Source organism: Lawsonibacter celer (assembly GCF_014281125.1).
Lineage (GTDB): Bacteria > Bacillota > Clostridia > Oscillospirales > Oscillospiraceae > Lawsonibacter_B > Lawsonibacter_B celer.
Genome location: NZ_JACOEA010000001.1, coordinates 1 through 57,671, shown reverse-complemented (window position 1 = coordinate 57,671; position 57,671 = coordinate 1). Strand labels below are relative to the sequence as shown.

Below are 57,671 nucleotides of genomic sequence, written 5' to 3'. Positions count from 1 at the left end.
GGCCTTGATGAGGGAGTGCACCGTACGCCCGTTCTTCAGGTCGCCGCACAGGCCCACGCACAGGCCGTCCACGCCCCCCCGCAGACGGGTGATGGTGGTCAGGTCGGCAGTGGTCTGGGTGGGGTGCATATGGCCGCCGTCGCCGGCGTTGATCACCGGCACGTCGGAGTAAAGGGAGGCCGCTTTGGCCGCCCCCTCCTTGGGATTTCGCATCACCACCACGTCGGCATAGCCGGAGACCATCTTGATGGTGTCCTTGAGGGTCTCGCCCTTGGCCACCGAGGAGGACTTGGGGTCGGCAAAGCCGAACACGCTGCCCCCCACCCGGAGCATGGCCGTCTGAAAGGAAAAATTGGTGCGGGTGGAGGGCTCATAGAACAGGCTGGCCATAACCCTTCCCCTGCAGGCATCCATAAAATCGGCGGGATGGTCCATAATATCGCTGCACCGGCCGTACAGCGCTTCCCATTCCGCCCGCGTCAAATCCCCGAAATCGATCAGATGCCGCATGTCTCTCTGTCTCCATTTCTTTTGTTATGATGTATTTCGAGTTATCGTACCACATTTCGCGTCCCGCTTCAAGGACTGCGGTCATATTTTTCTCTGTGTACAAAGCACAAAAATGGGACCGGCCTGACGGACGGTCCCAGGAGGACTTTTGGCAGAATGTACACCGCATGTTCCTCCGCCGTTCGGCCAAACTAAAAAAACGACCGGAGGGGATGGGCTTGCACTGGTTTTGGTATTTTGGGATCTATAGTTTTCTGGGATTTGTGCTGGAAGTCGCCTTTGCGCGGCTTACCGGCAATCCAAAGCGGGACCGGAAGTGCCGCTATTTTCTGCCGTTCTGTCCAGTGTACGGCTTTGGGGCGCTGGCGCTGATTTTGCTGCCAGAAGTCGTGCGTGATAGTCTGCCGCTGCTCTTTCTATGTGCCGCAGCGGCCTGCACCGCGGTAGAATATGCGACCGACCTGTTCTACGAACGGGTGGCCGGGGTGCGCTTCTGGAATTACGCCCATCTGCCCCTAAACCTGGGCGGGCGGGTCTGTCTGCTCTTCGCCCTGTTTTGGGGGGTGCTGGCATTGCTTCTGCAGTGCTTTCTCCATCCGAGAGTCGCGGCCCTGACCGCGCTGATTCCGGATTGGCTTTTTCTTCCTGCGGCGGCCATCAACACGCTGGACCTGGTCTGGACCCTGGCCGTACTCCGGCGTACCCGCTCCACCGACGCGCTGCGCTGGTATCTGCGTCCCCGGCGGCGTGTGGCTTAGGAAAGCCCTCCCACTAGGCTCGCCGCAAATCGTTCAGGGTTTCGTTGATCTTTTTGGGCGGCACATAGGCTTGGGCAAAGGCCAGCACCTGTTCCAGCGTGACGGTGCGCGCCGCTCCCAGCAGGGGGTGCTTCATTACCATGGGAAATCTCTTCTGAAAGACTGCGCGCGCCCCGGGGTGGTCCATCAATTCTCCCACCGTAATCTTATTGTTTTTCAGATCCAAGGGTCTCACCTCCTCCCCTATCCTATGCGCGCTCGCCGGAAATTTGACTTGCCAGGTTACCCTGCTCCCGTTATAATGGGGAAAAGGTCCATTTTGGGAAGGGGCGCATTGACACTATGGTTCAAAACTATCTGGAGCACATTCCTCAACTGCACACTACGGCCCGCGTGGCGGAAACCGCCGCCGTGGTAGGCAAGGTCCATTTGGCCGCCGAATCCAGCATCTGGTATGGCGCGGTGCTGCGCGGCGACAGTGATGAAATCTATATCGGCGAGGGCTCCAACATTCAGGACAACGCCGTGTGTCACTGTGACAGAGGCCACCCGGTCCGCGTGGGCAGGGATGTGACCGTGGGCCACAGCGCTATTCTCCATGGCTGTACCATCGGCGACGGCTCGCTGATCGGCATGGGCGCAATTCTTCTGGATGGCTGTGTCATCGGTGCCGGCAGTATGGTCGCCGCTGGCGCGCTGGTCACCCACAACACGGTGATTCCAGATGGCAGTGTGGCCATGGGCGCCCCTGCCAAGGTGGTGCGTACTATCCGCCCCAATGAGCTGGAGGACCAGCGCGGCGCCGCCGCACATTATCGGGAGCGTGCGGCGGACCTGCTTCCGGCCCCGGGCACGGCGGAAAGAGAGTCTCAATGAGCCGCCGGCCACGCAGACACAGCGCAGGGGGTGGTTCTCTCAAGGAGCAGATCCGCAAAAATCCCCGTTTGGCCGCTGTCTATGTGATTCTCCGCGCCATTGTGATCCTGATTATGATCGCCCAGTTTTTCAATGGCAATTTTGAAAACTTCTTTCTATGCATTCTCACCCTGATTCTGTTCACCATCCCCAGCTTCATTGAGCGCAGGATCAAAATTGATGTGCCGGACACGCTGGAAGTCATTATCCTGCTGTTCATTTTTTCCGCCGAGATCTTGGGTGAAATCCGTGCCTACTACATTACCTTCCCCTATTGGGACACCATGCTTCACACCCTCAATGGCTTTCTCTGCGCCGCCATCGGCTTCTCCCTGGTGGACATTCTCAACCGGCACACCAAGGTCTCCACCTTTTCCCTCTCCCCTGCCTATATGGCTGTGGTGGCGTTCTGCTTCTCCATGACCGTGGGTGTGCTGTGGGAGTTCTTTGAATGTCTGATGGATCAGCTCTTCCTGCTGGACATGCAGAAGGACACGGTAGTGCACACCATCAGCTCCGTGATGCTGGACCCCACAGGCGGCAACCATCCCACCGCAATCCGCGGCATTACCGACGTGATTGTGGTCACTGCTGACGGCGCCCAGCAGTCCCTCGGCCTGGGCGGATATTTGGATGTCGGCATTCTCGACACCATGAAGGATCTGTTCGTCAACTTTATCGGCGCAGTGGTTTTCTCAATGATCGGCTATTTTTATGTCAAAGGCCGCGGGCAGGGCAAGTTCGCCAAGCGCTTTATCCCCCGGGTCATGGATGAGGAGAGGCCGCCGTCTCCCTGATCCTTCCTCACATATTTCCCCCACCGCGGCACATACTAGGATCGTCACCGCGAAAGGAGGAAATAAGTTATGAATCACAATGCTAATCCCAGTATCAAATGTTCGGTTGTCAGCTGCAGCCATCACTGCAATGACCAGGACTACTGCTCCCTGAATGAGATCAAGGTGGGCTGCTGCGATCCCAGCGTGACCAACTGCGCCTCTACCGAGTGCGCTTCCTTCGAGCTGGGCAAGAACGGCAACTGCTGCCGCTGATCCCTGGCTCTCTTATTCACTGAAAAAGACGGGCGCTATCCCTCAGCCATGGGATAGCGCCCGTCTTTTTTCTCTCTTCACAGCCCGCGCAGGGCGACTGCCGCTTGCCGCGACCGTTCCATCATGGTAAAATAGCCTCAGGCAGCTATTCTACTCTGATTTTAGTCCGCTTTGCTCCCGCCCCCTGGGCTGGACCGCAAAGGTTGGACCATGATGCCATACCAACCCCGCCGGAATGGCATCACCACATCGATTGCCCGAATGTTTGGTGTTCTTGGAGGTTGAGGGGTTATGATTTATCTGCTCCTGGCAATTCTTAGCAGCGCACTGATCTCCATCCTTATGAGGCTCAGCGGGGCGCATATCCGGAACAACCTCAGCCTGCTGGCGGTTAACTATGTGCTGTGCGCCCTCTTTGCCGCCCTGGAGGCCGCACCGGGCCTTCTCCCCCAGGGCAGCGGTTCGGGAGTCGCAATCGGACTTGGTGTCATGACCGGCATCTTTTATCTGGCCAGCTTTATCCTGTTTCAGTGGAACGTCTCCATTAACGGTGTGGTGTTCTCTGCCACATTTATGAAGCTGGGTGTGCTGGTCCCCACCGCCCTATCCGTTTTCCTGTTTCATGAGCTCCCCAGCGTACTCCAGGTGCTGGGCTTTATCGGGGCGCTGGCGGCCATTGTGCTCATCCAGTCCGACGGGGGTGAGGCCAAGGCCGCCAACCGGCCAGCGCTCATCCTGCTCCTGCTGGGCGGCGGTCTGTGCGACGCCACCCCAAAGATCTATGCCCAACTGGGGCCGCCGGCGTTGGAGCGTGCGTTTTTATTCTATGCGTTTCTCGTGGCCATGGTGTTGTGCATTGCACTGGTGCTTTGGAAAAAACAGCGGCTGGGCCGGGCCGAGCTGCTCTTTGGGCTGCTGATCAGCATCCCAAACTACTTTTCCGCCCGCTTTCTGCTCCTGGCAGTCAATCATGTGCCGGCCGTGGTGGCCTATCCCACCTACAGCGTGGGTACTATTGTTGTAGTCAGCATCGCCGGGCTTCTGTTTTTCCGGGAGCAGATTAGCCGGAGATGGTTTGCCGCTTTTGGACTGATCCTCGCCTCCCTAGTCCTCCTGAATCTCTGAGCCCTCCGATAAAAAAGACACGCACGCCGGTTGGCGTGCGTGTCTTTTTTACTCCTTACCCTCGGCGGAGGCCTCCGCTGAGGGGGTCTGGACCGCCGCCGCGGCGGGAGCGGCCGGCTTGGGCGCCGCAGGCTTGACCTCAGGCACCTTGCCGTCCACAGTGATCAGGTGGCGGGGACACTTCTGGGCACACAGGCCGCAGCCCACGCACTTATCGTAGTCGATGACCGCCAGGTTGTTCACCATGGTGATGGCTTCCTTGGGGCAGCTCTTGGCACACAGAGTACAGCCAATGCAGCCATTGTCGCACACCTTGCGGGTATCCACACCCTTGTCGTGGGAGGAGCAGGTGATGGCCACGTGGCGCTTGGTCTTATAGGGCACCAGGGAGATCAGATGCTTGGGGCACACGTCCACGCACTTGCCGCAGGACTTGCACTTGTCCTCATCCACCTTAGCCACGCCGTCCACCACATGGATGGCGTCAAAGGGGCAGGCCTTTTCGCAGGAACCCAGGCCCATGCAGCCGAAGGAACAGCCCAGCTCGCCACCGCCCGGCAGCAGCGCGGCCGCCTGGCAGTCGTGAATGCCCACGTACTCATACTTCTTGTAGTTCTGGCCGCAGCCGGTGCAGTGCACCTGGGCCAGCTTCTTCACCGATGCATCGGCAGTAACACCCATAATCTCACCGATCTGGGCGGCCACAGCCGCACCACCGGCGGCGCAGGCATTGACCGGGGCCTGGCCCTTGGCCACAGCCGCAGCATAGCCGGAGCAGCCGGGGAAACCGCAGCCGCCGCAGTTGGCCCCAGGCAGGCAGGCCAGAACGGCTTCCTCCTTGGGATCCACTTCAACGGCAAAAGCCTTGGCGGCAATGGCCAGGACCAGGCCGAACACGGCGCCCAGCACAGCCAGGACCACCACGGCCAAAATCACGATCGTAATAGGACTCATAATTCTTCCGCCCCCCTTAACCAAAGACCTTCAGGCCGGAGAAGCCCATGAAGGCGAGCGCAACCAGGCCCGCGGCCATCAGGGCGATGGGGAAGCCCTCCCAGGCCTTGGGGCACTCGGAGAACTCCAGGCGCTCCCGGATGCTGGCGAAGATTACAATCACCAACAGGAAGCCCAGGCCGCCGGTAACGCCGTACACCACGCTGGTGATGAAGTCATAGCTGTTCTGGGTGTTCTGCAGCACCACGCCCAGCACGGCGCAGTTGGTGGTGATCAGAGGCAGGTACACGCCCAGGGCCTCGTAAAGGGAGGGCATGGATTTCTTCATAAACATCTCGATGAACTGCACCAGGGCCGCGATGACTAGGATGAAGGTTACAGTCTGCATGAAACCCAGGTTGAAGTGGAGCAGCAGCAGGTTGATGGGCCAGCAGATGGCGGAGGCCAGCCCCATAACAAAGGTCACGGCGATGCCCATGCCGGAGGCCGTCTCCACCTTCTTGGAAACGCCCATGAAGGGGCAGATGCCCAGGAACTGCGCCACGATGAAGTTATTCACCAGGATGGCACCCAGGGCCACGGTAAACAGATTTGCGAAATCCATTACTTGGCCACCTCCTCTTTACCAGCCGCTTCCTGCTTGGCTTTCGACTTGTTGAGCATATACTGCATGGCGGCGATCACACAGGCCAAGGTCAGGAAGCCGCCCACGGGCAGGATCATACCCAGAGCGGGGATACCCTCGGGGAGGATACGAATCCCCTCTCCCCCGTTGAGGATGCCGCCGCCAAAGGTGCCGTTGCCCAGGAACTCACGGACCACACACATGATCACAAGGATCACGGTGTAGCCGATGCCCTGGAAGATACCGTCCAGCGCGGAGGCCAGGATGCCGTTCTTGGAGGCAAAGGACTCGGCGCGGCCCAGGATAATGCAGTTCACCACGATCAGGGGGATGAACAGGCCCAGGCTGGAGGACAGGTCGGGCAGGAACGCCTGGAGCGCCAGGTCCACCACCGTCACGAAGCCGGCAATGACCACGATGTAGCAGGCGATGCGGATGTTGTTGGGGATGATCCTGCGCAGCAGGGAGATAAAGATGTTGGCCAAAGTCAGAATCACCAGCACAGACAGGCCCATACCGATGCCGTTGAACAGCGTGGTGGTGATGGCCATGGTAGAGCACATGCCCAGCAGCTGTACGGTAACAGGGTTCTGGTGAATCAGGCCGTCCATAAATTGCTTTTTCACATTCATTTCAGTACCCTCCTCAGCCCATGCTCTCGGCAGCGGCCAAGGCGTTGGTGACGGCCTCGGACACGCCGCGGGAGGTGATGGTGGCGCCGGTCAGGGCGTCGATCTCGCCGCCGTCCTTAGCCACCTGGACAGTGCCGGACTTGCCCACAAACTGAGCACGGAAGTAATCCTTGCTGGCGTTTGCTCCCAGACCCGAGGTCTCACCGCTGCTGACGATGGAGATGCCGGAGCAGGCGCCGTCGGCGTCCACGCCCACCATTACAGTCAGGTTGCCGCTGAAAGAGGTGGAGGGCTTCACCTGCACCACCCAGCCTGCATCACCGGCGCTGTAGATATCTTGGATTGTGGGGTCGCCGCCAGCATATCTGTCTGTCATTTTCTCATAATTGTCCGCGGGCAGCACGGCCGCCATGGCATTATTGATGACTTTCTGCTTGTTCTCCTTGATATAGGGCTCGGTGATCATATTGGTCAGGCCCAGCACCAGGGCGACCACCGCGCTGATGGCAAAGAGCACCAGCACCAGCTGAGCCATACCCGCCTCTTTTTTCTTGGCAATTGCACTCTCGCTCATGCTTAGCCCTCCTTTCCGGCCTTTTTGGCCGCCTTCTGCGCCTGGCGCATCTCCTTGGTAACGCCGTAGCGGTTGGGCTTGCCGGCTTTGTCAATGAGCCATACACAGCAGTTCATAATCAGGATGGCATAGGACACACCCTCGGGGTAACCGCCGAAGTAGCGGATGAACACCGTCAGCAGGCCGCAGCCCACGCCGTAGATGACCTCACCCTTAGCCGTCACCGGGCTGGTGACGTAGTCGGTGGCCATGAAGAAGGCGCCCAGCATCAGTCCGCCGCCCAGCAGTTCATAGAGCATCCAGGTCAGGTTGCCGTTGCCGCCGCGGGGGAAGATAAAGGTCAGCACCGCCACGGTGGCGATAAAGGACACGGGAATGCGCAGACGGATCACACCGCGCCAAATCAGGTAGATGCCGCCGATGATGAGCATAATAGCGGAGATCTCGCCGATGGTGCCGCCGATGTTGCCCACCAGCATGTCAGTGAGGCTGGCATCAGGCAGCAGGTGCTGAGCGTTATGCATGAAGTCCGCGGACAGTGGGGTGGCGCCGGTAAAGGCATCGATGTACTCCTGACCCACGCTCATGCCCAGGGGGGCCCAGTTGGACACGCCGGCCTTGGCCCAGGTGGTCATGTCCACCGGGTAGCACAGCATCAGGAAGGCGCGGGCCGCCAGGGCGGGGTTGAGGAAGTTCTTCCCCAGGCCGCCGAAGAGCTGCTTGACCACCACGATGGCGAAGAAGTCGCCGATGATGAGAATCCAGTAGGGCAGGGTAACCGGGCAGACAAAGGCCACCAGGATACCAGTGATCACAGCAGACAGGTCGCCGATGGTGTTGCTCTTCTTCATAATCTTGCGGTACGCCCACTCGAAGAACACGCTGCCGGCCACGGAAATCACCGTGGCGATCAGGGCGCGGGGGCCGAAGAAATAGATGGCGAAGCACAGGGCGGGCACCAGTGCAATGATCACATCCAGCATCAGATTGCGGGTGCCGATGGGGGACGCCACATGGGGCGAGGAAGCGACCTTCAGGTTCAGCTTGTTTCCTTCATTCATGCTTTTGCCGCCTCCTTTGCCGCTTTTTCCTTGGCCGCCAGCTGGCGCAGCTGGCCCTTCGTGTTGCGGAAGGACTGCACCAGATGCAGCCGGGCAGGACAGATATAGTTGCAGGAGCCGCACTCAATGCAGTCCATCACGTTGAGGGCCTCTGCCTCCTTCCACATGCCCTTTTCGGCGTACAGATGCATATACACCGGGGTTAGGTGCATGGGGCAGACGTTGACGCAGCGGGCGCAGCGCAGGCAGGTCTCCTCCTTCTCAACGGGTGCGGCCTCCTTCTTCGTCATGCACAGCACCGCGTTGGTGCCCTTGATGCAGCCCACCTCCAGGGTGAACTGGGCGATGCCCATCATGGGGCCGCCGGTGAGGATGCGGTCGGGGGTCTCTTTGAAGCCCTTACCCTCGTCAATGATATGCTGGAAGGAGGTGCCCAGGGGGACCAGCAGGTTCTTGGGCTCCTTAATGGCGTCGCCGGTGACGGTCAGAATCCGGTGGGTCAGGGGCTTGCCCTCCACTACCGCGTCGTACACGGCCGCAGCCGTGCCCACGTTGAACACCGCGCAGCCCACATGGGCGGGCAGTCCGCCGGGAGCCACCTCGCGGCCGGTGATGCGCTGGATCAGCTGCTTCTCAGCGCCCTGGGGGTAACGGGTGCGCAGGGACTCCACCTTCACGTCCCCCTTGCCGCCCACCAGCGCCTGCAGGTGCTCGATAGCGTCAGGCTTGTTGGCCTCCACGCCGATGGTGGCGCTCTGCAGTCCAAAGGCCTGCATCAGGATGCGCGCGCCGCCGATGACCCGCTCGCCCTGCTCCAGCATCAGCCGGTGGTCGGCGGTTATGTAGGGCTCGCACTCCGCGCCGTTGAGGATTAGCGTATCCACCTTACCGATACCGGAGCTGATCTTCACATGGGTGGGGAAGCCGGCGCCGCCCATGCCTGTGATGCCCGCCTCCTTGACAATCTCCACGATCTCCTCCGCGGACAGGCCGGAATAATCCGGATGGGGCGTCAGCTCGGAGGCAAAGGTATCCTGGAAATCGTTCTCAATCACGACGGACATAACCTTGCTTCCGCCGGGATAGGGCCGCGGCTCCACCGCCACAACCTTGCCGGACACAGACGCGTGCACAGGCGCGCCCAGACCGGCGATCTCCCCGATCTTCTGTCCCACTGCGACCTGGTCTCCCACGGCCACAACAGGCTTGCAGGGCGCGCCGATATGCATGGACATAGCGATCACGACCTGCTTGGGCTGGGTACTCAGCGGAACCACAGCCAGGCGGTTGGTTGCTTCCTTCCGGTCATTGGGATGCACGCCGCCATAAAAGGATTGCTTCATAGATCCACCTCGCAAATTTGGCCCACACACGGGCCATTTTTCAGAAGGGTAATGTTTGACCGGTATACCAAACAGTATCAATAATAACGCACATTTTGTGAATTGTCCATAGAAAATTCAGACTTTTCTCGCTTTTCAAGTCTTTTCCTAAACTCTTTAGTTTATTTATTTCTTTTTTTGTGTTTCTGGAGCCGAATTTATCTCCTTCAGGCCTGCATTTGTGTCCCAAAAACAGGTGTTCCGCCTGGAAAATCCTTGTGAAAAATATGGAAACTTCAAAAAAACGCCGGTTCGGATTGACAAACTTTGACGGGAACGCTATGATAACAGATAATAAAAAAAGCCTGCGGGGCCTTGGTTCCCCGCGGCGTGCAAAACAGCGATGAACGGGATAGTACGGGCAGTGCGCAAGCGCAGAGAGGAAGCGGCTGGTGTAAGCTTCTGTGAGACTGCTTCGGAAGGTCGCCCGGGAGCGGTCCGGCCGAATACAGGTAGGCCGGGACGGGTTTCCCTCCGTTACCGGGGCAACGAGTGCATGGGGCTTCCCATGAAATTAGGTGGTACCACGGAGTAGCGGCTTCGTCCTATCAGGGACGAAGCCGCTTTGCATCTCTTACGTCAAAACCGTCCAAAGGAGGTCTTGTTTCCCATGAGAATGAAAACCGCACAGATCCTGATGGAGTGCCTGCTGGAGCAGGGGGTGGACACGGTGTTCGGCTACCCCGGCGGCACCATTCTGAACGTCTATGACGAATTTGAGCTTCACGGATATAAGGACAAAATCCGCCATATCCTGACCGCCCATGAGCAGGGCGCCTCTCATGCCGCCGACGGCTACGCCCGCTCCACCGGCAAGGTAGGGGTGTGCTTCGCGACCTCCGGTCCGGGCGCCACTAACCTGACCACCGGCATCGCCACCGCCTATTACGACTCCTCTCCCGTGGTGTTCATCACCTGCAACGTCAGCGAGAACCTGATCGGCAAGGACTCCTTCCAGGAGGTGGACATCACCGGCATCTCCATGCCGATTACCAAATGCAACTATCTGGTGAAGGACCCCGCTCAGCTGGCCGACGTGGTGCGGGAGGCCTTTGCCATCGCCCGTTCCGGCCGGCCGGGTCCGGTGCTTATCGACATCGCCAAGAACGTCACCGCGGCCGAGGCGGACTACGAGTACCTACCCCTGTCTGAGCACGCCTCCCACGGCCGTTTGGGGGCCATGCTCCGCCGGGCCAGCCACGACCTAAAGACCCCCGAGCCCGACGCCGGCGACATCCAGACCCTGCTGGATATGATCGAGCAGGCCAGGATGCCCCTGGTGCTGGTGGGTGGCGGCGTGATCCGCTCCAAGGGCGCGGTGCCCGAATTCCGCCGCTTTGTGGAGACTCTCAACGCGCCGGTGGCCTCCACCATTATGGGGGGCGGCGCGCTGCCCGGGGACCACCCTCTGTTTACCGGTATGATCGGCATGCACGGCTCCCACGCCTCCAACTATGCGGTGGACCAGTGTGACCTGCTCATCGCCGTCGGCTGCCGCTTTTCCGACCGGGTGGCCACGGACCCCTCCACCTTTGCCAAGGGCGCCAAGATCGTACATATCGACATCGACCGGGCGGAGATCGACAAGAACGTGCGCACCGACCACCACATCATCGGTGACGCCCGCCGGGTGCTGGAGCTACTCAACGAGAAGCTCCCTGCCCACGACTACCCCACCTGGAAGGAGTGGGTCTTCTCCCACCAGGAGGCGCCCCTCAAGAAGGATGACATTCTGCACCCCCACGAAATTTTGGAAACCATTCAGGATGTGACGGACGGAGACGCCATCGTCGTCACCGACGTGGGCCAGCACCAGATGTGGTCCGCCCAGTACTACCACTTCTCCCGCCCCGGGCAGTTCATCACCTCCGGCGGCTTCGGCACCATGGGCTTCGGCCTGGGGGCCGCCATGGGGGCCGCGGTGGGCAACCCCGGCAAGGTGGTGGTCCACTGCACTGGGGACGGCTGCTTCCGCATGAACTGCCATGAGCTGTGCACCGAGGAGTTCTACCACATCCCGGTCATCACCATTATCTTCAACAACAAGACCCTGGGCATGGTGCGCCAGTGGCAGAATCTGATCTACCAAAAGCGCTTCTCCCAGACCGACCTGGACCGGGGCCCGGACTTTGTGCGCTTGGCCGAAGCCTACGGCGTCCACGGCGCCCGGGCCGTCAGTCAGCAGGAGTTCGAACAGGTCTTCCGCCAGGCAGTCCAGTCCGGCGAGCCCTGGGTGATCGAATGCGCCATTGACAAGGACGCCATGGTTCACCCCATGGTCTCCGCCGGTACGCCGGTCACCGACTTCATTTTGGATTAAGGGGGCGACGACATGACTGATATGAATAATGTGACCCGCCACACCCTCTCTGTCCTGGTGGAAAACGCCGCCGGCGTCCTCTCCCAGGTCTCCCGGCTCTTCTCCCGAAAGGGGTACAACATCGAGTCCTTGGCGGTGGGCACCACCGACGACCCGGATGTCTCCCGCATCACCATTGAGGTGCTCTGCGATGGTCCGATGATCGATCAGATTATGAACCAGCTGCGCAAGCAGTTCTCCGTCTACTCCGTGCAGGAACTCAAGCCGGAGCGCTCCATCCGCCGTGAGCTGGTCATGTTCAAGGTAAAGGCCGAGACCCATGACATCCGCAACGAGGTGATTCAGATCGCCAATATCTTCCGCGCCTCCATCATCGATGTGTCCCTCAAATCCCTCACCCTGGCCCTCATCGGTGACGAGACCAAGGCCGACGCCATGCAGAAGCTGCTGGAGGCCTTCGGTATCCTGGAGCTGGTGCGCACCGGCATGGTGGCCCTGGAGCGGGGCGCTTACACCATTGGCGATGAGACCAAGGAGAAGCAGGAGTTCAATTTGGGCAAAAACTTCCTATAATTGTATCGCGCTTATCATTCTTTTCCACCTGCATGTGTTACCATTAGGGCAAAGGAAGATCACTTATATTTAAAAGGAGTGTTTTACCATGGCAAAGATGTATTATGAAAAGGACTGTGAACTGTCCTACCTGAACGGCAAAAAGATCGCCATCATTGGCTACGGCTCCCAGGGCCACGCCCACGCGCTGAATCTGAAGGATTCCGGCTGCGAGGTGTGCGTGGGCCTGCGCGAGGGCTCCAAGAACTGGGCGGTTGCCGAGAAGGCCGGCCTGCAGGTAAAGAGCGTGCCCGAGGCCGCCAAGTGGGGCGACATCGTAATGCTCCTGATCAACGACGAGGCCCAGGCCGAGGTCTACAAGCGCGATATCGCCCCCTATATGACCGAGGGCAAGGCCCTGGCCTTTGCCCACGGCTTCAACATCCGTTACCAGCAGATCGTGCCCCCCAAGGGGGTGGACGTGTTCATGGCCGCCCCCAAGGGTCCCGGCCATACCGTGCGCTCCCAGTACGTGGCCGGCAAGGGCGTACCCTGCCTGGTGGCCGTGGAGCAGGACGCCACCGGTCACGCCTACCAGATCGCCCTGGCCTACATTGCCGGTATTGGCGGCGCCCGCGCCGGCGTGATGGAGACCACCTTCCACGATGAGACCGAGACCGATCTGTTCGGCGAGCAGGCCGTGCTGTGCGGCGGCGTGGTAGACCTGATGCGCTGCGGTTTCGAGACTCTGGTGGAGGCCGGCTACGAGCCCGAGAACGCCTATTTTGAGTGCATCCACGAGATGAAGCTCATCATCGACCTGATCAACAAGGGCGGCGTGGGCATGATGAACTACTCCATCTCCGACACCGCCGAGTTCGGCGAATACGTCTCCGGCCCCCGCGTGCTGCCCTATGAGGAGACCAAAAAGAACATGCGCAAGGTGCTGGACGACATTCAGGACGGCACCTTCGCCGGCAAGTGGATTGCCGAGAACAAAAATGGACGCACCTTCTTCAACTCCAAGCGGGCCAACCTGGCCAAGCACCAGATGGAGATCGTGGGCGCCGAGCTGCGCAAGAACATGATCTGGGGCGGCGACTCTGACCCCGACACCGCCTCCAACTAAATCCGCAGTCCAAAGCGCCGGAGAGTAATACTCCCCGGCGCTTTCTTTTTGTCCGCCGCTGTGATATGATAGCGTCAGATTGAAAGGAGGCGTCCGCCATGTCCACCCTGCTGATCAAGAACGCCCGGTATATTATTTCCTGTGACGACCGGGACACCCTGTATGAGCGCTGCAACCTCTTCATCCGGGACAATGCCATCGAGTACATCGGCCCCGCCGACCGGCAGGCCGACCAGGTCATCGACGCCTCCCGCATGGCAGTCTACCCGGGCCTGATCAACACCCACCACCACCTGTACCAGATCTTTTCCCGCAACCTGCCCGAGGTGCAGCGGATGGAGCTCTTCCCCTGGCTGGTCACCCTGTATGAGGTGTGGAAAGGCCTGGACGAGGAGGTGATCTCCCTCTCCTCCCAGGTGGGCATGGGCGAGCTGCTGAAAAATGGCTGCACCACCTGCTTCGACCATCACTATGTCTTCCCCGCCCATGCCGGGGATCTGCTCGCCGCCCAGTTCCGGGCCGCCGAGACCCTTGGGATGCGTTTCCACGCCTCCCGGGGCTCCATGGACCTGTCCCAGAAGGACGGCGGCCTGCCCCCGGACAGCGTGGTGCAGACCATCGACGAGATCATGGAAGACTCCCAGCGGCTGGTGCGTGTATGGCACGACCCGGACCGCTTCTCCATGCGGCAGGTAGCTCTGGCCCCCTGCTCCCCCTTCTCGGTTTCCGGCGAGCTGCTGCGGGAGAGCGCCAAGCTGGCCCGCGCCCTGGGGGTGCGGCTGCACACCCATGTGGCGGAAACGAAGGACGAGGAGCAGTTCACTCTGGAGAAATTCGGTCTGCGGCCCCTGGCCTATCTGGACCGCCTGGGCTGGACCGGTCCGGACGTGTGGTACGCCCACGGCATCCACTTCAACGACGAGGAGCTGCGCCGCCTGGCGGTCACCGGCACCGGCGTGGCCCACTGCCCCATCTCCAATATGAAACTCTCCTCCGGCGTGTGCCGCCTGCCAGAGCTTCTGGAGCTGGGGGTCCCCGTGGGGCTGGCGGTGGACGGCTCTGCCTCCAACGACGGCTCCAACCTCCTGGAGGAGCTGCGGGTGGCCTACCTGCTCCACCGGCTGCAAAACAGCAAAACCGCCCCCACCGGCTACGATCTGCTGAAGGTGGCCACCCGGGGCTCGGCCCGGCTGCTGGGCCGAACGGACATCGGCTATCTGGCCGCAGGCATGGCCGCCGACCTGTTCCTGGTGGACCTGGACCGCATCGAGCTGGCGGGTGCCCAATTTGACCCCATGTCCCTGCTGGGCACGGTCGGGCTCAAGGGTCCTGTGGATTACACCATTGTCAACGGACGCCCGGTGGTCCAGCAGGGGCAGCTGGTCACGGTGGATGAGGCCGCCCTTTCCGCACATGCCAACGAGTGTGCCCGCCGCTACCTGGGCCGCATCTGATCGCCGTGTCAAAATCCGAGGGCGCTCCTTCTCGTGAGAAGGAGCGCCCTCGTGCCCGCTTTATGCTTCTTTGCCCCTGACCAGCTTTACAATGGCGGAGGTACCCAGGCGGTCGGCCCCCTGGTCCAAAAACGCCTGTGCATCCTCCAGCGTGCGGATGCCGCCGGCGGCCTTGATTTTCACATTCACGCCGATATGCTCCTTGAATAAGGCCACATCCGCCAAAGTCGCGCCTCCGGTGGAAAAACCGGTGGAGGTCTTGATATAGTCCGCTCCAGCTTCGGTCACCAGCTGACAGAGCTTGATCTTCTCCTCCTCCGTCAGCAGGCAGGTCTCCACAATCACTTTGAGAATCCGCCCCTGGCAGGAGGCCTTTACCGTCCTGAGCTCCTCCAAGATCTGCGGCCAAAGTGCATCCTTTACCCAGCCGAGGTTGATCACCATGTCGATCTCGTCCGCCCCATTGCGGATGGCGTCCTCGGTCTCAAATACCTTCACCTGTGTGGTGGAGTAGCCGTTGGGAAAGCCGATCACCGTACAGATTTTCAGACGGTTACCCACATGCTCCGCCGCCCGGCGCACATAGGCGGCCGGAATGCACACCGAGGCGCAGCCGTATTTCAGCCCATCGTCGCACACCTGGCGAATCTGCTCCCAGGTGGCCTCCGGCTTAAGCAGCGTGTGGTCGCAGTGCGACAGAATTTCATTGATTTGCATCTCTATCCCGCCTTTCAGCCAACGGTGACCAGCTCATAGCTGCGCTGGCCGATACCGATCTTTTCACAGTGGGCCTGACATAGCCGCCAATCCGTGCTGGGCGTGGTGTTGGTGAAGTGGTCCTTGTGGTCCACAAAACCGGGGGCGCGCATATGCTCCGCCAGCAGCGAACCAGGCATAGGCTTCTGTTTCAGGCAGGCATCCACGCAGGCTTGGTCCAAGGCCACCGGGTCAAAGGAGGCGAACATGCCCACATCCGGCAGGATGGGCGCGTCGTTCTCCGCATGGCAGTCGCAGTAGGGAGAGATATCCTGCACCAGGCTGATATGGAAGCAGGGCCGCCCGGCCACCACCGCCTTGGCGTACTCCGCCATGCGGCAGGCCAACTCCTCCGCCGCACAGTCGTAGTCGGGATAGATGGCATTGGCATTGCAGACCGCGATACAGCGGCCGCAGCCCACGCACTTGTTCCAGTCAATAGAGGCCTTGTGCTCCTCCTGGAAGGAAAATGCGCCGTGGGCACACTGTGTAGCACACCGGCGACAGCCCACACATCGCTTCTGGCTCACCTTGGGCTTGCCCGCCGCGTGCTGCTCCATCTTGCCCCGTCGGCTGCCGCAGCCCATTCCAATGTTCTTGATCGCCCCGCCGAAGCCGGTCTGCTCATGGCCCTTGAAGTGGCTCAGGGAGATAAATACGTCGGCCTCCATAATGGCCTTGCCGATCTTGGCGGTCTGGATGTGCTCGGCCCCCTCCACCGGCACCTCCACATCGTCACTGCCCCGCAGGCCGTCGCCGATGATAATCTGGCAGCCTGTGGACAGAGGGGAAAAGCCGTTCTCATAGGCCGCGTCCAGGTGCTCCAGGGCATTTTTCCGGCGGCCCACATACAGGGTGTTGCAGTCGGTCAGGAAGGGCATCCCGCCCAGGCTTTTCACCACATCAGCCACGGTCTTGGCATAGTTGGGCCGCAGAAAGGCCAGATTGCCCGGCTCCCCGAAGTGCATTTTGATTGCCGTCATTTTATTCTGAAAATCGATTTCCCCAATGCCAGCCGTCCGAATCAGCCGCTCCAGTTTGTTGAGCTGATTGGTACCCGGCTTGCACCGGAAATCGGTAAAATAGACCTTGGACGCTTCCATAACGGATATTCCTCCCAGCAAAAGTTTCTTTCAGCTTATTTTATAATGAAATCGCTTGGGACGCAAGTATCTGCATCGCAAAAAGCGGACGGAGATCTCCGTCCGCTTTTTGACCTGCGTTTCAGAAAGGCAGGTTTAATCCGCCGGTCAGCTGGCCCATGGTGGCGGCGGAATCGCTGTCCACCGCCCTCAGCGCCTCGTTGACCGCAGCCATAATCATGTCCTGGAGCATCTCCACATCCTCCGGGTCCACCGCGTCCGGGTCAATGGTCAGGGCAGTCAGCTCCCGTTTACCGGTGACGGTGGCGCTTACTGCGCCGCCCCCCGCCTGGGCGGTGTACTCCTTGGCCTCCAACTCCGCCTGCTTCTTCATCATGTCCTGCTGCATCTTCTGGACCTGCTTCATCATGTTCATATTCATGCCGCCGCCCATGCCGCCTATACCACGGCTGTTGAACCCCTTTGCCATCGCGCTTTCTCCTTTATTCCTTAATGATGATATTGTCAAATTGCTGCCCGAAGGCCAGCAGATCGTCCAAATGGTCGTGGCTGTCCGGTGCGGCGGCGGGCACCGCAAAAGCCGGCGCTTTCCCCACTGTCACCACACATCGCACCGCGCTTCCGGTCAAAGCGGAGGCCTCTCGCTCCACTACCTCCAGGACGCTGCGCTTGCCCACCATATTTTTTACAAAGTCGGATTCCACCCACAGGGTAAGCACGCCGTCCTCCAGCCTCCCCTGGACCATGGCGGCGTTGTTGAGGAAGGTATACTCCCCCATCGGCACCCGCCCCTTCAGCCCGGCGATCAGCCCCGGCCAGAGGTCGGCGGCCGGAGCGGGCGCAGACGCCGGCACTGCGGCCGCCTTCGGCGCGGCGGGCGCGTCACAGACCACAGGGCCCCCCGGCTCTTCCGGCAGGGGCGGCCGCTCCTCCCAGGGCGGGGAATCAGACGCCGGCGGTCTGGAGACCGGATTGCCCCCCTGGGGCACAGCGGCCGCGGGCTTTGGGGCTGGCGACGGGGGAACGGCGCAGACGGTGGGAATCCCTCCCGCCAGCAGGCTCTCCAGCTTGGCCACGCGGGCACTCAGCCCCGCCGCGCTCTCATCCAGGCGCTCATCACACAGGCGGATGAGGCACAGCTCCGCGTCCGTGCGGCGGTTGGTGCTGCGGGCCAGATCCACTGCCGTGGCCTGCAGCCGCCCCAGCATCTGTACCAGCCTCTGGGTGGAAAAGGCGTTGGAGAGCCTGCGCATGGTGTTTTCATCATAGCCGCCGGTGAGCAGCCCCGCGCCCCCCTGGGGGGCCGTCTTGCGCACCAGCAGGTCCCGGGCGAGAGCGGACAACTCGCCCAGCAGGCTGCCCACGTCCTTTCCCGCGCTGTACAGGCGGGCGAGGGTGGCCAGCGCGGCGGCGGTATCCCCTCCGCCGACCTGTTCCATGAGCCTGGCGGTCTCCAGATTGCCCGCCAGGCCCAGGGCGTCCAGCACCTGCTGCTCGCCGATCTCCCCGCCGGGTCCGGCGCACTGGTCCAGCAGAGACAGGGCGTCCCGCATGCCGCCGTCCGCCAGGCGGGCCAGCAGGGCCGCGCCCTCCCCCGTCAGGCCGAGCCCTTCCCGCTCCGCCACGTAGCTCAGCCGGGCGGCGATTTCCCCGGGCAGGATACGCTTGAAGGAAAACTGCTGACAGCGGGACTTGATGGTGGCGGGCACCTTGTGCAGCTCCGTGGTGGCCAAGATAAACATCAGGTGGGCCGGGGGCTCCTCCAGGATCTTCAGCAGGGCGTTGAAGGCGGCGGTGGAGAGCATGTGGACCTCGTCCACAATGTACACCCGCTTTTTTACCGCCGCGGGGGTGTAGACCGCCTCGTCCCGCAGGGCGCGCACCTGGTCCACACCGTTGTTGGAGGCGGCGTCCAGCTCCAGCACGTCCAGGATGGAGCCGTTTTCAATGCCCAGACAGGAGGGACAGGAATTGCAGGGATTGCCGTCCACCGGGTGCTCGCAGTTGACCGCCCGGGAGAGGATTTTGGCGCAGGTGGTCTTGCCCGTGCCCCGCGTACCGGTAAAGAGGTAGGCGTGGCTCAGCCGGCCGGAGGCCACCTGGCGCTTGAGCGTATCCGTAATATGGGCCTGCCCCACCACATCGTCGAAGGTGCGGGGCCGCCATTTGCGGTAGAGGGCCTGATACAAGGCTGTCACCTCAATCCTAAAGCATGGGTTTTGAAAAAGAGAGGGGCGACGATGCGGAAGGCCGCGTCGCTTCGCCCCTCTTATTTTGCCAGCCGACGCGCCCGGCGCGTGGCAAGACCGCACACCGGCCTTTGAACGCTCTGCTCTGTCCGTTACCCCGGCAGCCGGCTCAGGAGCGGGATTCCCGCGGCACACAGCGCGTTCCGCTTAGTGCTGCTCGGTTCCCCGCCTGACACGGTTCACGGTGCCCCGTTGCGCGGGACCGATCCATCATCACTGCTTACCAGGGGCAGACAACACAACAAAGTACCGGGGGCCGGAGTTCATCCCTGCTGTAGCGGATTGCAGGTACAGGGCACCGCTATCTCCCCGACTAGTGCGGCCTTGCCGCGGGCCGGGCTTCCGATCCCGTTCCGCGAGAAAGCTGGTACTGAATATCATACATCATTTCTTTGCGTTTAGCAATAACACTTTTCATCTTTTTCAAAAAAGGTCTTTACAAGTCTCTAAATTATGCTATAATGTCAGGGTGCAAATGGTGCACGGGGGCGTAGCTCAGCTGGGAGAGCCAGCGCGACATAACACGGGCCCAGCAGCAAACCGCACAAATAAACCAGGAAAAAATATACAAAACAACCAAATATGGGCCTATAGCTCAGCTGGGAGAGCGTACGGTTCGCATCCGTAAGGTCGTCGGTTCGATCCCGATTAGGTCCACCAGAAAAAGCCGTGAAATTATAAGTTTCACGGCTTTTTTGCAAAAATGGTGGGCCTGCAGCTCAGCCGTTTCTGCCCTGTTTTTCGTACCAGCCCCCGCTCCGTTCGCATCCCCTATTCAGGACATCAGAAACGATCATTATTTTTGTCCTCCGCCCCTCGAAAAAAGCCGAAAAGATCTGGAAATGAATGATTCCCATCCAAGCATATTGTACAAGACGGTTCGCATTCCCTTTGTGCAGTGCTTCCAGTATCTACGCTGAAATCACCTCAGCGGCATATGGCCTGATTTAGAAAATCTCCATTTCCTCCTGGAACAACAACCCCGATATGATCATAAGAAAAGATATTCATCCGCTCAATCCACTGGCACAAAATCATCTTCCGAATTGAAAATTCCGCTTCCATCGCTTTGTCGTACAGCTTTTGCAGTTCAGGATGGGTATCCACATGACTTTTCAACTGACGCAGCACTTCTTTGTCGATCCGCTCCACTCGATAAGTGCTCTGTGCAGAGCATCGCTCACGGTGCTGAACCCGGTTGTAGCATTTATAGACGGGGATTTTCTCATTGTGCTCCATCACTCGATGGGTTCTTCGCACAGTTGACGCAAATATCCTTCCTTCACAGCAGCCGCAGTAAACATTTCTCGATAACAGCGCTTTTCCCACCAGCTTTTTGGGAAACTGCCCTTGCTTTCTCTTCTCCATTACTTGCTGTGCCTTCTGAAATGTTTCCGGTAAGATGATCTGCAATTCCGAGTTGAGCTGTGAACGAACCCCTCCTCTGCACATGACTCCGGTGAACAACTCTCTGTGCAGAAATGCGTTAATAGAGCCTGGATGGAACACTTCACCATTACGGCCATAGATACCCTGTGCTGCAAGCTCTGTCGCAATTCTTCGCCCGCCATATCCGTATCGGATGTAGTAGTCGAAGACTATACGGATGACCTCTGCTTCACCAGGTTCGATTGCAGGTCATGTACATCGTGTCCCATGGGATTGACCCGCCCTGTTTTGATGAGCTGATAGCCATACGGAGGGTGTCCTCCACAGAAGAGTCCTTCGCTGGTAAGCTACTGCATCTGGGTCTTGGTCCGTTCGGAAATTTTCAAACTTTCACCGGAAGCCTGCCAATAGCGAATGTAATTGATCAGCTTGTCAGCATGGCTCCCAAATCTCTGCTGTCCCTCGCGGGCACTCCAAATCTCAATTCCCAGCATGGAGAGATCATCTACAAAAAACGGAGTCTCCGAATCCCGTCGTCCCAATCGGTCAAACATAAAGACAAGAAGGATGTCAAACTCACGTTGTTTGGCATCCTTCTTGATTTGCTGTAGAGCTCTGCGGTCTGCCGTGGGTGACTTGAATCCGGAGATTCCCTTCTCGTAAAACTCTTCTTCCAGCCTCGGACGGCCGCAAACTCCCGGCACGCCTGCCGCTGCATGGGGATGTCATCCTCATGCAACTGCTGGACAACAGACACCCGGTACAGGCAATAGACTCGATTCATTGTACAATCCTCCTTTGGATAGAATTAAGGAGATTATACAATGACACCGGAGAGCAAAAAATTAGCAATACCAGGATTCCAGCAACTCACGAACTTCTTCGGAATGGACTCTCTCGTTCCAGCATTCTATCTCCCGCTCAATGCGTCGCTTTTATTTTAAATACTTTATGCCAGATACAAGAGGAAGGAGAGAACACAAATAATTAATTCGTTCCTGCATATACGGAATCATACTGCCGCTTCCTCCCCAATGAGAAGGCTCCAAGGGTAGTTGTTTGAAAATGTCTGGATCAGCTCGGTAGGGCAGAGCATTGTTTCTATTATTATGCTAGTTTGCTAATCGCTACAAAAATATTTGATATACTATACCATGTTGGGAAATTTACTTCTCCTGTCTCGGGAAGATCAAATATTTGTTGGAATGTGCGGACCGCCTCGGCTGTACTGGCTCCGTAAACCCCATCAACTACTACCTTTTTTATCAAAGGATAATTGTTGGAAATGGCATTTAATTGCTGTTGTATTGTCTTTACCGCATCGCCTGTTGAACCGGTTTTAAGAACATTTGTAAAGGATAACGGGATTCCCTCCACCTTTTTAGCCTGTTTCAAGACAATATCGGAGCCGTAATAGGTTTTCAGTATTTGTAAAGCATTCAACCCCTGATCTGCCAGCTCTTTAGAGCCCCACTGACTGAGCCAACCTGCCCGTTTTACGCGTTTGCCATCACAGTATTGCGTGAACAGCGGTTGAACCAAATCGGGCCTTGAAATATAGGTTGTAAATATTTCATCAACAACCTCGGAAATTTCGTCAAAAATGTTTCTGCCGAAGGAAAAAGCCTGATCAAACGCCGTTGAGTTTGTTATGGTAAATCCGTATCCCTTTCCCCGATACCACTCTGTGTAAACACGACTCAGGGTAAACGACAGAATCGCAAACACATTCGCTTTAATTGCTTCACGCGGCCAAGTGGAATAAATTTCACAACTGGCCACGTTTTTTATATAATCCTTAAACCCTACCGTATAGTTATTTGCCGATGAATCCTCTGGTCGCCCTTCATGTACTGTTATCAAACTCGGCACAACCGGCTCCGGCAGGACAATCTGCCCGGTCGGTAACGGCAACTTTTTTACCTCCGATTCAGGAATTTTAGGCGGATATGTCCCCCATAAAGTGGGATATGGAATGTCGATGTCGTTGTAGCTTGGTAGCAGAAAAACATTCTGGATTGCAGTTTGTTCCGGGAAAAGCTGAACATTGCTGATATATGCTGACTGATAGTCCTGGTAGATTACCTGTACATCATATTGATTAAAGGGTCTGGGTAAACCATATTGCAGGGAGTACTCAATCGGAGGCGTGATCAGTGCAATATTTTTCACCTGCCCCTGCGCATCAGTTTGAGATTCGCTAACGATCGATTTTGTATCCGAATTTAAAACACGAACAGTTGCCCCTTGCATTGGACTTCCAACACCCTGCAAAAAAGTATTCACTTGCAGATAGCCAAGGCCTCCGCTTGTATTGAAATCCATAAGCGTATTACCATTACTCATGGCAAAAAATCACCTTCTTCAATCATTATATTATAATCCAATGCAGACTCTTTGATCACCTCAAAGGTACCGTATAGATTAACCTTTCCGAAGCCCCATTGTATATTTGGATATGCTAAGTTTCTTTCTCGTTGACACCCACTAATCAAATAACTTCTAATGAGATCTGAATCCATTGCCGGTTTATTTCCGTTGACAATCCCCCACTCGAACAGCAATGCGGTAATGCCTGCCGTTATGGCAGCTGCTACACTGGTTCCTGTCATTGTTCCATAACCTGTAGGATAAATCCCTTTTACATCTACTCCGGGAGCAACAAAATCCGGTGCAATCCGTAATAACCTGGTGGGCCCCCATGATGAGGATACAAGTAGGCTCTGATCCTTGCTGTTATATGCACCACATTTAATGGCGCGTAAAGCTGTAGAGGGAATTACAGTCGTATACTCAGGTGTCGGTCTCAAAAATTCAACAGCGGGACTGATCTGCCCGGTTATCGGAAGCCATGCCCAATATTCGCCGTTGATAATCAGATCACCGTATAGAATAATATTCCAGATTCCCTGAGTGGCATTTTTGAACGAAACAATTACATTATTGTTGTTATCTCGAAAGTATCGAAGGGTGATTCTGGTATTTTCCAAAACAAGCTGATTGCTGAATTCGAGCCCCGATTGAAACGACACTCTGGATACTGCTTCGCCGGTGGGGGATGTGACTCCTGCCGATATTTTATCATATCCTGGGCTGTGAATAATGACTGTAAACGATGCCCCTTGCTCCCCCACCTTGATGCTGATTCGGTCTGCGGCTCTTGTTGCAGGTATTCTCCCTTGGGTATGGTGTTTCGCATTGGCTTCGTTTCCGACTGCTGTGACAAAGGCATATCCCACTCGCTGGGATACGAAGCTGATATACTCCTCGATCAATGAGTTGCCGTCATGTGCGCCATCGTTTGTCCCCATTCCGATACACATAACAATCGGCATATTGAATTTATCCGACATATCAAGAATATATTTCATTCCAAGCATATAATCGGTAGATTCATACAGATTGGGGTTGTCATTTGTAACCAGATAACGATCTATCAAATACTGACTGGCTTTTTTCAGTTTGACAATGAGTAAATATGCTTTGGGTGCCGCACCAATATATTCGCCTGGTTCATTACTTGCCGCCACAGAGGCCAAAAACGTTCCGTGACCATCCTCATCAACCGACGGCACAATGCTGTAGGGATCTGAAGAGCGATTGGCGTTATCAATATCGTCACTTGTATATGTGGAGCCAAAGTATAAATCATCCTGTCTTTTTCCATCAACGGTTTGATCCCAAATTCCCAAGATTTTTGTAGAGCCGTCTTCAAACTTAAAGGCATCTTTTCGATAATCAATTCCCGTATCCACAATGCCAATGATAACACCCCGACCAGACAAATTTAAAAATGGCTGATTAAGAACCTGCGTAATTCCGGATGCATCATTACCCTGACTATCTGTAGGTGACATAATTCGAGGCAAAAAATATAAAAAGTCACCACCCAGGTCATTCACCAGCTGTGTTACATAAGCTTGATTGATATAGCCTACAATATATCTGTTTTCAAATTCCGTTCCAAGACGTATGTAGGGACGACTCCTGGCAAATATTTTAAATCTTTCCGTATTGAGAACTTGAAAATCTACTGTGGTAGGCAATTTTACAAACTCTGAAAGCGGAAGATTCAGTTCGTCATCTATATTTAAAGCCATTGATGATCTCCTCCCCGTTTGTATCGTTCCAAATAACTCATTGTATTACTCAAACATAATGTACCGTAGCCAAACGAGGCATTTGGATAATCCTGATTCTGTCTGCGGTTAGCACCCAGACGTAAAAAAGCTTTCAGCCGTTCACCGTATAGGAAAGGATCATTTTTCAAAACAATTCCCCACTGCATCATTAACGCTGCCGAGCCGGTAACAAACGGCGCTGCCATGCTCGTGCCTGTATAGGCATCATAGCCGCCGCCGTTCTTCGGTGCTAAAATAGAAACAGCCGGGGCTGCCACATCCGGCCTGGGTTCTGCCTCCTCTGCGCTCCCAATTCCAGAGAATTCAGCAATACTTCCAATCCGATCGTTGTAACCTGCGACTTTGATTACCTTCCTGGCTGTAGACGGTATCGTCATGGTCATTGTTTCAATCGGTTGAGTAAAACGAGTACTGGAAGTAACCTCTTCCACCGTCGGCAGCCAGATTTCAACTTTTCCGTTTACAATCGAAGCCGTAACAAAACGCAATTTCCAAAGCCCGGAGGGAATACTTCCGTTAGCAGATTGAATGTTAAAACTAATTTCCTGTCTAACAGAATAATGACTCGGCTGTCTATAAATAACAGTCATGACAGAATTACCAACCCGAATATTCCGAATTTGGTTTTCCAAACTGATGATTCCCGAGGAGAAGCCGTCGGGATAAACCATCTCCACTGAGAATATGTCGGCAAAATCTTTCCAAACGGAAAGGAAACATTTACTGATTTCGTTTGCAACAAAAAATTCAACAGTTTTTACACTGTCAGAACGCAATTTTGTCGAATAATGATGTCCGGCTGCAGCCTCGTTGCCTGTTGGTACAACAATGGATGTTTTCCATTCGCTGCTGATATCTGAAATATAGGTTTCAAATAAGGAATCCCCACGGTGAGAACCGTCATTCATGCCGAAGCTAATATTAATCACGACTGGCTGATTGAGTTGACGGGATTTTTCAATGACATATTTTATTGCGCGCATTAATTCTGTTGTACGGGCAAAAGGACGAAACCCTCTTTGACCAATTTTAACAACTATCAGATCTGACTCAGGAGCAACTCCAATGTTATCAGGATTCTCACTTCCGTTTCCTGCCGCGATCCCGGCAACTGCTGTACCGTGACCTCCGGTATCTATGCTCGGAACCACGGAGTATGGATCCAATGATTGTATCGCCTGATCAATCTGTTCGTTCGAATATTCAGAACCGCCCGAAAAACCATCCGGCGGTGTTCCTGCCACTGTCTGATCCCATAAGTATAATATCCGGCTTTTTCCATCTGCTTTTCGGAAGTCGGGGTGCATATAGTCAATCCCATAGTCAATAACCGATACAATGACTCCTTTACCTGTTAAGCCATAACTGTTTGTGCTTTGAACAGTACGGATACAGGAGGAGGTAAGGTTGTATAAACCTTCAATGTATAGATTCTTTGGGATTTCAATGCTTTCAATTTGCGGATAGGAGTATAACCGCCCGATCTTATTCGGACTTAATGTAATAATGGCATATCCTTTCAGCAAAATTTCCACTTGGGCATCCAAGTCCTGTCTGACAAATTGAATATCGCCGCTGAATTTTACAATTACCTCTGTTAAATCGTTCTGCATAAAATCATTATCAGCACCTTCGAAAAATGTAGGCATAAATTGTGCGTGCAGCAAATGTCCTTGGTTTCGTTAAAAACCGGTCACGTTGATTCCTCCGAACACTAATCCTATTTGGCACCAGGAATTAGTAATATGCATAGATCCGGGATATTGGAATGCGTTGATATATCCATTGACTTTGGATTAAAGCATATCCATCCACGCATCCGTCACGAACCGAGTTAATATGAAACCAAAGCCCTTTTTTGTTTCTCAGCCATATAAATACGATTGTTTTTGAAAGATTTCTTAAATCGTTTAACGCAATTCCAGATAAACAACAATCCGGACTGGGTTTGAAATTTAATAATAGTTTATGAGTACGCGATGCAGCGTATGACTTAATCATGTTGGTCTCCTTCAGTTCTGCACATGAAAAACTCAATGATAAGGGTGCGGATATACGCTCTCTCCTTAATTATTTGTATGCCGTTCTATGGCAAGCTGTTCCTTCTATTGAGTAACCCTACCCGGTCTAAACAAATGCTCGTCATTGTTCAGGCCGGGTAAGGTCGTTTTGCGTATGGAACCCTTGCACTGTAAGGGTTCCATACTTTTTAATAGAGAGCACTCTATGTCACGGGTCGAATACAAACAGAGCAAAATTAAAGTGCAAAACGTGTAATCGGAGGGATTCGATTCCCTGCTGTGTCGCTGGGATGCGATTCTCATTTGCTGCTCATGAACGCATCTTCAACCCAACATGGCGTCAGATTCTTCAATGTGCGATGGGGACGCTGTGTGTTGTAAAACTCGATGTAGGAGGCAAGGCCATGCTTGAAATCTGCCTCAGTTGTATAATCCTTCCCATACAGATTTTTCTTCTTGAGTGTGACAAAGAAGGGTTCAGCAACGGTATTGTCATGAGATCTTCCCAAATTGGAAAAAGATTGTACTACGATGTGCTCGTGGAGCAGAGATATATTGAGCTCCCCGGCCACTGTAAAAGATAAGTTTTGCTTCTGGAGCGCGCTGTGACCATGCCAATTTGAAGGCAGATGTAATTAGTTGGGTACGGCTCTTTCTGGATACTCTGTATGCGATGACCTTGTGTGAAACCAAGCCTAAGGCACAAATGTAGAGATAGAGTTCCTAGCTTAAAGCAGGTGATGTCACTGCCCCAGATTTGATTGGGCCTGTCCATCTGGAATTGCTAGCGGAGGAGATTTTATTTCTTCTCTGGCTCATGTAGTTTCGTGTAGTCTTCGTAAAGCTGTTTCTCCAACGAAGCGTGGACAGTGCACTGAATTGTTTTCAGAGTGGTGAGGATGTTCTCCAGTTTGGTGCCTTTATGCAGAAGGGTATCGTATTCTTTGAGGGGGAAGGTACACTCCTGCTTTGGGGCTGTTTCGTAGCAAGCGGTAAAGCGTTCGCTCGCTGATGTCGCGCTCCGCACAGAGTTCCTGGATTGGTTTGCCCTGTCGGTATTGCGTGACAATGGCGGCTTTTTCTTGTTCTGTATGGGTCATGGGGATGCTCCTATATCATGCTGATAAGCATAACGCAGAAAAGAAAATGAAACTGATTGCTTATTTCGGAAACAAGGATGCCATCTGTGAAAAGCTGGGCATAGATGCATGGGATGAAAACTAGGTAAAAGAGCAGATCGATGTGATTTTAATCCAACCGGATAGCAACCTGTAAATCGAACTGAAATCCGAGAAATATCCCGAACTGCTGCCGAATTGGGTCTATCCATGTAGCAGACTGTCTGGCATAATATCCCTATAGTGGCACGAAGTATCATCGCAGGTGACTGGGAGAAGTTTCTTGCAGAAAAGGAACTTCCTTTTGGGCTGAACTATGAACAAGGTCGCAAGGGTGCTTTACTAAAGTCTGCTACTATTTTAGCCGCCATTTATTTAGCTTCAAAATACGCTAATAATCCCTCTCTGGGAATTAAAATTCCTGTGTTTTTGTTTCGCGCAGATACTGACACGATTGCTTCTATAGCTGGTGGACTATTGGGAACGCTTAGTGTTACAAACTGGATTCCACCAGAATGGAGGACAGTTCAAGATTATGATTGTCTTATTCAAATGGCAGAGTTGCTTTTATCGGACAACAAAAAATGAAGCTACCAGAGAAGAGGTTGCAGAAGCCAACACACAAGATAATCAATGGAGAGTCACACCCATTAGCAAGATGAAATATGTGGATTCGAAAAGTGCATCCAATGGGAAGCACGGCATTGTGATAATTGAAAAATGGAAAACTATGCTTGGGCAAACATTATATATAAAATCTTTTCACCCAAATGTGAGCCAACCACAGCTTCGCCAGCATAGCGATCAAATACAGTTGTACCAACGGCCTTCCCTTTTCGATATGGCTTCACAGTTGCAGGCCAAATCCGTTGTAAACTTAGATGTGCGACCTCAGGCCATTGAACTTGAACAACAGAGTGTTCTTGTACAAAAAACGTCGCGGCAATTTGTCCTGGCTTTAGGGGCCATAGTTGATTTGCCTAGCAGTCCAAAATTTAAGACGAATATTACCGTTGGCAAATTGCTAAAAATTATTAATTGCTTAATGGCTGATAAAAAACTAGCGAATCTGTCGCAAAACAACTTAATGTTGACCAATTAGCTGTCGAGCAAATGGAAAAATATGTAATATTTACTGATTAGATACATGAATGATCCTATCCAATCTGAACAGTTTGTGTGAGACTGGCGGATTGGGTGGGGCATTTTATGGCTAAATCCTGAGAAGATCTGTACCGCAAGGCTTTTGGATGTGTATCTTTTTTGTCGTTACTGTCCATCTTGAGAAAGATCACCGCTTAAAAAGCGGTGATCTTTCTTTTGACCAGGAAGATATCGCAGACGGATCCTATTTCCGGCGATAGCGGCAGTGTCCCTTTGACAAGAGATACCGCCGCCTTTAATTACATGGTCCAGAATCCCAGGTGTTTGAATAGACCAGAGGTAAAAAACGCTTGGGCGTGGATCGCGGATCCACGCCCAGGCGTTTTATGCTTTACCGCGGGTCAGGCGTTTGCCCGATAGAGGAGTGTTACAATCTGCGCACGGGTGCAGTCGGCCGCCGGGCTGAACCCGTGATTGCCCGTACCGTTCGTGACGCCCTCGAAGGCCGCCCAGCTTACGGCGGCGTCATAATAGTCGGCGCTGCTCACATCCGTAAAGCTGTGGTCCGCAGCGGCGGGGGAACCGGCCATCCGGTACAGGAAGGTCACGGCCTGCCCACGGGTCACCTCGGCATCCGGCTCGAACGCCGAGGCGCTGGTACCGGTTGTAATCCCTTGTTCCACGGCCCACAGAACCGCATCGCAGTAGTAGGCGTTGGCAGGCACATCCGTGAAAGGCATCGTTTGGCCCTTAGGCGAGGGGGCGCCGGCGGCACGCCAGAGGAACACGGCCATCTGTGCACGGGTGCAGACCATGTCGGGGCTGAAGGTTGTCGCGCCGGTGCCGCTGGTGATACCCTCGGCCACAGCCCAAGCCACTGCATCGGCGTAGTAGGCGCCGGCAGGGACGTCCGCAAAAGCGGGGATATCCGGGGTGCCCTTGGGCGCAAAGGCGGCCGCCACGGTGACCTTACCGCCGGGCATGGTAAAGGTGAACTTGCCATTGCCCTTATCAGTAAGCTTCAGTTTGTTGCCCTTGCTGTCAGTGACGGTAAGCCTGCTCAGCTCACAGCCCTCATCGGGCTTGACGGTGATGGTCACGGTGTCGCCCCTGCCAGCCCGCTTGGGGCTGACGACAATTGTACCGTTGTCCACATCCGCAGGGGCGGCAATGGCGTAGCTGGGCATGCCGGAACCGCCGCCGCTGTAAACAGTCAAAGTGCCGTCCATATAGCGGATGGTGTAATTGCCTCCTGCGTCTGCTCCGCCGGCCTTGATGGCAAAGGAGCCGGCGGAGCTTGTGTCGGGAGTCCCCTCATAGGACAGCGTGGGGGCGGTTGCCAATTCGTCGGAACCGCACAGGCCGGACACCGTATAGTGCGTTCCGGCAGCCGGCGTTTCCAGAGAAGGCACCGCCGCTCCAACAGGAACGCTCTGGTCAAGTACGGCAATGGTCAGTTCTGCCGGAGCAATTGTAATGACAGCGGAGCCGGCAACCTCTTTTTCTCCCTGAACCGCTTTCCAGTAAACGGTTTTGGTCTCTGCATCCTTCAGGGTAATCGCCGTATCGGCATATGCTCCATCTGCACGGTCGCTATAGGTAACCGCAGCGTCCTCCGGGGCCGTCACGGCAATACTATGTTCCTCGCCGTCATAGACGCCGGTATACCCCTCTGCAGATGCCTCCAGCGCATCGGAGCTCACAGTATAGGAGGTTTCCGCACAGCCGCTGTAGTTTCCGCCAAATGTAATGGTAAACTTATGGTCAGCCGTATTCTGCTCCACCGTGTAATCGGAGCCTTTGGCCAGCACGGAGCCATTGTGGAGCACCTGGATATCCGCTTCCGCCGCCGCTTCATCAGAGGGATATGCGCTGTTGACTCCGGTAATCGTGATATCGTCGGCGGCCAGCGCTTTCGGAGAAACGGTAATACTCCGGCTTGTATAGAATGTTTCACCATTCCAGCGCAGAGAAACCGCATCCGTGCCGACCGCAGTATAGATTACCGTTCCAGCTGCCCCATCCAGCGCCGCGATGTCAGACGCCGCGTCCACGCCGCTCAAAGCGCCGCTGAACAGCGCCTTGGCGTCTCCAAACATACCGTCTGCAAGCTGAGACACATCCATGGCGATAATGCCGCTTAAAACGGAGTCACTCTTATTTCCAACCGCCTTTTCGGCGGAGCGCTTCACATAGGCGCAATTTATGACGGTTCCAACCGCATCCTTACTGCTGCTGCCAATCAGCATCCCCATATTGTTTCCTGTGGTCGGGATTTCTGTGCCGATAAAGACATTTTCAAGCCGAATGCTGTCTTCCTTCGCCGGGACCATACTGCCGATCAATCCGCCCACCGGCTTATTGGCTGCGGCGGCTTTCAGCGAAACTGCATCGCTCAACACAATATTCGCAATTTCTACGACACCGCTGGTGCCTACATAGCCGAACAGCCCGCCCGTGTTGCCGCCGGTCACCTCAAAGGGGCCGGAGATCTCCACATTCGCTGCACGCAGGGCAACGCCGGTGGCGCTGGAGGTCGTCTGATAGCCAAGCAGGATACCGGCCGCATTTGTGCCTTTCAGGGAAATGGTCCCATTGGTGCTGTTTTTCACGTAATACCCGTCAAACTCGTTCGGTGCCCAGGAATACCCCATCACACCGGCGACTTTCGCATTGCTCACGCTGCCTGCATCAATCCCTGTGCCGCCGATAAACGCAACGCTGCCGCCGGAATAGCCCTGACCGGCAAAGCCGCCAAAGTTCAGCGTGCCTCTTGTCCAGTTCGCGGTCATGGTACAGTCAATCCTGGTTGACGGCGCACCCCGGACCAGCCCATTCTCAAAGCCAAAAGCGCCGCCGGCAGACACAGAGCCCCCTCCAGTGGTAAGATCGGCATCAGATTCCGCCTTGGTGAGCGTCATCTTTTTAAGAAGCACATCCACCTTCTCCAGCGTAAGCTGAACCGCCTGTCCGGCAAGGCCGCCAATGTACACCGTTGCGGTGTAGTCCTTTGGCAGCTTAATATCGAAACTGCTCTCAACAGACAGGTTGCGCACCTCAACCACGCCGTCGGTCAGCGGGCTCATATAGCCGAATAGTCCGATATACAGATTTTCCGGCACGTCCGAAACCGTCGTGTCAACCGTCAGCGAAATACTGTGGCCGCCGCCATCAAAATGTCCGCCGAATGTGTAATCCTTATTGCCGATCCCGGTAAACCCGCTCGACGAATCAATCGCCACATTATTTTGCAGTTTGTAATAGGCCGAGCGCAGCACAGTCCGCGCGCTTTCCAGGTCGTCCACGCTGTCTGCTCCGCCCAGCGCATACAGCTTTTGAACGGCCTCCTCATTGCCATCGTTGACCGCCTGCTGCATCCACAGGAAATGATCCGCCGTAGAGATCGGAATAGCCTCTTCCCAGGAGCTGAACGGCAGGGCGCTTACCACGGCATCCGCCGTATTGAGCGTCGTCGAAAAGGTCCTGTTTTCAAGATCAAACAGGTAGAGCCGTTTTGCTCCGTTTACTGAGATGTATTGATTCGCATGATACTGCGCCCACGGTTTAGAGCCATCTTCCAGGTAGTAAACCGGAATATCCAGATACTGCGTACCATTTTCGGAATAGGCCACATCAATACCGGTATCGGCCACCACAGCGCGATCACCCGCCGTACCTGTCAGCGCGACACGGATTGTGTTGCCGTCTGCTGCGGCAGCGTCCTTCTGCATGCCGTTGAACACATTGATGGTGCCCTTCTCCCGGGAGAGGCTTCCAGCGGACACACAGTTCTCCATGTAACCGCCCGATCCGCTGCACAAATCTCCGACAGTCGCAGCCTCGCCGGCCGCGGAAATATTGCCGTAGTTGGCGCAGTTTTCAAACCGAATGCCGGAATAGGCATGGCCGATCAACCCAGAAAGCCGGCTGGGGTTCGTGGATGCCTGTTCGACCCTCATGGACATATCCCCGTTGTTGACACAGCCGCGCAGAATCAGGCATTTATCGCTCTCAAGGGAAGAACTGGCACGCCCGACCATAGCCCCAATATAGGCGGTTTTGCCCTGCGGAATGTCCAGCGTGATGTTTACCGCTACATTTGATGTGATGTTCTCCAGCACGGTATTGCGGTTGGTGCTGGCAATTGTTCCGCCGATCAGCAAACCGGTATCCGCTAAGGAGGCATCGGTCACAAACGTCCCGGCCGCCGAGCCGGAAAGCGTCAGATTGCGAATTTCAGCATCCTGCACGCAAGCAAAGACGCCTCCGATATAGTTCGGAGCAGAAACATCCGGGTACTTGCTGAAATCAATGGCAAGCTCAATCTCGTGGCTGCCGCCGTCGAATACCCCCTTAAAGTTGGGAATTCCATGGAACCCATTGTACTGGTCTGTATTCGCGTCGCAGTTTGTAAGTTTAATATTTTTCGTCAGGCGGTAATTGGCCGTCTGGAGCTTTTCATAAGCGCTGGCATAGCCCTCCTCAAACCCGAAATGCCTGTAGTCCTGTTTTAGCGCGTCCGAAACATCGGCATCCGTCTTCGGCTTTGTTTCCAGGATACGGGCCAGCGCGTAAATATCTCCGGCTGTGCTCAGCTCCAGCGCCTCTCCGCTTTCCGCATAGTGCTTCCAGCGGGCAGTAACGGTGGCATCGGACAGCATATCCCAGGGCTGAAGGGCCGCGCCCTCCGCATCCGTCAGCTGTCTCTCCTCCAGATACCAGCCGGTAAACACATAGTTGGGGCGTGAAGGCACCTCCAACGTATACGAGGGCTCCGCATTCTTTTTATAAACCACCTGTGCGTTAGCGGCAGAGCAGGTTCCGCCGTTTGCATCGTAGGTCAGCGTCAACACCAGCGCTCCCGTGGCAATGGCGTCAATTTGAGCAATGCAGGCGTCCAGCTTCTCCTTCAAGGCCGCTCCGACCCGATTTGCGGCATTCTCAGAGAGTGCGTCATAGGCCGCCTGCGCCGCCGCAACGGATCTGCGGTGCGCAATTGTAATTTCTCCGCTCTCCGGCAGCTGCGTTATGAGCGCCGCGGCGGCATCCGCAGCCTGGGCATCCGCCTGGGAAATTACCGTAATCTTCCTGGTAACTGTCTCTCCGCCTTGAGTTCCAAAGGACAGTGTATAGCCGCCCTCTCTATTCAGCTTCAGAGAGAGGGCGCCGGAATCGTCCAGCGATATGGCAGTCTGGGCTCTCCTCGCCGTGAAATCGTACTCAGTCAGCGGGGTCTCGGCCCCTTCCCCCACCTTCACTGTGCCCGGAATACAATAGGTCTTATCCACATACCGGGCCTGGTCCATGGCCCGGTTCTGTGCGATCTCGTCCGCACTCAGCGCGCGGTTATAAAGGCGTAGCCCGTAAAGCGTTTTAGCGAGATTGATTTTTGTTCCATCGGGCTTTGCCACTAAACTAACGGGAATTGAGACGCTGGAAAAATGATAGGTATCCGCCAAAGAAATGGAGCGGGATACCGCTTTGCCATTCAGGTATGCAAAACGCGTGGTGCTGCCATCACTTGTAAGTGCGAGATGGTAAAGGGTATCGTCTTCCAGCGTAATTCCGGTACTTAAAACCGAGTTCATGCCATTTCCCGTCTGAAACCCATTGTAATTCAGTATGACGCCGTCGGGACGGATGGTGCCGACGCTTGTCAGCAGGGCAAAGGGCGCAAAGTAGGTGCCGCCCGCCCCCTTCGCGTCTCCAACATTGGCCGCGGAAAAAGCGTAATCCAGCGTCATCGTGTCCAGCTGGATTTCTTGGGAGAATGTCTTTTTCTCTACGGCAGTATCCTTAACGGCAAGGCCGCCGCCACTGTTCCACGTTTGGCCGCTGATGGTCAGGTCGCTTCCGGAATCCGTAAGCTCTTTCCATGTGGAAGCGCTGGTATTTGTCTGATTCATCCCTTCGTTATAAATGCCGTCATACATAAGGACCAGCCCGTCCATGACATACCAGTCGTCTGTATCCATATAGCCGCTGATGGTGACCACCCCTCCGCCGACCTCCGGCAACGACACAGGGAATTCCTCGCCGACGGCCGGGTAGCGCTCCCATTCGCCGCCCTTTACCGCCGCCCCATCGACGGCCAGCGCAGGCATGGGCAGAAGTCCCGCCAGCAGGCAAAGGCTTAATAGGCTTGCCAAAATTCGCTTTTTCATTTGCTGCTTTCCTCCTCAATTATTGATTTTGTATGATCAGCGAAGCTGTTTCTCTCAGTGCTCTCTGCTCTGTAAATACTGCTTCGTACCTCCTCAGCCGCTTTGCACTTATGTGGCCTGTGCAGACCGGACAGCCGCACTTCTACGGTCCTGCTCTGGAATGAATCACCGCATTCCAGACATGGCCGTCAGCACACTGCCACCACACCTTCTGATGGCTGCCCGTTGTCACCATCTCCGGGGTCAGCGCACCGTTCAGCACCGGGTGCCACTGGGCGGCAACCTCCGGCTCCAGCGTGGCCAGATCGTTAAAGCCTGCCAGCACGCGTTTTCCGCTGCAGTAAGGGCAGCCGGCGCCAGACTTGGTGCGGGCGCCGATGACCGCCTGGTATTCATGCCCCAGCGCACAGCGCCACCACACTTTCCGGTTGCTGTACGGTGAAGCCTGCTCCGGTGTCAGCGGTCCGTTGCGCCCCCGGTTCCACTGTGCCGCAATGGTCGGGAACCGGCTGGCAAGGTCATTCTCCCCAGGAACAACCTGTCTGCCCGCGCAGAACGGGCAGCCCGCGCCTCTGAACCTGGACACAACAGCGGCCTGCCATTCGTGTCCCTTTTCACACTGCCACCATACCTTGCGGCGGGTACCGGCCGTCACGTCCCGGGGGGTGAGTCCACCGTTTTTTTCGGGGTGCCATTGGGCGGCCAAAGCCGGATGGGACATAAGCAGATCATTTTCGCCCGGTTGAAGCACCCGGTTTGCGCAGACTGGGCAGCCACTGCCGAACACTCTCGTTTTCACCATCGCCCGCCACTGGTGTCCCTTTTCGCAGATCCACCAAACCGCCTTGTGGCTTCCCAATAATACGTGCTCCGGCGTCAGCGGTGCGTTTTTTGTGGGATGCCACTGTACAGCCAGGTCCGGCCGCTGAGAGGCCAGGTCATTTTCGCCTGGCCACACCAGCTTCCCCGCGCAGTAGGGGCAACTGCTTCCTCCGCTGGTGCGGGTGTATATCACGGCCTGCCACATATGGCCGCTGCTGCACTGCCACCATACCTTTTCACCGCTTCCATAGGACAGCTCGGCCGGCGTGCGGTCCCCATTTCTGGTTGGGTGCCACTGCTGAAGCAAGTCAAAATTCTCTGTTCTTACGCAGTAGTCATACAGCGATTGTCTCATTCCACCACTCCTTTCCCCCAGTCCGACGCCATCCGCCGGCCGCGGCGGAAGATTCCGGCACACCATTCCATCCCCAAGCATCGCATACTCTGCGTCAACAAAATTCACATTTTGCCGCTATAGCAGAAATGCCGGGCAAGCCCGACATTTACCAAATTCACATTTTGACCACAGCTGGCATCCAGACTGCCCGAAATTGTACAAAAAATCCCCGGGAAGCAACTTCCCAGGGCATCCAGTTTCTTTGTTCGGGCATATTGGACCAAGGCCGCAAAAAACAGTTTTTCGGCCTGTAATTTTTGTGCCCAAAAACGGGAAAATGTCTTGTTATTTGGGGGAACAAATGGTATAATTGTTCTCGCGATATGTATTCGCCTGTATTTTTCCGTCTGCGCTTACGGCAAAATGTGAAGTTTGCCTACGACACCAATCCCAGTCGGTCCAGCTGTCGGACGTGCTCCGCGCCAGAGGTCACCAGATAGATGCGGGTGGTTTCAATGCTGGAATGGCCCAGCACATCGGCCAGCTTCACGATGTCCCGGCTGGAGCAGTAGAATGTCGTGGCGAACAGGTGGCGCAGATTATGGGGAAAGACCTTTTTCGGCTCCACCCCGGCATATTTGCACAGCCGCTTCATCTCCGCCCAGATCTGGCGGCGGCTCAGTCCTGTCCCGCTTTTGGTGAGAAAGATCTCACCGGAGGCGGTTTTTTGCTTTTTAGCATACTTCAGCAGCTTACGGCACAGCTTGTTGGGCAGCAGAATCACCCGGATTTTCCCCTTCAGACTAATCTCCGCCCGGCCCCGCTGGGCGGCCTCCACGGTAAGATATTTTACCTCGCTGACCCGGACGCCGGTGGCCCCCATGGTCTCGACGAGCAGGGCAAGCCGCTCCTGCCCCCTGCCCCGGGCGGCGGCGATGAGGCGGTCATACTCCGGCCGGGTCAGCTCCCGGGACTGGTCCCGGAACAGCCGCCGCTGGATTTTCAAAAATTTCACCCGGCAGTCACTCCAACCTGCAAACTGAAAAAAGCCGTTCAGCGCTGCCAGCATAGAGTTGATGGTGACCGGAGCGTAGCGGAGAGAAAGCAGGTAATTTTTCCACCCAGCCGGGTCTTCCCTGGTGACCTCGCTCCCCTCCAGCCAGCGTGCGAAGGCTCGCAGATCCCGGAGATATTTCTCCACTGTTCCCGCCGCTCGCTCCTCCTGCTGAAGATATGCGCCGTAGGCGGCAATCTGGTCCGCTGTCAGTCTGTATCCGTTCATAAAAGCCCTCCATTCACAGTATGGATGTATTTTACATGAACGGAGAGTTTCTATACGGGCAATGCGTTTACGGCGGTGTTTCCCTATGGACAGGCAGGACTTGGGGCTCGCCCACGGCACGGCCCTCGCGCTTCCCTGGTCTGGCAAAAATCTGTTGATTTTATTCGGCACTGCGATTACAATAGGAAAGTGGTTTCCTGCAGCTTCTTGTCTGGATCGCGTGAAATGTGTTGTAACAGGAGCATGGAGTATGAAATATCTTTCGGTCACACAGCTTGCTGAAAAGTGGTGTATCTCCACCCGGCGCATACAGATCTTGTGCGGCGAGGACCGTATCCCGGGCGCGGTCCGCATTGGGCATTCCTGGGCCATTCCGGCCGATGCGGAGAAACCCGCTGACGCCAGAATCAAAAGCGGCAAATACGTCAAGCGTAGACCGGCGGCAGAGAAATCGGACGGTCTACCCCCCCGGCAGCCAAACACCAAGCCCTGTGCGTCCCAGGAGGGTTCGGATCCCCAAATGTGTATGGAAGAATTAGGAGAGCAGAGCGATGAATAAACAGCAGTTGGCAAACAGAATCTGGGAATCCGCCAATAAGATGCGGTCCAAAATTGAAGCGAACGAATATAAGGACTATATTCTTGGCTTCATTTTTTACAAATTTCTCTCTGATCAGGAGGTCGAGTTTTTCAGAAAGGACGGCTATCCGGATGCGGATATCAAAGAATCCTTACAGGAAGACCATTCGGAGATCGTAGTTTACTGCCAGCAAAATCGCGGCTATTTCATCGCCTATGAGCATCTGTTTTCCACCTGGCTCGACAAGGGAAGCTCCTTTTCGGTGGCTGACGTAAGGACCGCGCTTTCCGCGTTCAACCGGCTGATCAGCCAGACCCACCAGAAGGTTTTCAGCAAGATTTTCAACACTTTGGAGACCGGCCTGAGCAAGCTCGGCGACAGCGCCAGCAATCAGACAAAAGCGATCCGCGATTTGATCCAGCTGATTAAAGACATCCCCATGGACGGAAGGCAGGACTATGATGTCCTGGGGTTTATTTATGAGTATCTGATCAGCAATTTCGCGGCCAACGCGGGCAAAAAAGCCGGTGAATTCTACACCCCGCACGAGGTGTCCCTGCTGATGTCGGAAATCGTCGCCAACCACCTCAGGGGCAGGGACAAAATTGAGATCTATGACCCGACCAGCGGCTCCGGCTCGCTGCTGATTACCATCGGCAAGAGCATGTCCAAATATATTGCGGATAAGCATAATATCAAATACTACGCCCAGGAACTGAAGGAAAATACATACAATCTGACCCGCATGAATCTGGTCATGCGCGGGATCCGGCCGGACAACATCTATACGCGCTGCGGCGACACCCTGGAGGAGGACTGGCCATTCTCCGATGATGTGGACCCCGCCGCCGCCCACCGCACCGTGTACGTGGATGCGGTGGTATCCAATCCGCCCTATTCCCAGCATTGGGATCCGTCCCATAAGAATAGAGATCCCCGCTACCGCTATGGCGTGGCTCCGAGGGGAAAAGCGGACTATGCTTTTCTGCTCCATGAGCTCTATCACCTCAAGCCGGATGGAATTATGACCATCGTACTGCCCCACGGCGTTTTGTTCCGTGGGGACGCAACCGGCGGCACAGACGGGAAGGGAGAAGGGGAGGGCCGCATCCGCAGAAACCTGATCGAGAACAACAACATTGAGGCCATTATCGGCCTGCCGGCCAATATTTTCTTCGGCACCGGCATTCCCACCATTATCATGGTACTGCGCCAAAAACGGGCTGAATCCGACGTGCTGTTTATCGACGCCTCCAAGGGCTTCACCAAGGCGGGCAAGACCAACAAGCTGACGGCTTCGGACATCAAGAAAATTGCCGACACGGTCGCCGTCCGCCCCCAGAGGGTGGAGAAGTACGCCCGGCTCGTCTCCAAGGCGGAGATACGCCGAAACGGCTATAACCTGAATCTCCCCCGCTACATTGACTCCTCTGAGACATCGGAGACCTGGGACATCTACGCCACCATGTTCGGCGGCACCCCCAACCATGAAATTGACCGGCTGGAGCCCTACTGGACGGCGTTTCCGCAGCTACGGAGCACCCTGTTTTCCTGTGACGGGACCCCCTATTCCGCTCTGGCGGCGGAGAATCTGAAGGAGGCCATCGACAACAGCCCTGACGTAAAGGCGTTTGTCGCCGCCTGTCAGGACGCCTTTGGGGATTTTGACGCCTATCTGGACCGGGAGCTCATCGGCAATATGCGGGAGCTGAATCTCTCCCAGGAGGAGGACACAATTACGCAGGCCATCTTCGACCGAGTGGCTGCCCTCCCCCTGGTGGACAAATACCAGGCCTACCAGCTGCTGGACAACCAGTGGGGAGGCATCTCCGCCGATCTTGAGATGATCCAGACCGAGGGCTTTTCCGCCGCAAGGCAGGTCGACCCCAATCTGGTGCTCAGGAAAAAGGGCGACAAGGAGGAAGAGGTGCAGGACGGCTGGGTCGGCCATATCATTCCCTTCGAGCTGGTGCAGACCACGCTGTTAAAAGCGGATTACGACGCAGTAAAGGCCAAGGAAGCCCGGCAGGAGGCGATTGCGGCGGAACTGGCCGAGCTGATCGACTCTATCGAGGAGGGGGACCGGGGGGCATTCCTCAACGAGGACAACACTGCGTTTGTGCCAAGAGAGTTTTCCATAAAGCTGGCGGAACTCTACGCGGAGGTCTCTTCCCCGGAGCTCTCCGGTCTGCAGGGGTATCTGGAGCTGTTTGACGCGCATTCGGGAAAGGCGGTCCGGCTGCAGTATATTGCCGACCATCCCGAGGTGAATTGGGCGGCAATCGACGGCAATGTCCCCTACGCCAGGGGCAAGGCCGCCCTGTATCGGAAGACCCTGCGGGAGGCCTATGTCTTCCCGGAGGGGTCCTTTGAGGCCAAAATGGTCCGCGCAGGCCAATTGATGGACGAGGAAAAATCCGTCCGAAAGCAGGCCCGGGAGATGGCCGCGGCGCTGCATCTTTTGACGAAGGAGACGATTGAAGCTTTGACGGACGTCCAGGTCCTCGACTTGCTTCGGCTGAAATGGATCGCGCCGCTCTGCGCCTCCCTTCGCGCCATTCCGGAGGCTATTATCGAAACACTGGAGCAGGCGGTCCAGCGCCTGGCGGAGAAATATGCCGTGACCTATCAGGATTTAGGCCGGCAGATTGAGGAATCGGAGCAGGAGCTGTCTTTAATGATCGACCAGTTGACCGGCGATGAATATGATATGAAAGGTCTGGCAGAGTTCCAATCTCTGTTGTCGGGTGAATAAGATGCCGGGAAAAAAAGACTTGCCGCAGATCCGATTCCGGAGCTTTGAGGCGCCCTGGACGCGCAGCGCGCTGGAGGATTGTTTTGAGGAGCGGCAGGAGCGCTCCTCCGAGGGAGATCTGATTTCGGTCACGATCCATTCCGGACTGAAAAAGTTTTCCGAGCTCGGCCGCTATGACAATTCCAGCGAAGATAAGTCCCACTATAAAAAAGTCGAAGTGGGCGACATCGCCTATAACACCATGCGGATGTGGCAGGGCGCCTGTGGCTATTCCCCGTACAGCGGCATCTTAAGCCCCGCATACACGGTGCTTGTTCCAAAAGCCGGGGTGAATTCGCTGTTTTTTTCCTATGCGTTTAAAAAGGCGGCGATGATTCATCAATTCCAGCTTCACTCCCAGGGCATCACCTCCGATACGTGGAATTTGAAATATCCTGTGTTTGGTAAAATTACCTGCGCCATGCCCGCGGAGGCGGAGCAGGCAAAAATTGCGGAGTACCTGGCCTGTCTCGACCGTCTGATCCGCTCCTGTCAGCACAAATGCGGCAAACTCCAGCGCTTCAAAAAATCCTTGCTGGAAAAGATGTTTCCGCAGGAGGGCTCCGACGCGCCGGAACTCCGGTTTCAGGGGTTTCGTGGCGACTGGGAGCGGCGCCCGCTCGGCTTCTACCTGGAGACCGCAAGGGAGAAAAACCTGCAGAACACCTATACAAAGTCCGATGTGCTCTCCGTATCCGGCGAGTACGGCGTGATCAATCAGATCAAGCACAAGGGCAGAAGCTTTGCCGGCGCCGCCGTTACCAATTACGGCATCGTGAAGCAGGGGGATGTGGTCTATACCAAATCTCCCCTAAGGGATACCCCCTATGGCATTATTAAGACCAATATGGGGGCCCCGGGGATCGTATCGGCCCTCTATGCCGTATATCACCCCAAGTCCTGTGTCTATCCCCCCTTTGTCCAGACCTACTTTGAACTGGACCGCCGGCTCAATCAGTACCTGCGCCCCATCATCAGCAAAGGGGCCAAAAACACCATCAACATCAGCGACGACGACGCCCTGCTCGGCACGGTATGCTTTCCAGGCTATGAGGAGCAGCAGGCTATCTCGGGTTTTTTCGCGGCAATGGATCGTCTGATTGCCGCAAGCGCAGAGGAGCTGGAAAAGCTCCAGCTCCTGAAAAAAGCGCTCCTCGAAAAAATGCTGGTGTGACATAGGGAGGCAAGCCATGGCTTTTGAACAGGAGGCCGCCTTTGAGGCCGCCCTCATCCGCCTATTGGTGGAAAAATACAATTGGGAGCCGGATATCCTGCGCTACCAAACAGAAGAAGAGCTAATTGAGAACTGGAAGCAGATTCTGTTTGAGAACAACCGGGATGTGGACCGCCTGAACGACGTTCCACTGACGGACGGCGAAATGCAGCAGATCCTCGATCAGATTGCCCGGCTGCGCACCCCGCTGAAGCTCAACAGCTTCATTAATGGAAAAACCGTGGCGGTCAAGCGGGACAACCCGGCGGACGAGCTCCACATCGGCCGGGAGGTCAGCCTGAAGATCTATGACCGGTGGGAGATTGCCGCCGGCCAGAGCCGCTATCAAATTGCCCAGCAGCCGGTATTCCACGCCAAAAGCGCCGTGCTGCAGGACCGCCGGGGTGATTTTACACTTTTGATAAACGGCATGCCCCTGATCCACTGTGAACTCAAGCGCAGCGGCGTTGACGTCAGCCAGGCGTGCCATCAGATTGAAAGATACACCCGCGAGGGCGTCTTCACCGGCCTGTTTTCCCTGGTCCAGACTTTTATCGCCATGACCCCGGAGGAGACCGTGTACTTTGCCAACCCCGGCCCGGACGGCCGCTTCAACAGGGATTTCTACTTCCATTGGGCGGACGTCAACAACGAACCGGTGAACGACTGGAAGGATGTGGCGCAGTCCCTGCTCTCCATCCCCATGGCCCATCAGCTCATTGGTCTCTATACAGTGGCCGATGATACGGACGGACTGCTGAAGGTCCTGCGCAGCTATCAGTATTACGCCGTTTCCCGCATTACCAGCTGCGTCGCGCTGCGCCGCTGGTCGGAGCCGGATCCCCTCGGCGGCTATATCTGGCACACGACCGGCTCCGGAAAGACCCTGACCAGCTTTAAGTCCGCCCAGCTGATCGCCGACTCCAAAGACGCGGACAAGGTTGTGTTCCTGATGGACCGGGTGGAGCTGGGTACGCAGTCGCTGCTGGATTACCGCGGCTTTGCCGACGACGCGGACGCAGTGCAGGCAACCGAAAACACCAACAGCCTGGTGGCCAAGCTGAAGAGCTCCGACCCGTCCAACACCCTGATTGTCACCTCCATCCAGAAGATGAGCCGGGTGGAGGAGTCCGGCGGCTTCAATGCCCACGATATCAGCCTGATCCAGGCCAAGCGCATTGTATTTATTGTCGATGAGGCCCACCGGGATGTGTTCGGCGAGATGCTGCTTACCATCAAGAGCACCTTCCCCAACGCCATGTTCTTCGGCTTTACCGGCACGCCGATCCACGAGGAAAACCAAAAGAAGATGAATACCACCGCGGATATCTTCGGCAACGAGCTGCACCGATACAGCATCGCCGACGGCATCCGGGACAAAAACGTGCTCGGCTTTGACCCCTATATGGTCCCCACCTATAAGGACCGCGACCTAAGAAGGGCCATCGCCCTGGAAAAGGCGAAGGCGGCCAGCGAGGCCGAGGCTCTGGCCGATCCGGACAAGAAGGCGGTCTATCTGCACTATATGAGCCATACCCAGGTGCCCATGGCGGGCTATGTGCAGAAGAACGGGCGCTACCGGAAAGGGATTGAGGACTATCTCCCCAGCACACAGTATGAGTGCAGACCACACCAGGAACAGGTCGTCCAGGATATTCTGGACAATTGGACCACCCTCAGCCAGGGGAGCAAATTTCACGCGCTCTTCGCAGCCAACAGCATCGCGGAGGCCATTGCGTACTATCAGCTCTTTCAGGAAAAAGACAGCGGCCTGAAGGTGACGGCACTGTTTGATCCCAGCATTGACAACAACGGCAGCGCGGCCTTCAAGGAAGAGTCCATTGCCGCGATTGTCGAGGACTATAACAAGCGCTATGGCACGGATTTCCGGATGTCCAGCTACGCCAGCTTTAAAAGGGATCTCTCCTGCCGGCTGGCCCATAAGGAGCTCTATCGGTCCATTGAGCGCTCTCCCGGGCAGCAGATTGATCTGCTGATTGTGGTGGATCAGATGCTGACCGGGTTTGATTCCAAGTGGATCAATACACTTTATCTGGACAAAATCCTGACCTATGAAAGACTCATTCAGGCCTTCTCCCGCACCAACCGCCTCTATGGGCCGGAAAAACCCTTCGGCACCATCCGCTATTACCGCAAGCCCTATACCATGCGGAACAATGTAGATGCGGCGTTTCATCTCTATTCCGGGGATAAGCCGCTGGGCCTTTTTGCGGACAAGCTGGAGTGCAATCTCAAGGGGATGAACGAATCGTTCGGCAGGATTGACGCGCTCTTCCGCTCCACTGGAATTGAGCATTTTGAACGCCTCCCGGAGGACCCCGCCGAGCGGGGGCAGTTTGCCAAGCTGTTCAAACGGCTCAACAGCTTTCTGGAGGCGGCCAAAATCCAGGGCTTTACCTGGGACAAGCGCTCCCGGAAGGGCAAGCGCGCCGCCGGGAAGCTGCCCATTCCACTACAGCTGGACGAGACCGCCTATCTGATTCTCGCTCTTCGCTATAAGGAGCTCTTCTCCCCCACGGGCGGCGGTTCGATCGGAGACGTCCCATATGAGATTGACACCTACTTAACCGAAATCAACACCGGTGTGATTGACGCCAACTACCTGAACTCCCGTTTCAAAAAATATATGAAGGCCCTGCACTCCGGCGAGGAGCTCTCCGCTGTGCTCGACGAGCTGCATCACTCCTTTGCAGCCCTCACCCGGGAGGAGCAGAAGTTTGCCAATATTTTTCTGCATGACGTGCAGAGCGGGGATATCACGGTTGACGAGGGGAAAACCCTGCGCGACTACATCACAGCATATATGGCCCAGGCGAAAAACGATCAGATTCACCGTTTTTCCACCGCCATCGGCGTCGATGAGGCGGCGTTGCGGGCGTTTATGCAGCAAAAGGTCACTGACGCCAACATCAACGAGTTCGGCCGGTTTGACCGGCTGAAGGCCGCAGTCGACCGGACGGCGGCCCGCGCCTACCTTGAGGCGGTTTCCGGCGCGCCCATTAAGCCCTTCCAGCTCAACATGAAGCTGGAACAGGCTCTGAGGCGCTTTATCCTCACAGGCGGATTTGACGTATAAAAGGGGCGCGTTTTTCGGTCGATTCCACCGAAAACGCGCCCCTTTTCCCGCCATTTGAAGCATCTGGATACCTTCCTTTTACCCTTTGTGTTGATACAGAAATCTCCGGCAGTTTTATCACCGCTCGAAAATGTGGTAGTCATTTCTAAAATCTAGAAAACAGGCTTTTTTTCGTAGGGTATCTGGGTGATAGCGCCCATCTCATGTCCTGTGTCCCTGACGACTCTTCGCAACTTCTCCTCGTGTATAGGCCCCCCGGTCAGGATGACCGTCTCTCCCCTGTTGTGGGAAGAGGTGACCTTTTTTACCCGAAAGGACCGTCGGACCGCCTCATTTATATGGGCTTCGCACATTCCGCACATCATCCCGCCCACTTGAATGGTAACCCGTGTCACATTATAAAGCGACCTCTTTTCTCTGCACTCTGCCGGCGGGCAGGCGCCCCCAGGCGGTAAAAGCATTGATTCCCAACCCATTCTTTTTGCCCGACGGTTAGTTTTAACTAACTATCGTTGAAAAAGAATGCCGGGGCACCGAAACATCCCAGACTTTGCGCACAACCCCAATTTAAGATAGATTAGTTATTGCTAACCAATAGTATAGCACAGCGCGCTGAAATGTCAAGCGTGGGAAAAAATTTTCCATAAATCCGCTTGACAAAGGGGGATGCCTGTGGTATCCTCTGCCCATCGGTTAGATATACCTAACCTCCTATCCCCCCCACCGCCGGTGCGGCATTTTAAACCCCCATCGGTTAGTAATAACTAACCATCTGCAAAGGGAGGTGCACATGGAACACAGCTTTGAAGCGATGCTGGTAGAGCACTGCGCCCCCACCTTAGCCGGAATTAAGCCTGCAAGCCTGTTCCGCTTCCAGGCGGAGAGTTTAGACCTTATCCGACATTCCGTCCAGGTGTGGGACCAATGCTTTGAGCCAAAGGGTATCCGGGTGCAGGTCTTAATGGAGTGCCCGGGCAGCTCGGTCGGCATCATTTATGTCTACCGTGAGAAGTGGGTCATGCATCTGTTGGCGGAAGAATCCCGAAGCACATTTCTGGAACAGATGGGGTATCGCACAGGCTCTGCCGGTGAAATGCTGGCACAGTTATCCAGACGACTGTGCCTGGAAGCGGAATATCCGCATGAAATTGGCATTTTCCTGGGCTATCCGCTACAGGATGTGATTGGCTTTATCCAAAACAAGGCCCGAAACTTCACCTGCTGCGGCTACTGGAAGTGCTACGGCGATCCTGTGGCGGCCCAGAAATGCTTTGAGCGATACCGGATCTGTACGCAGATCTATAAAAAGCGGTACGCGCAGGGAACCCCGGTTGTTCAGCTGGCGACAGCTGCATAATATGAATTCTATTTTCGATTAGAAGGAGACAACACGATGAATAAAGTTGCAATCGTCTACTGGAGCGGCACCGGCAACACGGAAAAAATGGCCTTCTGTATTGCTGAGGGTGTGAAGGAGGCTGGCGGGGAAGCCGTTATGCTCGCGCCCGGCGCGTTTTCCGCCGGCAGCTTTAGAGATTACGGCGCCGTAGCTTTCGGCTGCCCAGCTATGGGCGCCGAGGTTTTGGAGGAGATGGAATTTGATCCCATGTTTACCTCCCTGGAGGGGTCTCTCTCCGGCAAAAAAATTGCTCTTTTCGGCTCCTACGGTTGGGGCGACGGGCAGTGGATGCGCGACTGGTGCGAGCGCTGCGAAAGCGCGGGCGCCAATCTCTTTGACGCAGAAGGCCTGATTGCGAATGAAAGCCCCGATGACGATGCTCAGGATGCCTGTCGGGCACTTGGCCGAAGCCTGGCGCAGTGGTAAGTCCCCCTGCAGAATGATACCTCCATCTCGTTTTACCTCTGAGCGGCATGGACTCCGCTTAGAAGCAGCCTTTTCCCCCCACAGTACAGGGGCCCGACCGGACAAATCCGGCCGGGTCCCTGTACTGTGGCATTACGTTTCCGCTTCTGATCCGCTGATGATCCCCTGTGCTTTGGAAAATGCCACAATCCGCGCAAAGGACTCTGCACTGATGTCATGCTCGATCTTACAGGCATCCGCCGAGGCGGTCTCCCTGCTGACCCCCAGGTACTCCAGAAATTTCGACAGCAACCGGTGACGGGTGTAAATACGCTGGGCGATCTCCAGCCCCGGCGGCAGCAGGGCGATATACCCCTCCTTGTCCATCTCAATATAGCCGTTCTCCCGCAGGCGCTTCATCGCCACGCTGACACTAGGCTTTGCGTAGTTCATCTCATGGACAATGTCAATGGAGCGCACCAGCCCCAGACGCTCCTTCAAAATCAGAATCATCTCCAGATAATCTTCTGCGGATTCGTGAATTTCCATAAAATATCTCCTCCAGTCTGACCCTGTTTTTACAAGGTTATCATAAACTAACCCAATTTGCAAGAAAATTCAAAAAAGGGTATTGACAAAGCTGGTTAGGCGCAGTAAACTCTAGATTGCAAAATGTGGTTAGTAATTTCTAACCGTTATTTTTTAAAATATAGTTAGCTAAAGCTAATTTTTTACGGGAGGATGCCTATGATGCCGCTGACAATGGCAAAGACTGGCGATACCGTGATCATTCGGAAAATCACCGGGAAGGATGGGGTGCGCCAGCACCTGGCTGAGCTGGGGTTTGTCGTTGATGGGACAGTGACGGTCGTCAGCGAAATCGCCGGAAACCTGATTCTTCAGGTAAAGGACAGCCGAATTGCGCTGGACAAGACTATGGCGAACCGCATTATGATCTGAGTGTATCCAAAATTGACTCACACCAATACAACTTTGAGGAGGAGAGGGCGTATGAGAACACTGAAGGATGTGAAGGTTGGCGAAAACGCCACCGTGGTGAAGCTGCACGGTGAGGGCGCCACCAAACGCCGCATTATGGACATGGGCATTACCAGAGGTGTGCAGATCCATGTTCGGAAAGTGGCTCCGCTGGGCGATCCCATGGAGCTCAATGTCCGCGGCTATGAGCTGTCCGTGCGCAAGGCGGACGCCGAGATGATTGAAGTTCAGTAAAAGGGGTTTACAGCGTGTTGGAGTTCCAAGGGGCGGCCGTCTGCCGCTTATTTTAAGAACAAAAGTTAGCTTTTGCTAATATTTGAGGAAGGAGAGAATTATGGCGATCAAAATCGCACTGGCCGGCAACCCGAACTGCGGCAAAACCACTCTGTTCAATGATCTGACCGGCTCCAACCAGTACGTGGGCAACTGGCCCGGCGTCACTGTGGAAAAGAAGGAGGGCAAGCTGAAGGGCCACAAGGATGTGGTCATCCAGGACCTGCCCGGCATCTATTCCCTGTCCCCCTATACGCTGGAGGAAGTGGTCGCCCGCGGATATCTGGTCAATGAGAAGCCGGACGCCATCCTGAACATCGTGGACGGCACAAATATTGAGCGCAACCTTTACCTGACCACTCAGCTGATCGAGCTGGGGCTGCCGGTGGTGGTGGCCGTCAACATGATGGATCTGGTCCGGAAGAACGGCGACAAAATTGACCTGGACCGGCTGGCGGATGCACTGGGCTGCGAGGTCATCGCAATCAGCGCTCTGAAGGGCGAGGGCGGCATGGCTGCCGCGCAAAAAGCCATGGCTCTGGGCCAGGCGAAAAAGGCCGGCGAGCTGCCCCATGTGTTTACCGGCAGTGTGGAGCATGCCATTGCCCATATCGAGGAATCCATTCAAGGCAAGGTGGATAACCGCTATCTGCGCTGGTACGCCATCAAGATTTTTGAGCGGGACGACAAGGTCATGGCGGAGCTGAACCTCCCCGCCGAGCTGAAGGCCCACCTGGAGGAGCATATCGCCGACTGTGAGGCGGAATTAGAGGACGATGCCGAGAGCATCATCACCAACCAGCGCTACGCCTACATCAACACAGTGGTCTCGAAAGCGGTCAAAAAGCAGCGCGCCGGTCACGACCTGTCCACCTCTGACAAGATTGACCGGATCGTGACCAACCGTGTGCTGGCCCTTCCCATCTTCGCGGTGATTATGTTCGCCGTGTACTGGGTCGCCATGGGTCCCCTCGGCTCCTTCCTGACGGACTGGACCAATGACGTATTGGGCAGCGCGTGGCTCACGGACGGCTCCCGCGCCCTTTTGGAGGGTCTGGGCTGTGCCGAGTGGCTCACCGGTCTGGTGTCTGACGGTATCGTCGCCGGCGTGGGCGCGGTGCTCGGCTTCGTGCCCCAGATGCTGGTGCTGTTCCTGATGCTGTCCATTCTGGAGGACATCGGCTACATGGCCCGTGTCGCCTTCATCATGGACCGTATCTTCCGTAAATTCGGTCTGTCCGGCAAGAGCTTTATTCCCATGCTGATCGGCTCCGGCTGCGGGGTCCCCGGCGTCATGGCCTCCCGCACCATTGAGAATGAGCGCGACCGCCGCATGACCATTATGACCACCTGTTTTGTCCCCTGCGGCGCCAAGATGCCCATCATCGGCCTGTTCGCCGGCGCGATCTTCGGCGGCAGCGGCTTGGTGGCTGTATCTGCCTACTTCATCGGCGTGGCCGCTATTGTTGTCTCCGGTATCATTTTGAAGAAGACCAAGGGCTTCTCCGGCGATCCCGCGCCCTTTGTTATGGAGCTGCCCGCCTACCATAAGCCCGCCGCTGGCAATGTGCTGCGTGCCACCTGGGAGCGCGGCTGGTCCTTCATCAAGCGTGCCGGCACTGTAATCGTCGCCTCCTCCATCGTGCTCTGGTTCCTCCAGGGCTTCGGCTTCACCGAGACCGGCTTCGGCATGGTAGCCGACAACAACGACTCCATCCTGGCCGCGATCGGCGGCGCCATCTGCTTTATCTTCGCGCCCCTTGGCTTCGGCGACTGGCAGTCCACCGTGGCCACGATTACCGGCCTTATCGCCAAGGAGAACGTGGTCTCCACCTTCGGCATCCTATTCCAGATCGGTGAAGAAGTTGCGGAAGACGACGCCGCCCTCCAGGCGGCCGTAGCGCTCCACTACACCGGTATCTCCGCCTACAGCTTTATGGTGTTCAACCTGCTGTGCGCCCCCTGCTTCGCGGCCATGGGCGCCATCAAGCGCGAGATGAACAACGCCAAGTGGACCTGGGCCGCGATCGGTTATATGTGCGGCTTCGCCTACCTCATCTCCCTGATGATCTATCAGTTCGGCAAGCTGTTCACCGGCGGTGGATTCGGCATCGGCACAGTGGCCGCGATCATCGCCCTGGTCTTCCTGCTGTATATGCTGTTCCGGAAAAACAAGTACACAGGCGATGAGCTGACCCTCAGCGCGGTAGACGCCGCCAAGGTCGGCGCCCGCTGACACATCTGCCCAAGCAGGCACACATTTTGAAAGGAGCGAGACGCTATGAATCCTCCAACACTGATCGGCGCTCTCATTATTTTCGGTATCTTTGCGGCCATTGTGGGGCGGAGCATCTACAATCACAAGCATGGCAAGAGCGGCTGCTCCTGCGGCGGTGACTGCGGCTCCTGCAGCGCCTGTCACAACAAATAAAAGCACTTGCAAGGCGGGGCGTGGGCGGATCAGTCCACGCTCCCGCTTTCTTGTAAGTGCCACCGGGAGGAAAGGCCCATGGAACAACTCAGCGAGGCGCATCTTCGCTATCTGATGACCATTTATGATCTGGCCCACACCACGCTGGATGTTCGGGCCGCCGAGGTTGCCAAAGTCCTGCAGATTACCAAGCCGTCCGTGACCAAAATGCTGGGAGTGCTGATGGACAAGGGCTTTTTGGTGCGGGAGCGGTACGGAAAGATCTATCTGACAGATAGCGGGTTTCTTCTGGCAAAGGAGTTCAAGAAAAGAGTGGCGCTGCTTCAAACCCTCATTCCTAAAATGGGGCTGGCACTGTCGGAAGAAGAGCTCTCTCTCACCGCAGGCCTTCTGGCCGCCTCGCTTCCCGAGCACGCCTTTTCAGCGCCGGGCGCATAAAGCGGGGCGTACTGATTACCCTCTGACCGCACAGGCAGAGGCCCCGCTCGAACAACAGGCTGAATCCGCTTGTACCGGATAGGAAGCACGCGCTTTGGAGGGAGAACACAAAAAAGCAGGAATTCCATCGGGCTCCCAGAATGGGATTCCCGTCATGCCGGGGGCCGTGTTCCACATCCGTAGCCAAAGGGAATGCCCGGCGCTTTCCGGCGGCATGGACCGGCTGAAGATTGACTATTGTATGGAGGGACACGCCGCCTGGACCTCTCCGCAGGGTGTTAAAGAGCGGCTGTGCCGGGGTGATTTCGGCGTCAATCTGCCGGTTGGTCCGGATTGGAGCGGGCTGTGCCGCCCATTTCACTCATACGCGGCCCTGACCAGGGCTGTCCGTGATTAAAGCTGCTGTAACTTTTGTTTTCACTGCCATTGGGTTGGCGGCAAGTGTTTAATATTATGCTCATGGTCATAAGTTTTTGTTATAACTTCCAGCGCGGTCATTCCATAACCACCAGGTCAAGCAGATCGTTCTAGACAGCGCAGACATTGTCAGGGAAATCGCGGATATTACGATCTTCTCGGACCATCTCTTTGATCTGGTCCTGTTGAAAATGATTGCCGACGGCCTGCTGAAGCGGACCCAGGCCAATTACCGCTTTGTGATCGGCTTTAATGCCGGTCTGATGGCCCTAGGTGTAGCGGGTGTTCTCCCCCCGGCCATGTCGGCCCTGCTACACAACCTGTCCACCCTGGGCATTCGCTTGCACAGCATCACCAATCTGTTGGAATAACCCCTGTTCTCCCCTTCTGTGACCAATGTGAGGCGGCCTTACCGGCCGCCTCACGTTTTCTTTTATTCCTCCAGCTCCAGCCGGTCCAGCAGATCCTCCAGTCCGGTCAGCCCCTCCAGGGAGGCAGCACACTCCACCCGGAGAGTACGGCTCCCCTGCCGGAGGATCAGGCCGCTGCGGTCCCCTGCGGCATAGGTCCAGGCTTCGTCAAAGGGCAGGTCCGCCCGCTGAGGGATCACCGCGCTGTGGAAGTGGGTATCCAGCCGCTTCTCCTCCCCCTCATCCTCCACCAGATCCCGGCAGATCTGCTCCGCCAGCCAGGGAAAGCGGCAGTCATAGTCCTCCGCGTAGAGCCAGTCCCGCTCGTTGAAGCGGCGGTACTCCGTGTGCCGTGCAAAGACGGACACGGTCTCATACCGCATCAGGCCGCCCAGGTCCCCGCTGCGCTTTTCCTCCCCCACGCCGGTCAGGGCGCTGAGGAGCACTGCGGCCAGCAGCGCTGCGGAAACCAGCCCCAGCATCCCCCGTACCCGGGCGCCTCTCCGGCCGGGCACCGGGAAATCCTCACCCGCCCGGGCCGCACGGCGGCAGCGCCCCCGATAGCGAAGCACATACGCGCCACGGACCAGGTCCAGCGCCGTCCAGGCGGTCAGGAACAGGAGCATACGCATTGAGGCGTTGCTCAGCAGCACCTCCCAGGGATGAAAGCCCTGCCCGACAAAGCGCACCACAAAATAAACGGCCCAGAACAGGGTCAGGAAAATGAGGTTATAGGCCCGGTCCCACAGGGCCTTGCGCAGCACGCTCTCCCACTCCACCGCGCCGTCGGTCTGGATGGGAGCGGGATGGGCGCCTTTTTTTCCCCGGAAATAGAACAGGTCGCGGCTCTCCTCCACCAACTCCCAGCCCGCCTCATCGCACAGCTCCAGATACTCCGCCCGGCTGTTCTCGTCCTTGCGCCGGACGCTCTTCCAGCGGGATGACTCCACCCAGCAGCGCCTGGGCTGTTCCGCCCGTCGGAACTTGGCGCAGAGGAGGCCCAGCTCCTCCAGCTCCCAGCCCTGGTCGGCCATGCGGTCCAGCTCCGCCTGGGCCGCCTTCACATCCTCCGCCGCATAGCGAAACCAACGCCAGCAGGTCTCCTTTTCACCCATGGGTCCCATCTCCCTCCAGCATGGCCAGCGTGTCCTCCAGCCACGTCTCGTCCAGGCCCTCCAGTCCGTGGGTCTGCACACGCAGGACGGTGTTCCCCCGGCGGATGACCCAAAGGTCCTCTTTGGGCCCCGTCTCCGGGTCACCGCCCAGGTCGGCCCGGGCCAGCCAGACCTCCTCATAGCCCACCAGCGGAGTTTGACAGCCTGTACCCAGCTCCGCCCGGCAGTGCTCCGTAATCCAGTTCGCCAGCCTGGGGCCGCGTGTAGTCCACATATCCCCCCACAGCCGGCCGTCGTCCCACCCCCGGTCCTCACCCTCCCGGGTCACTTCCCACCAGCGGGTATGGGCGGCCACAAGGGATGCCTCTGTCTCCGGCCCATAGGTCTGCATCGACTCGGGCAGCATTTGGATCTGCTCCACTGGCCCCTTCACATGGAAACTGTCCGTCAGTTGGTCGGGGAGCAGCACGCCAGCCCCCAGGCCCGCCAGGGACACGATCAGCAGAACCGCCGCACCCCGCCGCCGGCGCTGATATTCCGCCCCCTGGCAGCGGAGCAGGACCAGAATCGACCCCAGTGCAAACCCCAGCAGCAGCCCCAGGTTCAGGCGGCCGCCGATCAGGTCCAACCCGATCCCCCACAGCAGAACCGCCGCGTAGAGCCAGCCCAGCAGGCAAAATCCGGAGGCCAGGGCCGCGCTCCGCCGTCCCGGCGTCGGAAAGGGCCGCCCCTCCCGGGCCGCACTGCGCCACTGGATCAGCCGCAGGAGCATCCGCCCCAGCCAGAGCATACCTCCCAGCGCCGGCAACGGCAGCGTGAGCAGCAGGATGGCCGTCAGATCCGACCGGCACAGGGCCGTCGCTACATTCTCCCACTCCCACCAGCCCGGTCCCCCCGTCTGCGACCGGGCCAGCGCAGACAGGAGCAGTACGAACACCAGACAGCATGCCAGGGGCACCACGCCAAGGACCATGCGCCGCAGGACCTTTTTCCGGAAGCGCAGGTATTCCAGCCCGCTGTCCGTCTGAATGGGGGCAGTGCCCTCCGGGGCCTCATAGATGTTCCGGTAGGCAGTCTGCTGGCGCCAGGTCCAGCCGGCCTCCTCGCATAGGGCACGGTAGTTCAGGTCCTCCCGGTTGGGGTCGCACCAGTCCACGCAGTATTGGACTGGCCGCCGGGCCGGCACAAAGGAGGCCAGCAGGCCCAGCCACACCTTTTCCAGCCGCCACCCCACCGCGGCCCTGCGGTTGAGAGCCGCCTCGGCCGCTTTTATATCCATCACCGGATAGGCGAACAAGCTCCAACTGCGTTTCACAGCCCTTCCTCCTCTCTCAGCGCCCGCTCCATATCCTCTGCCTGGCGGCGGAGCCGTTCATACTCCTGATGAAGCGCATGTTCCCCCTCCGGCGTCAGGCAGTAATATTTCCGGGCCTCCTCGGTACGGGTGCGGTCAATCAGTCCATCCTTTTCAAACCGGTCCAGCAGGGCGTACAGCGTGCCCGCCCCCACATTTACCCGCCCGTCCGTCAGCTGGGCGATGTACTGCATCACCCCGTACCCATGCCGCTCCTGCCGCAGAGCCAGGAGCACATAGTACATCTGCTCGGTCAGAGTATCCAGCTTTTTACGTGCCATGTGCCCCGCCCCCTTTATATCGAATATCGCTATAATTATAATATAGCGATATTCGATATATGTCAATCCCCATTCCGGCTGCACACACAAAAAGGCCCCCGGAGCGTAGGCTCCGGGGGCCTTTGGCACATCTGTTTCCCTATTCCTCGCCTTGGAGTGCATCATAGCCCTCCTCACCAGTGCGCACCTTGACCACATTTTCAACGTTGTAAATAAAAATCTTACCGTCGCCGATCTTACCGGTATACAAAGCCCTTTTGGCGGCTGCAATTACCTGGCAAACCGGCACCTTGGATACCACAATATCCACCTGGATCTTCGGCAGCAGATTCATCGACATCTCGACGCCGCGGTAATACTCGGTCCTTCCCTTCTGGATACCGCAGCCAAGCACCTGGGTGACGGTCATGCCGGTGACGCCAATCTCGTTCATCTGGCTCTTAAGATCCTCAAACTTGGCTTGATTACAGAGAATTGTAACTTTGGAAAGCTTGACGTCAGAGGCGGAAATGCCGCTGGGTGCGGACACAACCTGAACCGGAACCGCCTGATCGATTGTCGCCTTTTTTTCAGAGGATTCAACCGTCGGCGCAGGATAGGCGCTCTTCCCCGACACGCTGGTCATGTTGGTGTTCTGCACAAAGTCGGCATAGGCGCTGGGCAGCCCGTGCTCGTGGATGTCCAGGCCCTCCAGCTCCTCCTGGGCGGAGGCTCGCAGACCTATTGTATGCTTTATAACGGTAAAAATAATGGTCATGGTAACTGCCACCCAGGCAATTACGCTGAGCACACCCAGGCACTGAATTCCAAAAAATCGGAACCCACCTGCGTAGAACAGGCCGCCGTCCACCGCAAACAGGCCGGTCAGCAGTGTGCCCATGGCGCCGCATACTCCATGGACCGAGATGGCGCCCACCGGATCGTCAATCTTGAGCACCTTGTCAAAAAATTCTACTGCCAGGGGGAGCACAATACCGGCACAGATTCCTATAATGGCGGAACCCCCGATGGAAACCATGTCGCAGCCTGCGGTAATTGCAACCAGTCCGCCCAGGGCCGCATTAAAGGTCATCGACACATCCGGCTTTTTGAAGCGGATCCAGGTAAAAAGCATCGTCGTCATACAGGCCACAGCGGCCGCCATGTTGGTGGTGCAGAAGATAGAACCGGCGGCCACCAGAGTGTCGTCCCCGGTCATGGACACGGTGGAACAGCCGTTAAAGCCGAACCAGCAGAACCAGAGGATAAACACGCCAAGGGCTGCGATGGAGAGATTATGGCCCAGGATGGCTCTGGGCTTGCCGTCCCGGCCGTACTTGCCGATCCGGGGCCCCAGCATTCTGGCGCCGATCAGAGAGGCCACACCGCCCACCATGTGGACCGCAGTAGAGCCGGCAAAGTCGTGAAAGCCCAGCTGGGCCAGCCAGCCACCGCCCCAGATCCAGTGTCCCGAGATCGGGTATACCACAGCGGAAATCATCAGTGAGTAGATGCAGTAAGAAATAAACTTGGTCCGCTCCGCCATGGCTCCGGAGACAATGGTGGCCGCTGTGGCACAGAACACGGTCTGAAAAATCAGGAAAGCCAGCTTCGGCACCCCCTCCGGCAGGATGCCGGCATAGTCGCCCAGGACAAAGGGATCAAACCCGCCGATCAGCGCGCCGGTGCCGGCGAACATGATCCCGAATCCCAAAAGCCAATAGATGGGCGTGCCGATACAGAAATCCATCAGGTTCTTCATCAAAATATTTCCCGTGTTTTTTGAACGCGTAAAACCCGCTTCGCACATCGCAAACCCCGCCTGCATGAAAAAGACGAGCGCCGCGCCCACCAGGACCCAGATGGTATTAACCGCTGAATACATACAAATTCCTCCCTCAAATACCAAAGGACGCTCGCTCCGCCTTCACTGGCGGAACGAGCGTCCTTGCTTGATGTGGGTAGTTTACAAGAACATTTGCGAAATGTCAATCGTCTCTCTGCATTTTCATCCCTTTTACGGAATCAGGAACAGGTATGCCATCCATTTTATGCAATTTGCATGTCCAAATTATTCATTTCCTCACCCCAAGCACACAGGTAACGGGCCCGCAAGTTCCAGCAGATCCGCCTCCACATGGCATTCTTGGGCAAGAATTCTGACCCCCTGCTCCGCCGCGTGCCGAAGCGCCGCACCGAAGGCCGGATGGGTCCGGTCGTTGGGGGAAAAATCGCTCATGCCAGACATCTGGACCACAAAGCAGATGCAGGCCTCATAGCCCTTCCGCTGGCAGGCGATCAGCTCTTCCAGATGCTTGACCCCCCGCTGGGTGGGGGCGTCCGGGAAACAGGCGCGGCCGTGCTCCTCCAGGGTGACCCCCTTCACCTCCACAAAGCCCTTCCGCTCCCCTGCCTCAAAGTAAAAGTCAAAGCGCGAATTGCCCCACCGGCATTCCGGGCGCAGCAGAGTCAGCCCCGGCAGAAACTGTCCCGCCAGCGCCCACTCCTGGAACACCCGATTGGGGGCCTGGGCATCCATATTGATGAGCAGCGTCCCCCGCTCCGTCGCCTTTTCCACCGCGATCAGGTCGTATTTGGTCTTGCGCTCACTCTTATCCGCTTCTTCTAGGTAGACCACCGCACCCGGAAGCAGCAGCTCCCGGCAGCGCCCTGTGTTTTTCACGTGGCATACCGTAGGCACACCGTTTAACTCCACCTGTGCAACAAAACGGTTGGGGCGCTCTAAAAAAACCGCGCGATGAATGTTGTAATAGCGCATATATACCCACACTTCCTGCATATCCATAAAAAAAGCGGACAGAATTTCTCTGTCCGCTTTTTCATGTTGGCGTTACCTATCTTTCCGGCCCGTCTCCAGGCAAGTATTTTCGGCGCAGGTGAGCTTAACTTCCGTGTTCGGGATGGGAACGGGTGGACCCTCACCGCAATCAACACC

At 56.4% G+C, this 57,671-nt stretch carries 50 protein-coding genes, 1 tRNA gene, 1 rRNA gene, 1 other RNA gene, 1 pseudogene and 1 other annotated feature (1 of these 55 running past the window's edge); of the genes and pseudogenes, 23 read left to right on the top strand and 31 right to left on the bottom strand.

The annotated features are described in order from the left end of the window. Positions 1–510, bottom strand: partial view of an aspartate carbamoyltransferase gene (gene pyrB, locus H9Q75_RS00270; RefSeq protein WP_186564175.1) — the beginning only. The gene continues 549 nt to the left of window position 1, outside the view; 510 of the gene's 1,059 nt are visible here — the first part of the coding sequence; it begins with the start codon at positions 508–510; its stop codon lies off the left edge, out of view. A gap of 218 nt (positions 511–728) precedes the next feature. On the opposite strand from pyrB, the gene H9Q75_RS00265 reads away from it, so the two are divergent. Next, complete coding sequence (locus tag H9Q75_RS00265; protein WP_186564174.1) at positions 729–1,268, top strand: putative ABC transporter permease; 540 nt, start codon at positions 729–731, stop codon at positions 1,266–1,268. Between the two features lie 13 nt (positions 1,269–1,281). Here H9Q75_RS00265 and H9Q75_RS00260 read toward each other — a convergent pair whose 3' ends face one another. Further along, complete coding sequence (locus H9Q75_RS00260; protein ID WP_341480870.1) at positions 1,282–1,503, bottom strand: hypothetical protein; 222 nt, start codon at positions 1,501–1,503, stop codon at positions 1,282–1,284. Between the two features lie 107 nt (positions 1,504–1,610). On the opposite strand from H9Q75_RS00260, the gene H9Q75_RS00255 reads away from it, so the two are divergent. From H9Q75_RS00255 to H9Q75_RS00240, 4 genes are all read left to right on the top strand, one after another. After that, positions 1,611–2,144 carry a gamma carbonic anhydrase family protein gene (locus H9Q75_RS00255; protein ID WP_186564172.1) on the top strand — a complete coding sequence of 178 codons (534 nt, stop codon included), beginning with the start codon at positions 1,611–1,613 and terminating at the stop codon, positions 2,142–2,144. Then, positions 2,141–2,980, top strand: coding sequence for a DUF2238 domain-containing protein (locus H9Q75_RS00250; RefSeq protein WP_186564171.1), 840 nt, complete (start codon positions 2,141–2,143; stop codon positions 2,978–2,980). Before H9Q75_RS00255 ends, H9Q75_RS00250 begins: the two co-directional genes overlap by 4 nt. 69 nt (positions 2,981–3,049) lie before the next feature. Next, positions 3,050–3,235, top strand: coding sequence for a DUF1540 domain-containing protein (locus H9Q75_RS00245; protein WP_186564170.1), 186 nt, complete (start codon positions 3,050–3,052; stop codon positions 3,233–3,235). A gap of 291 nt (positions 3,236–3,526) precedes the next feature. Next, positions 3,527–4,360 carry an SMR family transporter gene (locus H9Q75_RS00240; protein WP_186564169.1) on the top strand — a complete coding sequence of 278 codons (834 nt, stop codon included), beginning with the start codon at positions 3,527–3,529 and terminating at the stop codon, positions 4,358–4,360. A gap of 48 nt (positions 4,361–4,408) precedes the next feature. Here H9Q75_RS00240 and H9Q75_RS00235 read toward each other — a convergent pair whose 3' ends face one another. From H9Q75_RS00235 to rsxC, 6 genes are read right to left on the bottom strand one after another with little or no spacing between them, the layout of a single operon-like run. Further along, complete coding sequence (locus H9Q75_RS00235) at positions 4,409–5,305, bottom strand: RnfABCDGE type electron transport complex subunit B (RefSeq protein WP_186564972.1); 897 nt, start codon at positions 5,303–5,305, stop codon at positions 4,409–4,411. Positions 5,306–5,330: 25 nt separating this feature from the next. Beyond that, a complete protein-coding gene (locus tag H9Q75_RS00230) occupies positions 5,331–5,918 on the bottom strand; it encodes an electron transport complex protein RnfA (RefSeq protein ID WP_186564168.1) in 588 nt (195 codons plus the stop codon). After that, a complete protein-coding gene (rsxE, locus tag H9Q75_RS00225) occupies positions 5,918–6,571 on the bottom strand; it encodes an electron transport complex subunit RsxE (RefSeq protein ID WP_186564167.1) in 654 nt (217 codons plus the stop codon). The genes H9Q75_RS00230 and rsxE overlap by 1 nt, the downstream gene beginning before the upstream one ends. A gap of 13 nt (positions 6,572–6,584) precedes the next feature. Further along, complete coding sequence (locus tag H9Q75_RS00220; protein WP_186564166.1) at positions 6,585–7,145, bottom strand: RnfABCDGE type electron transport complex subunit G; 561 nt, start codon at positions 7,143–7,145, stop codon at positions 6,585–6,587. A gap of 2 nt (positions 7,146–7,147) precedes the next feature. Beyond that, complete coding sequence (locus H9Q75_RS00215) at positions 7,148–8,206, bottom strand: RnfABCDGE type electron transport complex subunit D (protein WP_186564165.1); 1,059 nt, start codon at positions 8,204–8,206, stop codon at positions 7,148–7,150. Next, positions 8,203–9,549, bottom strand: a complete 1,347-nt coding sequence (rsxC, locus tag H9Q75_RS00210) for an electron transport complex subunit RsxC (protein WP_186564164.1) — start codon at positions 9,547–9,549, stop codon at positions 8,203–8,205. The genes H9Q75_RS00215 and rsxC overlap by 4 nt, the downstream gene beginning before the upstream one ends. A gap of 373 nt (positions 9,550–9,922) precedes the next feature. Continuing rightward, positions 9,923–10,139: a binding site (T-box leader), on the top strand. A 59-nt stretch (positions 10,140–10,198) separates the two neighbouring features. Here rsxC and ilvB point away from each other — a divergent pair. The 4 genes from ilvB (at position 10,199) to H9Q75_RS00190 (ending at position 15,043) form a co-directional block, all read left to right on the top strand. Beyond that, positions 10,199–11,908, top strand: a complete 1,710-nt coding sequence (gene ilvB, locus H9Q75_RS00205) for a biosynthetic-type acetolactate synthase large subunit (protein WP_186564163.1) — start codon at positions 10,199–10,201, stop codon at positions 11,906–11,908. 12 nt (positions 11,909–11,920) lie between these two features. Next, positions 11,921–12,481, top strand: a complete 561-nt coding sequence (gene ilvN / locus H9Q75_RS00200; RefSeq protein WP_423788622.1) for an acetolactate synthase small subunit — start codon at positions 11,921–11,923, stop codon at positions 12,479–12,481. Between the two features lie 88 nt (positions 12,482–12,569). Then, positions 12,570–13,589 (top strand): ketol-acid reductoisomerase, encoded by a 1,020-nt coding sequence (ilvC, locus tag H9Q75_RS00195; RefSeq protein WP_186564162.1) that lies wholly within the window; start codon positions 12,570–12,572, stop codon positions 13,587–13,589. A 98-nt stretch (positions 13,590–13,687) separates the two neighbouring features. Further along, positions 13,688–15,043 carry an 8-oxoguanine deaminase gene (locus H9Q75_RS00190; RefSeq protein ID WP_186564161.1) on the top strand — a complete coding sequence of 452 codons (1,356 nt, stop codon included), beginning with the start codon at positions 13,688–13,690 and terminating at the stop codon, positions 15,041–15,043. A 60-nt stretch (positions 15,044–15,103) separates the two neighbouring features. Here the strand turns inward: H9Q75_RS00190 and deoC are convergent, their stop codons facing one another. The 5 genes from deoC to ffs form a co-directional block, all read right to left on the bottom strand. Beyond that, positions 15,104–15,760, bottom strand: a complete 657-nt coding sequence (gene deoC, locus H9Q75_RS00185; protein WP_186564160.1) for a deoxyribose-phosphate aldolase — start codon at positions 15,758–15,760, stop codon at positions 15,104–15,106. Positions 15,761–15,774: 14 nt separating this feature from the next. Further along, a complete protein-coding gene (locus H9Q75_RS00180) occupies positions 15,775–16,902 on the bottom strand; it encodes a DUF362 domain-containing protein (protein WP_186564159.1) in 1,128 nt (375 codons plus the stop codon). 121 nt (positions 16,903–17,023) lie between these two features. Further along, the gene (locus H9Q75_RS00175; RefSeq protein WP_186564158.1) at positions 17,024–17,371 is read right to left on the bottom strand and encodes a YbaB/EbfC family nucleoid-associated protein; all 348 of its coding nucleotides are present in this window, start codon (positions 17,369–17,371) and stop codon (positions 17,024–17,026) included. Positions 17,372–17,384: 13 nt separating this feature from the next. Continuing rightward, positions 17,385–19,091: a DNA polymerase III subunit gamma/tau gene (gene dnaX / locus H9Q75_RS00170; protein WP_186564157.1), complete on the bottom strand. Its 1,707-nt coding sequence runs from the start codon at positions 19,089–19,091 to the stop codon at positions 17,385–17,387. A gap of 117 nt (positions 19,092–19,208) precedes the next feature. Next, positions 19,209–19,473: signal recognition particle sRNA large type (gene ffs / locus H9Q75_RS00165), an RNA gene on the bottom strand. A gap of 262 nt (positions 19,474–19,735) precedes the next feature. Between ffs and H9Q75_RS00160 the strand changes: the two genes are divergently transcribed. After that, positions 19,736–19,811: transfer RNA gene (locus tag H9Q75_RS00160), tRNA-Ala, on the top strand. Positions 19,812–20,078: 267 nt separating this feature from the next. On the opposite strand, the gene H9Q75_RS00155 is transcribed toward H9Q75_RS00160, so the two are convergent. The 8 genes and pseudogenes from H9Q75_RS00155 to H9Q75_RS12905 all read right to left on the bottom strand — a co-directional run bounded on the left by H9Q75_RS00155 (position 20,079) and on the right by H9Q75_RS12905 (position 27,803). Further along, a complete protein-coding gene (locus H9Q75_RS00155; RefSeq protein ID WP_186564156.1) occupies positions 20,079–20,519 on the bottom strand; it encodes a recombinase zinc ribbon domain-containing protein in 441 nt (146 codons plus the stop codon). Between the two features lie 48 nt (positions 20,520–20,567). Next, a pseudogene (locus H9Q75_RS12920) lies at positions 20,568–20,735 on the bottom strand (recombinase family protein); the annotation flags it as partial. Positions 20,736–20,887: 152 nt separating this feature from the next. Then, positions 20,888–21,244 (bottom strand): recombinase family protein, encoded by a 357-nt coding sequence (locus H9Q75_RS12915; RefSeq protein WP_186564155.1) that lies wholly within the window; start codon positions 21,242–21,244, stop codon positions 20,888–20,890. 403 nt (positions 21,245–21,647) lie between these two features. Beyond that, positions 21,648–22,886 (bottom strand): peptidoglycan-binding protein, encoded by a 1,239-nt coding sequence (locus H9Q75_RS00140; RefSeq protein WP_186564154.1) that lies wholly within the window; start codon positions 22,884–22,886, stop codon positions 21,648–21,650. After that, on the bottom strand, positions 22,883–24,640 hold the full coding sequence (locus H9Q75_RS00135; RefSeq protein ID WP_186564153.1) for a S8 family peptidase: 1,758 nt from the start codon (positions 24,638–24,640) through the stop codon (positions 22,883–22,885). Before H9Q75_RS00135 ends, H9Q75_RS00140 begins: the two co-directional genes overlap by 4 nt. Further along, entirely contained in the window at positions 24,631–26,349 is a 1,719-nt protein-coding gene (locus tag H9Q75_RS00130; protein ID WP_186564152.1) for a S8 family peptidase, read from the bottom strand. Before H9Q75_RS00130 ends, H9Q75_RS00135 begins: the two co-directional genes overlap by 10 nt. A 653-nt stretch (positions 26,350–27,002) precedes the next feature. After that, positions 27,003–27,275, bottom strand: a complete 273-nt coding sequence (locus H9Q75_RS12910) for an integrase core domain-containing protein (protein WP_186564151.1) — start codon at positions 27,273–27,275, stop codon at positions 27,003–27,005. Positions 27,276–27,623: 348 nt separating this feature from the next. Beyond that, positions 27,624–27,803, bottom strand: a complete 180-nt coding sequence (locus H9Q75_RS12905; protein ID WP_186564150.1) for a helix-turn-helix domain-containing protein — start codon at positions 27,801–27,803, stop codon at positions 27,624–27,626. A 261-nt stretch (positions 27,804–28,064) separates the two neighbouring features. Between H9Q75_RS12905 and H9Q75_RS00115 the strand changes: the two genes are divergently transcribed. Both H9Q75_RS00115 and H9Q75_RS00110 read left to right on the top strand, forming a co-directional pair. Further along, complete coding sequence (locus H9Q75_RS00115) at positions 28,065–28,409, top strand: ADP-ribosylglycohydrolase family protein (RefSeq protein WP_186564149.1); 345 nt, start codon at positions 28,065–28,067, stop codon at positions 28,407–28,409. Further along, positions 28,357–28,923, top strand: a complete 567-nt coding sequence (locus H9Q75_RS00110; RefSeq protein ID WP_186564148.1) for a hypothetical protein — start codon at positions 28,357–28,359, stop codon at positions 28,921–28,923. The genes H9Q75_RS00115 and H9Q75_RS00110 overlap by 53 nt, the downstream gene beginning before the upstream one ends. Before the next feature lie 403 nt (positions 28,924–29,326). Here H9Q75_RS00110 and H9Q75_RS00105 read toward each other — a convergent pair whose 3' ends face one another. The 3 genes from H9Q75_RS00105 to H9Q75_RS00095 form a co-directional block, all read right to left on the bottom strand. After that, the gene (locus tag H9Q75_RS00105; protein WP_186564147.1) at positions 29,327–35,089 is read right to left on the bottom strand and encodes an S-layer homology domain-containing protein; all 5,763 of its coding nucleotides are present in this window, start codon (positions 35,087–35,089) and stop codon (positions 29,327–29,329) included. A gap of 142 nt (positions 35,090–35,231) precedes the next feature. After that, positions 35,232–36,266: a zinc-ribbon domain-containing protein gene (locus H9Q75_RS00100; RefSeq protein ID WP_186564146.1), complete on the bottom strand. Its 1,035-nt coding sequence runs from the start codon at positions 36,264–36,266 to the stop codon at positions 35,232–35,234. Between the two features lie 418 nt (positions 36,267–36,684). Next, entirely contained in the window at positions 36,685–37,530 is an 846-nt protein-coding gene (locus H9Q75_RS00095) for a tyrosine-type recombinase/integrase (RefSeq protein WP_186564145.1), read from the bottom strand. Between the two features lie 551 nt (positions 37,531–38,081). Between H9Q75_RS00095 and H9Q75_RS00090 the strand changes: the two genes are divergently transcribed. The 5 genes from H9Q75_RS00090 to H9Q75_RS00070 all read left to right on the top strand — a co-directional run bounded on the left by H9Q75_RS00090 (position 38,082) and on the right by H9Q75_RS00070 (position 47,039). Further along, positions 38,082–40,865, top strand: a complete 2,784-nt coding sequence (locus tag H9Q75_RS00090; protein ID WP_186564144.1) for a type I restriction-modification system subunit M — start codon at positions 38,082–38,084, stop codon at positions 40,863–40,865. A 19-nt stretch (positions 40,866–40,884) separates the two neighbouring features. Next, positions 40,885–42,078, top strand: coding sequence for a restriction endonuclease subunit S (locus tag H9Q75_RS00085; RefSeq protein ID WP_186564143.1), 1,194 nt, complete (start codon positions 40,885–40,887; stop codon positions 42,076–42,078). 16 nt (positions 42,079–42,094) lie between these two features. Continuing rightward, positions 42,095–45,214: a type I restriction endonuclease subunit R, EcoR124 family gene (locus H9Q75_RS00080; RefSeq protein WP_186564142.1), complete on the top strand. Its 3,120-nt coding sequence runs from the start codon at positions 42,095–42,097 to the stop codon at positions 45,212–45,214. 790 nt (positions 45,215–46,004) lie between these two features. Then, entirely contained in the window at positions 46,005–46,571 is a 567-nt protein-coding gene (locus H9Q75_RS00075; RefSeq protein WP_186564141.1) for a DUF3793 family protein, read from the top strand. Between the two features lie 36 nt (positions 46,572–46,607). Then, on the top strand, positions 46,608–47,039 hold the full coding sequence (locus H9Q75_RS00070; RefSeq protein ID WP_186564140.1) for a flavodoxin: 432 nt from the start codon (positions 46,608–46,610) through the stop codon (positions 47,037–47,039). A 132-nt stretch (positions 47,040–47,171) separates the two neighbouring features. On the opposite strand, the gene H9Q75_RS00065 is transcribed toward H9Q75_RS00070, so the two are convergent. Beyond that, positions 47,172–47,567, bottom strand: a complete 396-nt coding sequence (locus H9Q75_RS00065; protein ID WP_186564139.1) for a metal-dependent transcriptional regulator — start codon at positions 47,565–47,567, stop codon at positions 47,172–47,174. Between the two features lie 198 nt (positions 47,568–47,765). Between H9Q75_RS00065 and H9Q75_RS00060 the strand changes: the two genes are divergently transcribed. From H9Q75_RS00060 to H9Q75_RS00035, 6 genes are all read left to right on the top strand, one after another. Then, positions 47,766–47,978 carry a FeoA family protein gene (locus tag H9Q75_RS00060; RefSeq protein ID WP_186564138.1) on the top strand — a complete coding sequence of 71 codons (213 nt, stop codon included), beginning with the start codon at positions 47,766–47,768 and terminating at the stop codon, positions 47,976–47,978. A gap of 51 nt (positions 47,979–48,029) precedes the next feature. Further along, positions 48,030–48,251, top strand: a complete 222-nt coding sequence (locus tag H9Q75_RS00055) for a FeoA family protein (protein ID WP_186564137.1) — start codon at positions 48,030–48,032, stop codon at positions 48,249–48,251. A 100-nt stretch (positions 48,252–48,351) separates the two neighbouring features. After that, positions 48,352–50,526, top strand: coding sequence for a ferrous iron transport protein B (gene feoB / locus H9Q75_RS00050; protein WP_186564136.1), 2,175 nt, complete (start codon positions 48,352–48,354; stop codon positions 50,524–50,526). Between the two features lie 45 nt (positions 50,527–50,571). Beyond that, complete coding sequence (locus H9Q75_RS00045) at positions 50,572–50,721, top strand: FeoB-associated Cys-rich membrane protein (RefSeq protein WP_186564135.1); 150 nt, start codon at positions 50,572–50,574, stop codon at positions 50,719–50,721. 78 nt (positions 50,722–50,799) lie between these two features. After that, positions 50,800–51,159 carry a metal-dependent transcriptional regulator gene (locus H9Q75_RS00040; protein WP_186564134.1) on the top strand — a complete coding sequence of 120 codons (360 nt, stop codon included), beginning with the start codon at positions 50,800–50,802 and terminating at the stop codon, positions 51,157–51,159. A gap of 602 nt (positions 51,160–51,761) precedes the next feature. Continuing rightward, positions 51,762–51,947 (top strand): hypothetical protein, encoded by a 186-nt coding sequence (locus H9Q75_RS00035; RefSeq protein ID WP_186564133.1) that lies wholly within the window; start codon positions 51,762–51,764, stop codon positions 51,945–51,947. A gap of 62 nt (positions 51,948–52,009) precedes the next feature. Here H9Q75_RS00035 and H9Q75_RS00030 read toward each other — a convergent pair whose 3' ends face one another. The 6 genes from H9Q75_RS00030 to rrf all read right to left on the bottom strand — a co-directional run. Continuing rightward, entirely contained in the window at positions 52,010–53,101 is a 1,092-nt protein-coding gene (locus tag H9Q75_RS00030) for a DUF2812 domain-containing protein (protein WP_186564132.1), read from the bottom strand. Beyond that, positions 53,094–54,416, bottom strand: coding sequence for a DUF2812 domain-containing protein (locus H9Q75_RS00025; protein WP_186564131.1), 1,323 nt, complete (start codon positions 54,414–54,416; stop codon positions 53,094–53,096). The genes H9Q75_RS00030 and H9Q75_RS00025 overlap by 8 nt, the downstream gene beginning before the upstream one ends. Then, complete coding sequence (locus H9Q75_RS00020) at positions 54,413–54,736, bottom strand: PadR family transcriptional regulator (RefSeq protein ID WP_186564130.1); 324 nt, start codon at positions 54,734–54,736, stop codon at positions 54,413–54,415. Before H9Q75_RS00020 ends, H9Q75_RS00025 begins: the two co-directional genes overlap by 4 nt. A gap of 139 nt (positions 54,737–54,875) precedes the next feature. Next, the gene (locus H9Q75_RS00015; protein ID WP_186564129.1) at positions 54,876–56,600 is read right to left on the bottom strand and encodes an ammonium transporter; all 1,725 of its coding nucleotides are present in this window, start codon (positions 56,598–56,600) and stop codon (positions 54,876–54,878) included. Positions 56,601–56,798: 198 nt separating this feature from the next. Beyond that, complete coding sequence (sfsA, locus tag H9Q75_RS00010; RefSeq protein ID WP_186564128.1) at positions 56,799–57,494, bottom strand: DNA/RNA nuclease SfsA; 696 nt, start codon at positions 57,492–57,494, stop codon at positions 56,799–56,801. Between the two features lie 64 nt (positions 57,495–57,558). Continuing rightward, a 5S ribosomal RNA gene (gene rrf, locus H9Q75_RS00005) occupies positions 57,559–57,671 on the bottom strand; the annotation flags it as partial.

Coding starts and splice junctions, on each gene's coding strand:
- H9Q75_RS00060 (WP_186564138.1), top strand. CDS start 47,766: ATGATGCCGCTGACAATGGCAAAGACTGGCGATACCGTGATCATTCGG.
- H9Q75_RS00175 (WP_186564158.1), bottom strand. CDS start 17,371: ATGGCAAAGGGGTTCAACAGCCGTGGTATAGGCGGCATGGGCGGCGGC.
- H9Q75_RS00030 (WP_186564132.1), bottom strand. CDS start 53,101: ATGGGTGAAAAGGAGACCTGCTGGCGTTGGTTTCGCTATGCGGCGGAG.
- H9Q75_RS00215 (WP_186564165.1), bottom strand. CDS start 8,206: ATGAATGAAGGAAACAAGCTGAACCTGAAGGTCGCTTCCTCGCCCCAT.
- H9Q75_RS00075 (WP_186564141.1), top strand. CDS start 46,005: ATGGAACACAGCTTTGAAGCGATGCTGGTAGAGCACTGCGCCCCCACC.
- H9Q75_RS00055 (WP_186564137.1), top strand. CDS start 48,030: ATGAGAACACTGAAGGATGTGAAGGTTGGCGAAAACGCCACCGTGGTG.
- H9Q75_RS12905 (WP_186564150.1), bottom strand. CDS start 27,803: ATGACCCATACAGAACAAGAAAAAGCCGCCATTGTCACGCAATACCGA.
- rsxE (WP_186564167.1), bottom strand. CDS start 6,571: ATGAATGTGAAAAAGCAATTTATGGACGGCCTGATTCACCAGAACCCT.
- H9Q75_RS00020 (WP_186564130.1), bottom strand. CDS start 54,736: ATGGCACGTAAAAAGCTGGATACTCTGACCGAGCAGATGTACTATGTG.
- H9Q75_RS00180 (WP_186564159.1), bottom strand. CDS start 16,902: ATGGAAGCGTCCAAGGTCTATTTTACCGATTTCCGGTGCAAGCCGGGT.
- H9Q75_RS00245 (WP_186564170.1), top strand. CDS start 3,050: ATGAATCACAATGCTAATCCCAGTATCAAATGTTCGGTTGTCAGCTGC.
- H9Q75_RS00095 (WP_186564145.1), bottom strand. CDS start 37,530: ATGAACGGATACAGACTGACAGCGGACCAGATTGCCGCCTACGGCGCA.
- H9Q75_RS00240 (WP_186564169.1), top strand. CDS start 3,527: ATGATTTATCTGCTCCTGGCAATTCTTAGCAGCGCACTGATCTCCATC.
- H9Q75_RS00110 (WP_186564148.1), top strand. CDS start 28,357: ATGATTGTCTTATTCAAATGGCAGAGTTGCTTTTATCGGACAACAAAA.
- H9Q75_RS00230 (WP_186564168.1), bottom strand. CDS start 5,918: ATGGATTTCGCAAATCTGTTTACCGTGGCCCTGGGTGCCATCCTGGTG.
- H9Q75_RS00135 (WP_186564153.1), bottom strand. CDS start 24,640: ATGGCTTTAAATATAGATGACGAACTGAATCTTCCGCTTTCAGAGTTT.
- H9Q75_RS00090 (WP_186564144.1), top strand. CDS start 38,082: ATGAATAAACAGCAGTTGGCAAACAGAATCTGGGAATCCGCCAATAAG.
- H9Q75_RS00080 (WP_186564142.1), top strand. CDS start 42,095: ATGGCTTTTGAACAGGAGGCCGCCTTTGAGGCCGCCCTCATCCGCCTA.
- H9Q75_RS00250 (WP_186564171.1), top strand. CDS start 2,141: ATGAGCCGCCGGCCACGCAGACACAGCGCAGGGGGTGGTTCTCTCAAG.
- H9Q75_RS00220 (WP_186564166.1), bottom strand. CDS start 7,145: ATGAGCGAGAGTGCAATTGCCAAGAAAAAAGAGGCGGGTATGGCTCAG.
- H9Q75_RS00255 (WP_186564172.1), top strand. CDS start 1,611: ATGGTTCAAAACTATCTGGAGCACATTCCTCAACTGCACACTACGGCC.
- H9Q75_RS00065 (WP_186564139.1), bottom strand. CDS start 47,567: ATGGAAATTCACGAATCCGCAGAAGATTATCTGGAGATGATTCTGATT.
- ilvC (WP_186564162.1), top strand. CDS start 12,570: ATGGCAAAGATGTATTATGAAAAGGACTGTGAACTGTCCTACCTGAAC.
- H9Q75_RS00040 (WP_186564134.1), top strand. CDS start 50,800: ATGGAACAACTCAGCGAGGCGCATCTTCGCTATCTGATGACCATTTAT.
- H9Q75_RS00140 (WP_186564154.1), bottom strand. CDS start 22,886: ATGAGTAATGGTAATACGCTTATGGATTTCAATACAAGCGGAGGCCTT.
- H9Q75_RS00045 (WP_186564135.1), top strand. CDS start 50,572: ATGAATCCTCCAACACTGATCGGCGCTCTCATTATTTTCGGTATCTTT.
- H9Q75_RS00070 (WP_186564140.1), top strand. CDS start 46,608: ATGAATAAAGTTGCAATCGTCTACTGGAGCGGCACCGGCAACACGGAA.
- deoC (WP_186564160.1), bottom strand. CDS start 15,760: ATGCAAATCAATGAAATTCTGTCGCACTGCGACCACACGCTGCTTAAG.
- ilvN (WP_423788622.1), top strand. CDS start 11,921: ATGACTGATATGAATAATGTGACCCGCCACACCCTCTCTGTCCTGGTG.
- rsxC (WP_186564164.1), bottom strand. CDS start 9,549: ATGAAGCAATCCTTTTATGGCGGCGTGCATCCCAATGACCGGAAGGAA.
- H9Q75_RS00105 (WP_186564147.1), bottom strand. CDS start 35,089: ATGAAAAAGCGAATTTTGGCAAGCCTATTAAGCCTTTGCCTGCTGGCG.
- H9Q75_RS00190 (WP_186564161.1), top strand. CDS start 13,688: ATGTCCACCCTGCTGATCAAGAACGCCCGGTATATTATTTCCTGTGAC.
- H9Q75_RS00100 (WP_186564146.1), bottom strand. CDS start 36,266: ATGAGACAATCGCTGTATGACTACTGCGTAAGAACAGAGAATTTTGAC.
- H9Q75_RS00015 (WP_186564129.1), bottom strand. CDS start 56,600: ATGTATTCAGCGGTTAATACCATCTGGGTCCTGGTGGGCGCGGCGCTC.
- ilvB (WP_186564163.1), top strand. CDS start 10,199: ATGAGAATGAAAACCGCACAGATCCTGATGGAGTGCCTGCTGGAGCAG.
- feoB (WP_186564136.1), top strand. CDS start 48,352: ATGGCGATCAAAATCGCACTGGCCGGCAACCCGAACTGCGGCAAAACC.
- sfsA (WP_186564128.1), bottom strand. CDS start 57,494: ATGCGCTATTACAACATTCATCGCGCGGTTTTTTTAGAGCGCCCCAAC.
- H9Q75_RS00155 (WP_186564156.1), bottom strand. CDS start 20,519: ATGGAGAAGAGAAAGCAAGGGCAGTTTCCCAAAAAGCTGGTGGGAAAA.